A 57,671-nucleotide genomic window follows, 5' to 3' on the forward strand; every position below is an offset into this window, starting at 1 on the left:
AAAAACAGTCAACAGCTACCGCTACCGTCTGTTTAGCAAATTGGACATCAATGGTGACGTTGAGTTAACACACTTAGCGATCCGCCACGGAATGCTGGACACCGAGACCCTTTAGTGTGAATCAACCCTTCGATTCGGCTTCCTTTCTCAAGACAGTAACTCATCAGCCCGGCGTTTATAGAATGTACAACGCCGAGGCTGTTGTTATTTATGTCGGCAAAGCCAAAGACCTCAAAAAGCGTCTCTCCAGTTATTTTCGCAAGAAAGTCGACAGTGAGAAGACACGTGCACTCGTCAGTAATATTGCCAAGATTGACGTCACGGTGACCCATACCGAGACGGAAGCGCTCATCCTTGAGCACAACTACATCAAACAATATCTACCGAAATACAACGTACTTCTGCGTGACGATAAATCGTACCCGTACATTTTTATCAGCGGTCACAAACATCCGCGATTGTCTATGCATCGTGGTGCAAAAAAACGCAAAGGTGAATACTTTGGACCGTATCCAGATTCGGGCGCAGTGCGAGAAACCTTGCACTTATTGCAGAAAACGCTTCCTGTTCGACAGTGTGAAGACACCGTGTATTCCAACCGAACGCGCCCATGTTTGATGTATCAAATTGGCCGCTGTGCAGGTCCGTGCGTGAGCACGATTATTTCTGATGAAGAATACGACGAGCTGGTGGGGTTTGTTCGTTTGTTTTTGCAGGGTAAAGATAAACAGGTACTTGAGCAGCTTATTGAAAAGATGGAAGTGGCAAGCCAACAGCTTCGTTTTGAAGACGCGGCCAAATTCCGTGACCAGATCCAAGCGATTCGACGTGTACAAGAACAACAGTACGTTTCAGAAGACAGCATGGATGATATGGATGTACTTGGCTTTGCCCAAGAAAACGGTATTGCTTGTATCCATATCTTGATGATTCGTCAGGGTAAGGTGCTAGGCAGTCGCAGCCATTTCCCAAAGATTCCACAAAATACAAGTCAACAAGAAGTGTTTGATAGCTTCCTTACTCAGTATTATCTGAGCCATAACGAGGCACGTACCATTCCTTCTCGTATTATTTTGAATCAAGAATTGGGTGGCGATATAGAGCCTATCCAACAAGCTCTAAGTGAAGTGGCAGGTCGTAAGGTTCAGTTCCATACCTCTCCAACGGGTTCACGGGGTCGTTATCTAAAACTTTCCAATACCAATGCGCTTACTGCCATTACGACCAAAATTAATCACAAGATGACCATTAACCAACGCTTCAAAGCGCTGCGGGAAGTTTTGGGGATGGAAACTATTGCTCGAATGGAGTGTTTCGATATTTCGCACACTATGGGTGAAAGCACCATTGCCTCTTGTGTGGTTTTCAACAGTGAAGGTCCAGTTAAGCAAGAGTATCGTCGTTACAACATCACCGGAATTACTGGTGGTGATGACTACGCAGCGATGGGGCAAGCATTGGAGCGTCGTTATTCGAAGCAACTCGATGTAGAGAAGATTCCTGACATTATCTTTATCGATGGTGGTAAAGGTCAGTTGAATCGAGCGCACGAAATCATTGCTCAATATTGGGTGGATTGGCCTAAGCGTCCGACCATGATCGGTATTGCGAAAGGGGTAACCCGTAAGCCAGGTCTTGAAACCTTAATTACCGTAGATGGTGATGAATTTAACTTGCCAAGCGATGCTCCAGCATTGCACCTCATTCAACACATCCGAGATGAGAGCCATAACCATGCCATTGCAGGGCACAGAGCGAAACGTGGAAAAACGCGTCGTACCAGTGCTTTAGAGGGAATTGAAGGGGTTGGACCAAAACGCCGTCAAGCTTTGCTCAAATACATGGGCGGTTTACAAGAATTAAAGCGTGCAAGTGTCGAAGAAATCGCCAAAGTACCGGGAATTAGTCACTCTTTGGCAGAAATTATTTTCCAAGCATTGAAACAATAAGGAAAATCCCGCAACATTAAGCCGCAATGTGTAAGAGAATAATAAAATGCGTTTGAATATCCCGAACATTCTATCTCTACTAAGACTGTTCCTAATCCCAGTTTTCGTGGTTGTTTTCTATCTACCTTACTCTTGGGCACCGTTTGCAGCAGCAATGGTTTTCTGGGTCGCAGGTTTTACTGATTGGCTCGACGGCATGTTGGCTCGTAAGCTAGGTCAAACATCGCGTTTTGGCGCTTTCATTGACCCAGTAGCAGATAAGGTTCTGGTAGCAACAGCGTTGATTTTGATCACGGAGCATTACCACACCATTTGGGTGACTATCCCAGCTGTAACAATGATAGCGCGTGAAATCATTATCTCCGCATTGCGTGAATGGATGGCAGAAATCGGGAAACGAGCCAGCGTCGCAGTTTCTTGGGTTGGTAAAGTAAAAACGGTATCGCAAATGTTCGCTTTATGGGTACTGATTTGGCGTTACGATGATTGGATGGTGTGGCTTGGCTTTGGTGCTTTATATGTAGCAACCTTCCTGACGTACTGGTCAATGGTTCAGTACTTAGCTGCGGCGAAAGATGATCTCCTTAATGAAGAACATCATTAAAACAATCCATCACAAATAGCATTTTAAAAAGCAGGCTCTATCGCCTGCTTTTTTTCTATCTCGATTTTATGAGTGAATTTTATGTGATCTAAGTCTTGTTTTTGTTCTGTCAGCACTTGGCGATGGTTTATGGCTTTGATTATCAACACTTGAAATAGAAAATCCCCCAAAGAGATAGGGCGGTGGAGAAGCCCAATATTCATGATAAACAAGTGTATTTGGTGTGGTTTCAGTATCAAAACTAATCAATTTACCGTCTTTCGCACAAATTCTGGTCAAACGATTTAAAAAAATAAAAATAGTGTTGACTCGATCGCTCGAATCCGTAGAATGCATCCCGTACCCAAGAGAGCAAAGCTTGAAAGGGTGGTGAGAAAAGTTAAGCTTTCTTCACAAATGAGGCGCCTTGGCAGAGTGGCTATGCAGCGGATTGCAAATCCGTGGACCTCGGTTCGACTCCGGGAGGCGCCTCCATTATTCTTTTGAGAGTGAATGACTTTCGAGAATAAATGCGACACTAGCTCAGTTGGTAGAGCGCAACCTTGCCAAGGTTGAGGTCACGAGTTCGAACCTCGTGTGTCGCTCCAAATTAAAATGATATGGCAATTAGCGGTATCAGATGGTGTTTTACTTTTCTGTAAAGGCATCACAAAGAATATTTGTGTGCCCTGGTGGTGGAATTGGTAGACACAAGGGATTTAAAATCCCTCGACGTTCGCGTTGTGCCGGTTCAAGTCCGGCCCGGGGCACCATCTCAAATCTGCGACACTAGCTCAGTTGGTAGAGCGCAACCTTGCCAAGGTTGAGGTCACGAGTTCGAACCTCGTGTGTCGCTCCAGATTTTAAAGCCCAGCATCTATGCTGGGCTTTTTCATTTCTGTTGTTTTCTTTTCTCTGAGCTTCTTCTTTCCTTCCATGCTGGCATAGATACCTCTGCCGCGTACTTTATTTATCCTGAATTTCCTTGCTCTTTACTACGCACGAAATACAGCCTCAACTAATCACCTTCACGCGTTTACTTTTCTGTCGAGGTTAAGAAGACCTTCTGCGATGCACATCAATGTTGAGGTAAATTAGTCCAGTAAACGTTTGCTGTGATTGTGATCTCAGTCAATATGCAACCTGTGAAAAGATATTGCCAGAAGATTTTATTTTGTGATAAATTCGCGCGCAATCTCGGAGCGTATTATTACGACTTTGATTCTCTGGGGGATACGCGTAGTGACCATTCAAGCTGATTGTGACACTACGTAGGGTAGGTATCGGCAAAGCCATTTGTCGATAGACGGGATACTAGTGCTGTAAGAAACAGCATGTTAATGGGAAACCCAACATTGAAACCTTTAAACAAACACACACTAATCAGCTTCATACTGCCGAAATGTCCTGTTTTACAAAACGGGTGCATTACGGAACCTTGATTACTCTCCAATCAAAATAAAAAGTCGCGCTTGTCGTGACGGGTTATCTGTATTTGTCGTTTAGAAAATGACGAATGCGGAGGTGTATCTGTATATCCTGTTATTTAATACTAACGAGAATAAATACAGGAAAGAGAATCATTATAATTCAAGGGATTATGTAGTATGAGCACTGCCTTTGAAGTCGATAACACTATCGCAAATTACTTTTCGTCTCAGGTTCCAGTTGTTGAAGGAACGTATGATTTAACGCCTGATCAAGTTCTTATCGAACAAGCAGAGCATGAATCGGAAGTACGTTCTTACCCACGTCGCTTGCCAATCGCAATTAAACAAGCTTACGGCTGTTTGGTTGAAGATACGCGTGGTCAAATCTTTCTAGACTGTCTTGCTGGGGCGGGTACGTTGGCTCTGGGTTACAATCATCCGGAAATCAACCAAGCGCTAAAAGAGCAGTTAGATTCTGGTTTGCCGTACCAGACTCTGGATATCGCAACGTCTGCGAAAACACATTTTATTAAGTCTGTTAAAGGCTTCCTTCCTCAAGAGCTAAGCGACAACTGCGTGATTCAGTTCTGTGGTCCTTCGGGTGCGGATGCCGTTGAAGCGGCTATTAAATTAGCGAAGCAAACCACGGGTCGTAACACCATGTTTGCTTTCCGTGGAGCCTACCACGGTATGACAAATGGCACCATGGGTATGATGGGGAACTTGGGTACCAAAGCTCGCCGTACTGGATTGATGTCAGATGTGCACTTTATGCCATTCCCATACAGCCTACGCTGCCCATTTGGGCTTGGCGGTGATGAGGGTGCGAAAGCGAGCATCCGCTATATCGAGCGTCTCTTGAACGACGATGAAGCGGGTATCATGAAGCCGGCAGCGATCATTGTGGAGCCAGTCCAAGGTGAGGGTGGTGTTATTCCTGCGCCTGCATTCTGGCTACGTGAACTACGCCGTATTTGTGATGATCACGGTATCTTGTTGATCTTCGATGAAATTCAATGTGGTGTTGGTAAGTCAGGTTACAACTTCGCATTCGAAGAAGCGGGCATTGTTCCTGATATTTTATGTTTGTCTAAAGCAATCGGTGGTGGCTTACCTATGTCACTACTGGTGATCAACAAACAACACGATACATGGAAGCCAGGTGAGCACACCGGTACTTTCCGTGGTAACCAATTGGCAATGGTCTCAGGTGCAAAAGCACTAGAAATCATCCAGCGCGACAACCTTGTTGAACATGCGAACGTCGCTGGTCAGTATTTACGCTTTGGTCTTGAGAGCATTCAAAAACGCGTTAACTGTATCGCGGATGTTCGTGGCAAAGGTTTGATGCTTGGTGTTGAGATTAAGCATCCAAATGGCGAGCTGAACAAATTTGGTGAGCCTCTAGCTGATGGTCAATTGACACTTGCTATTCAACGTGCGGCGCTTGAGTGCGGCTTGATGGTTGAAAAGGGCGGTCGTGAAGGCTCTGTAATTCGCTTCCTTCCACCTCTTATTATCTCTTTTGAGCAAATCGACTTTGCGCTTCGCGTACTCGAAGAAGCGATTATCGCAGCGGGTGGCAGTCATATTGAAACTGCACCACAAGAAGAATGGAAAAAGCACTTTATTCAAACTGGTGATCTTGGTGGTGCCGAATTCGCGTCGGTTATGAATCACACTACCGCTGTAATGAAATCGGTGTTCGAAGAAGTGAACGCACCATACTCTGGTATGAACCCTAAGTTGCTGGAAGCAGCGATTAATGCAGTCGATCTAGACAACAAAAATGCGTCGTTAAAGTCTGTCATCGATGAAGCTGCTGAGCTTGTTGCAAAGAATGCGATTTTCACCCAGCACCCAGATTGTATTGCGCATCTACATACCCCTCCTCTCATGCCAGCGGTTGCGGCAGAAGCCATGATTGCGGCGCTAAACCAATCTATGGATTCATGGGATCAAGCTTCCTCTGCGACTTACGTAGAGCAAAAAGTGATTAATTGGTTGTGTGACAAGTATGAGTTGGGCGAGAAGGGCGACGGCATCTTCACCAGTGGTGGTACGCAAAGCAACCAAATGGGGCTAATGTTGGCGCGAGACTGGATTGCACACAAGCTAAGCGGTCACTCAATCCAAAAGCTGGGTCTTCCTGATTACGCAGATAAACTGCGCATTGTGTGTTCTAAGAAATCACACTTCACGGTTCAAAAGTCAGCATCTTGGATGGGACTGGGTGAGAAAGCAGTGATGACCGTCGATGCGAACGCTGACGGTACAATGGACGTTACTCAGTTAGATCAGGTTCTAACACAGGCGAAATCAGAAGGTCTGATCCCATTCGCCATTGTTGGCACGGCGGGTACGACTGACCACGGCGCAATTGATGACCTTGATTTCATTGCTGATATGGCAGCGAAGCATGAGATGTGGATGCACGTTGATGGCGCTTACGGTGGCGCACTGATTCTAAGCAGTCACAAATCTCGCCTGAAAGGTGTAGAGCGTGCGCACTCTATTAGTGTCGATTTCCACAAATTATTCTACCAAACAATCAGTTGTGGTGCGTTGCTGGTGAACGACAAGTCGAACTTTAAGTTCCTACTTCATCATGCTGACTATCTGAACCGAGAACACGATGAGCTACCAAACTTGGTGGACAAATCTATTGCAACCACGAAGCGCTTTGATGCATTGAAAGTGTTCATGACGATGCAAAACGTGGGTCCTAAAGCGCTGGGCGATATGTACGATCACCTGTTGGTACAAACTCAAGATGTTGCCGAGATGATTCGTGCACACGATCAGTTCGAGCTTTTGGCTGAGCCGGCACTTTCTACGGTTCTATTCCGCGCAACCAATGTACGCACAAACAACGCATCTGCAGATTTAGATGAACTAAACAAAGCGTTGCGTCTTGAAGCGTTGACTCGCGGTATCGCAGTTCTCGGTGAAACCATCGTTGATGGTAAGACCGCTCTTAAATTTACGATTTTGAATCCTTGTCTGACGACAGCGGACTTTGAATCTTTGCTCTTGAAAATCAACACGCTAGCAGTTGAGCTAGTTTAATAAAGGTAACGGAAAACTATGGCAGTTCTACAGATTGGTGCAGGCGGCGTTGGCTGGGTTGTTGCACATAAAGCAGCACAAAACAACGACGTTCTGGGTGATATCACAATCGCATCACGTACTATTGGTAAGTGTGAGAAGATCATCGAATCGATTCAGAAGAAAAACAACCTGAAAGATTCAGCTAAGAAACTAGAAGCGCGTGCAGTGAACGCTGACGACGTAGATTCTCTGGTTGCTCTTATTGAAGAAGTAAAACCGGATCTTGTCATCAACGCGGGTCCTCCGTGGGTTAACATGCCAATCATGGAAGCGTGTTACCGAGCAAAAGTTTCATACCTAGACACATCAGTAGCGGTTGACCTATGTTCTGAAGGTCAGCAAGTACCACAAGCTTACGATTGGCAATGGGGCTACCGTGAGAAGTTCGAGGAAGCGGGCATCACAGGTATCCTGGGCGCTGGTTTCGATCCAGGTGTAGTCTCGGTATTTGCAGCGTACGCTGTAAAGCATCTGTTTGACGAAATCGATACGATTGATGTAATGGATGTTAACGCGGGTGACCACGGTAAGAAGTTCGCGACCAACTTTGACCCAGAAACGAACATGCTAGAGATCCAAGGTGATTCATTCTACTGGGAAAACGAAGAGTGGAAACAAGTACCTTGTCACTCTCGTATGCTAGAGTTCGATTTCCCGAACTGTGGTTCTCACAAAGTGTACTCAATGGCGCACGATGAAGTTCGTTCGATGAAAGAATTCATCCCAGCAAAACGCATTGAATTCTGGATGGGTTTCGGTGATCGTTACCTAAACTACTTCAATGTAATGCGAGATATTGGTCTACTAAGCCCAGATCCACTAACGCTGCACGATGGTACAGTCGTTCAACCTCTGCATGTACTAAAAGCGCTATTGCCAGACCCAACATCTCTAGCACCGGGCTACACAGGTCTAACGTGTATCGGTACTTGGGTTCAAGGTAAGAAAGATGGCAAAGAGCGTAGCGTGTTTATCTACAACAACGCAGATCATGAAGTCGCGTACGAAGACGTTGAACATCAAGCGATCTCTTACACGACGGGTGTTCCTGCGATTACAGCAGCGCTGCAGTTCTTCCGTGGTAAATGGGCTGACAAAGGCGTGTTCAACATGGAACAGCTAGACCCAGATCCGTTCCTAGAAACAATGCCAACAATTGGTCTAGATTGGCATGTTCAGGAATTAGAAGCAGGTCAGGGGCTTCCAGTTATCCACGAACTGAACAAGTAAGGCACTTACACTAACGATTTCTTTTTATCGTGTTTTGAGGTGTGCGCGTTAATTGTTACAAACAACGCGTGCATCCTAAACTCGATTAGAAGTTTCAGTGCAAGCTGCGCTTATTTTAATCATCAATCTAAGCCGGTGCGATCGCATCGGCTTTGTTCGGTTTTATAGTTCCTTCATTTTTATGAGGGGATCTAAGGTATTAACATGCAACAAAACGAACTTAAAACCCCATACTTCATGATCAATGAAGACAAATTGATTGAGAATCTAGAGAAGGCAAAACAGCTAAAAGATATCTCTGGTGTGAAGTTAGTGTTGGCACTGAAGTGTTTCTCGACATGGGGCGTATTCGACATTATCAAGCCTTACTTAGACGGTACAACCAGCTCTGGTCCTTTTGAAGTGAAGCTTGGTTATGAAACCTTTGGTGGAGAGACTCATGCTTACAGTGTTGGCTACAGCGAGGATGACGTACGTGAAGTAGCAGATATCTGCGACAAGATGATTTTTAACTCTCAGTCGCAGTTAGCAGCTTACCGCCATATTGTTGAAGGTAAAGCGTCGATTGGTTTGCGTCTAAACCCGGGTGTAAGCTATGCAGGTCAAGACTTGGCGAACCCTGCACGTCAGTTTTCTCGTCTAGGCGTACAAGCTGACCACATCAAGCCGGAAATTTTCGATGGCATTGATGGTGTGATGTTCCACATGAACTGTGAGAACAAAGATGTGGACGCATTCATCAGTCTGTTGGATTCGATCTCAGAGCAGTTTGGCGAGTATCTCGATAAGCTGGATTGGGTTAGCATGGGCGGCGGCGTGTTCTTTACGTGGCCGGGCTACGATATCGAAAAGCTGGGGCTTGCACTGAAAGCTTTCTCTGAAAAGCACGGCGTACAAATGTACCTAGAGCCGGGTGAGGCAATCATCACTAAAACGACGGATCTTGTCGTGACTGTGGTAGACATTGTTGAGAACGTGAAGAAGACTGCGATTGTGGATTCAGCAACTGAAGCACACCGCTTAGATACTTTGATTTATAACGAGCCAGCATCGATTCTTGAAGCAGCAGAAAATGGTGCACATGAATACGTCATTGGCTCGTGCTCTTGTTTAGCTGGTGATCAGTTTTGTGTGGCGAACTTTGAGCAACCACTGGAGATCGGACAGCGTCTGCACATTCTAGATAGTGCGGGTTACACCATGGTGAAACTGAACTGGTTTAACGGTCTACGTATGCCGTCGGTATACTGCGAACGTTCAAATGGTGAAATTCAAAAGCTGAACGAATTTGATTATTCAGACTTCAAACGTTCTCTGTCTCAATGGACAGTGAAGTAATCACCTTTTCATTTGATTGAACGTAAAAAGAGCAGCGATGAGCTGCTCTTTTTTATTATGCATTGCTTAGGATTACCGAGTGCTTTGGGCTTAAGATCAGCTTTCGACAATCACACGAGTATCTTCGCTGAGCGATTCTAACTCATTCGCTACATCATCAATTTCCAGTTCACTCGGCAACTTGATTGCCATCTTAGCGCTAAACAAGCTTGAACTTACACCTCCGCCACCGGCGATAAATACTCGTTGACAGTCCATGTCTAAAATCGAAATGCCTTGTCCATCGAGCACGTGGGTGATTTCGTTGACGATGCCTGCACGATCATTGGCGTCCAGACGAAGCTGAAAGACCGTATCTTCACGGTGAGAGTGAGGTTCGGAATCAACGAATTTTACGATGAGGGTTTGGCAAGCAGAGAACGCCTCTTTCACTGTGTTGGCATTTTCCTCTGGTAGCTCGATTTTGATCACGCCGGCAACCTGATCCTCAATAAAGTTCACTTTACTGATCAGCCATTTGCCTTCGTTTTCATGGGTAACCGCTGCAAGCTGTTTGATGGTCGCTGGTGATGCCTGACCGACGAAATTAACGATAAACACAGTGTTCATAATGGTCCCCTCCCGGAATAAGGTTTGGACGCGGCACGGTTAGACGTATCGCTATAGTTATTTGAGCTTAAGGTTTAAAACTTAAGTTATTGGAATTAGTCCGTAAATTCAGTGTAGGTGCTGGAGGAGGGTTAGGTTTGATAAAGGTCAATTTTTGACGCTAATTCGTGATGCAAATAATAAAAACTATGCTTGGGGCACAAAAAAGCAGCCCTCAGGCTGCTATTTAACAGTTTGGTTTTAGAAGGTGACCTTCATTTCAAAACCGTAGAAGACGTTATCGTAGCTTGCGCCGGAATCCATCGCAAACTTCGCTGCGTCTTGGTTGCCAAACCAAGGTGATGAACTGAATTGGAATTCTGCGCTACCGCCCCATGCATCTGATACCCAGTAGTGAATGTGTCCGACTGGATTGAGGAAGAATAGAGAAACGTCCCCAACGGTTTCTGAGCCCATTACTTCACCACCATTGGCAACGATGTCTTGTTCCGCTGTTAGCATCATTTCACCCACTACAGCACCAAAGAATGGAGTAATAAACAAGTCCTGCCATGATGGGATTTCAGCAAAAGCTTCTACACCGTATTCCCAGAAGAACGTCGACATGGTCGCAGAATACAAGAAGGATTCAAATTCGTTATAGCCAGCGTGGCGCGCAGCCGTATAGTAAACACCACCGAAGTAAGGGTGCATGACGTAGTTTAGAAAGTGCTCATCTCGGTCCCATACTGGACCGCTTGAAACGTTGTCTTTCCACTTGCTGCCTAGCTTACTCATGTCACGATCTTCTTCGTCCCATTTTGTAATGCTCTCAGGCAATAAAGTCATCAAACCTACCGTAGCCACACTCAAACCAAGAATGGTGTAAGTTTGACCCATGAGATAGTCCCAATCTTTGTCTTTTGGCACGATCATATGCTTCGGTTGAAGGCCTGCGTCGAGATTTAAAGAATCATCGTTATCAAGTCCCATCGCAAAGCGACGATTTTGTGGCTCGAAGCTATACAGAGTGGTCGTTTCGCAGTAACCTGACAGGCAATCAGGCGTGTAAGAGAACTCAATATGGTTACTCATATCGTACTGGCTTGCATTTGCGGTAGCAGATGCCGTCAGAACAAGACCACTTAGAGTTTTCTTGAACATGGATGATTTTGACACGAAGGTCTCCGAGTTGTTGGTTTGATGATCGGGCTCACAATTATCCCTTAAAAGAACAGCCATTTAAATACTTGACCTACATTTAATCTCAACAAATTAACTATGAGATTAGTCCAATAAAATGAAAACGATATAGGCACAATGTCGAAAAAATGTGGATTTTGCCTATTTTCAGGAGTCAGTTGTGAAAATTGCTATGCTAAGTACCGGTGAAGAGGTCCTTCACGGTGATATTGTTGATACAAATGCAGCTTGGCTGTCGAGCTTATTTTATCAACATGGATTTGGCTTAACGAAGCGCTCGACCGTTGGTGATAAACAATCGAGTTTGATTGAAGAGTTTTTGATGCTCAGCTTCAATAATGACGTGGTGATCGTGAATGGTGGTTTAGGACCAACCACAGATGACATGAGCGCAGCGGCAGCAGCGAAAGCAGCAGATTGCAAATTAGTGTTATTTAAAGACTGGTTAGCACACCTAGAGGCGATGTATGCCCGTCGTGGTATCCCAATGCCGGATAGCAATCTCAAGCAAGCTATGCTACCGGAAACGGCACAAATTGTTGATAATCCGATTGGCACGGCTTGTGGCTTTAAAATGCTGATCAATGATGCGGTGTTCTATTTCACCCCAGGTGTACCAAGTGAATTTAAGTTAATGGCAGAGACGCAAATTCTGCCAGATTTGAAAAAACTCTTCCCTGAAGTAGAAAGTGCATCTTGTAGCCGAATTTATACGTTTGGTCTGTCTGAATCTGGTATATCAGACAAGCTTGACCAAATGAAGCTTCCGCCTGGTTATGAGCTGGGTTATCGCTCTTACTTACCCTTTATCGAAGTGAAACTGTTTGGTCCATCTCAGCATATTGAGCAACGCATGAAGTTGATGCAGATGATCCATAAGCACCTTGAAACCAATTCTGTAAGTGTCGATGTACCTATGGTTGAACATGTCGGTCAGCTACTAACAGATAAAGCGCTGACACTATCGGTGTCGGAGAAAAGCAGTGCAGGGTATTTAACGTATTGGCTAAATAGTGATGAAAAAGTCGCTGAGCAATTCGGTCACGGTTGGGTTCTATCAGGAAACAATCAAACCATTGCAGATGAAGGGGACCCACTAGCAGCGACGTTTGCTCTAGCTGGTGCGACACGTGAAAAGTGCGCCACCGACTTGGCTTTAGTTACGGGAAAAATTGAAGAAGGCATTTTCTCTGTTGCTCTTTCCACGTCAACAGGAGAGTGGGGCGCCCTATACAAACTTTCAAGAAAATATCAGCAAGATGATCAGGTTAAAGTCATCAGTGCTGCGGCACTGGATATGCTACGCCGTTATCTAGAACGCAAGCCGATGTCGGCTCAATACGCATTCTTGGAAAAGATGAAAGAAATGCACATTCCGAGCAGTGCTCTTTAAAAGGATGTCGAGCTGTTTAGATAGTAAAAGTAGACAGTAAAAATAAATAGTAAAAAGCCAAGGCGATTGCCTTGGCTTTTTTGTACTGGCTGGTGGCGTTTATGCGCGTTTTTCTTTCATCGCGTAATTCACACCACTGAGCGAAATTTCGGATTTCGCTTTGCAAATACAAGGCAGAATTTCGTCTGGCTGAGTATACGCCATTGCAAAACCAACATACTCCACGTCACCTGATTCCAATTTACAGCGACATGCACCACAGTGTCCGTCGCGGCAATTGTATTCAGGCAGTAAGCCCGCTTGCTCCATCGTCTCCAAAATTGTGTTAGATGGATTAGACTCAATGCTAACGAGTTTGTTGATTTTGATGCTTGGCATTACAGCTCAAATCCTTCGAAGTCGTCTGCACTTACTTCATTGTCAATCTGACCAACAAGGTAAGAAGAGATTTCTGCTTCCTGCGGTGCAACTTGAACGTTATCCGATGACAACCAAGCGTTAATCCATGGGATAGGGTTTGAAGTTGCTTCAGGGTATGCTGCTGGTAGACCTACCGCTTGCATACGAATGTTCGTAATGTATTCAACGTATTGGCTAAGGATATCTTTATTTAGACCAATCATTGAACCATCTTTAAATAGGTATTCAGCCCATTCTTTCTCTTGCTCTGCCGCTTCTTTGAATAGGTCAAAACAGTCTTGTTTTGCTTCTTCAGCGATTTGCATGAAAGAGAAGTCATCTTGACCGTTACGTAGCAGGTTGATCATATGCTGAGTACCGTTCAAGTGAAGCGCTTCATCACGAGCGATGAGCTTGATGATTTTCGCGTTACCTTCCATAAGCTCACGTTCAGCGAAAGCAAATGAACATGCGAAACTTACGTAGAAGCGGATTGCTTCTAGTGCGTTCACTGACATCAAACAGACGTACAATTTCTTCTTCAGATCGTACAGGCTAACTTTAACCGTTTCACCGTTAAGAACGTGTTCGCCTTCACCGTAGCGGTGATAGTCGTTTGTCGCTTGGATCAGGTCATCGTAGTAATGCGCGATGTCTTTCGCACGCTTAAGGATGTGCTCGTTTTCTACGATGTCATCGAATACCACACTTGGATCATTCACGATATTACGGATGATGTGCGTGTAAGAACGAGAGTGGATCGTCTCAGAGAACGACCAAGTCTCGATCCAAGTTTCTAGCTCAGGTAGAGAAACCAGAGGAAGTAGCGCAACGTTCGGGCTACGACCTTGAATTGAGTCAAGCAGCGTTTGGTACTTCAGGTTTGAGATGAAGATGTGCTTCTCATGGTCAGGTAGCTTGTTGTAATCAATACGGTCGCTAGATACGTCAACTTCTTCTGGGCGCCAGAAGAAAGACAATTGCTTTTCGATAAGCTTTTCGAAGATCTCGAATTTTTGCTGGTCGTAACGAGCTACGTTCACTGATTGACCAAGGAACATTGGTTCCTTCAGTTGGTCATTTTTGTTCTGGTTAAAAGTACTGTAAGCCATAATGCCTCAATTCCTTTTAGACCTCCCCAAGCGGGGAGGCGTTCGATTGTTTGTTACTACGAATTGTTTAAGTGGGGGAGATTAAATCTTACAACCGCCGCCTGCACAATCGTCATCTTGTGGTTGAACTGCGTCTTTCTGGTCGTCTTTCGCACCGTCACGAGTGTTATGGTAGTAAAGCGTCTTCACACCAAACTTGTAAGCAGTCAGAAGGTCTTGAAGAAGTTTCTTCATTGGCACCTTACCGCTCTCATAACCAGAAGGATCGTAGTTTGTGTTCGCAGAGATCGCTTGGTCAACGAACTTCTGCATAATGCCCACAAGGTGTAGGTAACCGTCGTTAGAACCGATGTTCCAAAGCAGTTCATAGTTGTCTTTAAGCTCAGCGAAATCTGGCACAACTTGTTTCAAGATACCGTCTTTCGACGCTTTAACAGACACGAAACCACGTGGCGGCTCAATACCGTTTGTTGCGTTAGAGATCTGAGAAGATGTCTCAGAAGGCATTAGCGCAGTCAGTGTTGAGTTACGCAGACCGTGTTCCATGATTTCTTGACGTAGGCTGTCCCAATCGTAGTGCAGCTCTTCGTCACAAATTAGGTCAACGTCTTTCTTGTAAGTGTCGATAGGCAGTAGACCTTTCGCGTAGTTCGTTTCGTTAAACGAAGGACACTTACCTTGCTCTTTCGCAAGCGCAACAGAGGCTTTCAATAGGTAGTATTGAATCGCTTCAAATGTACGGTGAGTTAGACCGTTTGCGCTGCCGTCAGAGTACTTAACGCCATTCTTCGCTAGGTAGTATGCGAAGTTGATAACACCAACACCCAGCGTACGACGGTTCATTGTCGATTTGTATGCAGCTGGTAGTGGGTAATCTTGGTAATCAAGCAGTGCATCTAGCGCACGAACAACAAGCTCAGACAGTTCTTCGAAGTCATCCAGAGACTTGATTGCACCAAGGTTAAACGCAGACAGTGTACATAGCGCGATTTCGCCCGAGTCATCTTCAACGTTAGTTAGTGGCTTGGTTGGCAGCGCGATTTCCAAACATAGGTTTGATTGACGAACTGGTGCTACTTCTGAATCGAACGGGCTGTGCGTATTACAGTGGTCTACGTTCTGAATGTAAATACGACCAGTTGATGCGCGCTCTTGCATTAGAAGAGTGAACATTTCAATCGCTTTAACGGTCTCTTTCTTGATTGAAGGATCGTTTTCGTATTTCACGTATAGACGCTCGAATTCTTCTTGGTTTTCAAAGAATGCGTCGTACAGACCTGGTACGTCAGATGGCGAGAATAGCGTGATGTTGCCACCTTCCACTAGGCGTTGATACATCAGTTTGTTCAACTGAACACCGTAGTCCATGTGACGAACACGGTTCTCTTCAACACCACGGTTGTTCTTAAGAACCATTAGCGAGCGCGCTTCACCGTGCCATAGTGGGTAGAACACAGTTGCTGCACCACCACGAACACCACCTTGAGAACAGCACTTAACTGCTGTTTGGAAGTATTTGTAGAACGGGATACAACCTGTATGGAATGCTTCACCACCACGGATCTCAGAACCTAGTGCACGGATACGACCAGCGTTGATACCGATACCAGCACGTTGAGAAACGTAACGTACGATTGAACTTGCTGTTGCGTTGATAGAATCTAGGCTATCACCACACTCGATCAGCACACATGAGCTGAACTGACGAGTAGGGGTACGTACACCAGACATGATTGGTGTAGGTAGAGAAATCTTAAATGTCGATGTCGCATCGTAGAAACGTTTGATGTAGTCAAGACGCGTTTCTTTCGGGTAGTTAGCGAACAAGCAAGCAGACACTAGAATGTAAAGGAACTGAGCACTTTCGTAGATTTCACCCGATACACGGTTTTGAACGAAGTACTTACCTTCTAGTTGTTTTACAGCAGCGTAAGAGAAATCAAGGTCGCGCTTGTGATCGATGTACGCATCAAGCTCGTCCAATTCAGCTTTTGTGTAGTCTTCTAGGATGTGTTGGTCGTACTTACCCATATCAACAAGACGAGCTACGTGGTTGTAAAGCGTTGGCGGCTCATATTGACCGTATGCTTTCTTACGTAGGTGGAATACCGCTAGGCGAGCAGCTAGGTATTGGTAATCCGGTGTTTCTTCTGAAATCAAATCTGCAGCAGACTTGATGATAGTCTCGTGGATATCTGTCGTCGTAATGCCGTCGTAAAACTGGATGTGAGCACGTAGTTCTACTTGTGATACCGATACGTTGTTCAGACCTTCTGCAGCCCAAGTAATAACGCGATGGATTTTCTCCAGATCGATAGTTTCTTTGCGGCCATCACGTTTAGTGACGGTAAGTTGTTGGTTCATTCTGCTTTATTTCCCTAAGAAAACTGATAAAAGCCGTATTTTTGTTTGTTTATGTGCAAAACTTGTAAAATTTGCGGCGGCTTTGTGATCAAAGTCTATCTATATATTGTAGTCGAAACACAAGATATAGGGGTTCATTTGTTTGCGAGTTACAAGATAGTGCTGTTACCCCAATTTTTCAAGGCACAGGTTTGGGATGACTTGTGGATAACTAACAAAATAAAAAAAAACAGTAAGTGAACACTAACCGATGAGAAAAGGGCTGACTTGAATGGGGAAAAATACGTTTTTTAAATCGGTTCATAAATAACCGCATGTAAAAATATTTTCCTTGATCTTTGACAGTTTTTGTTTGTTAAAAATAGTTTGGTCAAAATGGAATCTAGAGCACTTTTTTTCGACAGAAATTGACAAAAAAAGCGGCGCATCTATGCTACCGCTTTTTCTCAATCTTGATGCTCGTTTTTTGCTTAAGCGTCAATCGAACCATCAATATTTTGTAGTATGAACGATGTAGTTTACATCCACATTACGACCAAGTTTGTAGCTATCGTTGAGTGGGTTGTAATGTAAGCCTGTGATACCCATCTCGGTAAGGTCTGTCTGGTCAATCATCTTCATCATTTCACCAGGTTTGATGAACTTCTCATGATCGTGTGTACCTTCTGGCACAATCTTAAGCAACTTCTCTGCACCCACAATGGCAAATAGGTAAGATTTGATATTACGGTTCAAGGTAGAGAAGAAAACGTGACCGCCAGGTTTGACCAATGCAGCACAAGAACGAATCACTGAAAGTGGATCTGGAACGTGTTCAAGCATTTCCATGCAAGTGACAACGTCATAGATTCCTGCATTTTCTGCTGCGTGGTCTTCAATCGTGCTTTGGATGTAAGTCAACTTAGTGCCAGTCTCAAGTGCATGTAGGCGAGCGACCTCAAGAGGCTCTTTACCCATATCCAAACCAGTAACTACTGCACCTTCTTTAGCCATGCTCTCAGCTAGGATGCCACCACCACAGCCAACATCGAGCACTTTTTTACCAAATAAGCCGTCTGCTTTCTCTAGGACATAGTTCAAGCGAAGCGGGTTAATTTGATGAAGTGGCTTGAACTCGCCTTCTAAATCCCACCAACGAGAAGCCATCTCTTCGAATTTCTTAATTTCACTTGGGTCGACGTTTTGTGCTTTAGTCATGATTGTTATATCGCTTCGCTAATAGTCCTTTGGAAGGCGAGATTATACTCCAATGGTACGATACGTTAAAACTGGTTCTTTTCTCACAATCGCTACAGGAGAGATTTTTGACTGGCGTTGGTGGAAATATAGTCAGTTTTCATAAAGATATGGGATGAATGTGCAAATTCTCTTCATTTAACCCATAACCAAGCTCACAACCTGATAAAACGAGTGGGAAAGTGATGCCCCGTTGATGAATTGTGTGTTATATTTTTGCACCTTACACGTATCGTAATTACGATCAGATAATAGAGGGATAATGGCTCTATGAGCGATTTAGCTAAAGAGATCACGCCCGTAAACATTGAAGATGAGCTTAGAGGTTCATATCTAGACTACGCGATGTCTGTCATCGTGGGTCGTGCTCTTCCAGATGTGCGTGATGGCCTAAAACCAGTACACCGCCGCGTTTTATTCGCGATGAACGTACTAGGCAACGATTGGAACAAACCATATAAAAAATCAGCCCGTGTTGTCGGCGACGTAATCGGTAAATATCACCCACACGGTGATAGTGCTGTGTACGACACAATCGTACGTATGGCTCAGCCGTTCTCACTTCGTTACATGCTGGTCGATGGTCAAGGTAACTTTGGCTCGATCGATGGCGACTCTGCTGCGGCAATGCGTTATACCGAAGTACGTATGGCGAAAATGGCCCACGAACTTTTGGCTGACCTAGACAAAGAAACTGTGGACTACGTACCTAACTACGATGGTACGGAGCAAATTCCTGCAGTTCTTCCTACTAAAATTCCTAACCTACTGGTAAACGGTTCTTCGGGTATCGCGGTAGGTATGGCAACCAACATCCCGCCACATAACCTTGGCGAAGTGATCGATGGCTGTCTTGCATACATCAATAATGAAGAAATCACTATTGATGAGCTAATGGATTACATTCCTGGTCCTGATTTCCCAACTGCGGCGCTTATCAGCGGTCGTAAAGGTATTGTAGACGCGTACAAAACAGGTCGCGGCAAAATCTACATGCGTTCAAAAGCGGAAATCGAAGTGGAGAAGAATGGTAAAGAAACCATCATCGTCACTGAAATCCCTTACCAGGTGAACAAAGCTCGTTTGATCGAGAAGATCGCTGAGCTAGTAAAAGATAAGAAAGTAGAAGGCATTAGTGCGCTACGTGACGAGTCTGATAAAGATGGTATGCGTATCGTAATTGAATGTAAGCGCGATGCAGTGGGTGAAGTTGTTCTAAACAACCTTTACGCACAAACTCAGCTTCAAACCACTTTCGGTATCAACATGGTTGCGCTAAACAACGGCCAACCTCAGCTATTCAACCTAAAAGACATGTTGAAGTGCTTCGTTGATCACCGTCGTGAAGTTGTGACTCGTCGTACTATTTTCGAATTGCGTAAAGCGCGTGAACGTGCGCATATCCTTGAAGCACTTTCTCTTGCTCTTGCGAACATTGACGAAGTTATCGAACTCATCAAAAACGCACCAACTCCAGCTGAAGCAAAAGTTGGCTTGGTATCGCGTGGTTGGGATCTTGGTAACGTAGCATCAATGCTAGAGCGTGCTGGTACTGACGCTGCACGTCCTGAATGGCTAGAAGATCAATACGGTATCCGTGATGGTCTGTACTACCTAACAGAAACTCAAGCTCAAGCGATTCTAGAACTTCGCCTACACCGTCTAACTGGTCTAGAGCATGAGAAGATTCTTGATGAATACAAAGCGCTATTGGACGAAATTGCAGAGCTAATGCACATCCTTGCAAGCACTGAGCGTTTGATGGAAGTGATCCGTGAAGAACTTGAAGCGGTTCGCGATGGTTACGGCGATGAGCGTCGTACAGAAATTACAGCAGCTAGCCATGACATTGACATGGAAGAGCTGATCGCTCGTGAAGACGTAGTAGTAACTCTGTCTCACGAAGGTTATGTTAAGTACCAAATCCTAAGCGACTACGAAGCTCAGCGTCGTGGTGGTAAAGGTAAGAGTGCAACGAAGATGAAAGATGAAGACTTCATCGAGCGTCTACTTGTTGCAAATACTCACGATAACATTCTGTGTTTCTCAACTCGTGGTAAGACTTACCGTCTGAAAGTTTACCAATTACCTCATGCAACTCGTACTGCACGTGGTAAGCCAATCGTAAACATCCTTCCACTTGAGGAAGGTGAACGTATCACGGCAATCCTTCCGGTAGATGAGTTCTCTCCAGAGAAGTTTATCTTCATGGCTACGGGTGACGGTACGGTTAAGAAGACACCTCTGAACCAGTTTGCTAACGTACGTTCAAACGGTCTGATCGCAGTTAACCTACGTGATGATGACTCTTTGATCGGCGTTGATATCACTACAGGTTCAAGCGATATCATGCTGTTCTCTAAAGCAGGTAAAGTGGTTCGCTTTAGCGAAGACAAAGTACGTGCAATGGGTCGTACAGCGGCAGGTGTTCGCGGTATGAAGCTAGCAGATGATGATCAAGTGGTTTCTTTGATCGTTCCATCAAACGAAGGCGATATCCTAACGGTTACTCAAAACGGTTACGGTAAACGTACTGAACTAGCGGAATACCCAACGAAAGGTCGTGCAACTCAGGGCGTTGTGTCTATCAAGGTTTCTGAGCGTAACGGTCCAGTAGTTGGCGCGGTACAAGTAGAAGAAGGCGACGAGATGATGATGATCACCGACGCTGGTACTCTAGTTCGTACACGTGTTGCGGAAGTTAGCCAAGTTGGTCGTAATACTCAAGGTGTAACGCTTATCCGTACAGCTGAAGATGAGTCAGTGGTTGGTTTGCAGCGTATTGATGAAGTTGAAGAAGTAGAACTGCCAGAAGGCGAAGAAGCGGAAGCAACAGAAGCAAATGCAGAAGGTCAAACGCCTGAAGCACCAGCAGCGGATGATGCAGCAGAAGGTTCTGAAGAAGAGTAATCTTTTCCTTTACATCTAAGTTTGAAAGCCGAGCATTACGCTCGGCTTTTTTGTATCTGTATCAACGCAATATTGAGAGGAAGTCAGTAAACTAAACCAATATTTGCTTGTGGGGTACATTATGTCTGCTTGGTTCTTCGTTGCCATCACTCTGATGGGGTTATTCGTCGTGGTGTTATCGCTCAGCGCTTCAAAGGTCAAACCGGCTCAATGGTTTGGGCTTTGTACTTTAGTTTTGGTTGTTACTAGTGCAAGCTTTTTACTCTTGCGACAAACGCCACCGCCAACAATGCAAGCCGAGATGTCACGTATGACCAATGCACGGGATATCATGCAAGAGATCCAAGACCTGTTGCGCGAAGACCCAAATAATGCAGCATTGTGGTTTCAATTAGGGCAGGGCTATCTTGTTGAAGGGGAGCTTGATGGAGCATTGATTTGTTTTGATTATGCTATTCAGCTTAGTGACGTTGTTAGTGCCACCCAACTTGCCGCGAAAGCCACGACACTATATTACCTCCACCAACAATCCATGACGGAAGAAGTCACTCTGCTACTTGAGCAAGCCTTACAGCTCGATCCGCACAATGAAGCCGCTTTGTCTTTGATTGCAAATGACCACTTTTTGTCATTTCGTTTTCAAGAAGCCATTGATACCTGGGTACTATTATTAGATTCCAATGATCCTAATTTGGATCGTGTACAAATCATAAACTCAATCAACAAAGCGAAAGAGTTGTTGTAAGCATATAATTAGGGGGCTGTTGACCCTTCGTGCTGATTTCTGCAGCGAATTGTTGGGCCTTTACACAAAGCAGAGGTTTTGATGTGCAGTTCGTCTTTATGAGAAGCCAAAAACGCAGTAGAAGTGACCAATAAACGCTACCCCAAAGGGGCGTCTAAAATTAACCGCGAAAGATAAACAGCCTCTGGAGCAGTAAAAGGAAAGTGGGTGATGAATGAACAATAAAGCGTTAGGGATATTGGCGGTGCTATGCGGTTCCGTGTTGGCGGGTTGTACCTCTTCCGATCATTCCGGTTCCTCATCTTCGGCTTATTACGCTTCTGGTTACTACGACCCATGGTGGTACGATCATGATGATTATTGGATTTACTACTACCCAGGTTGTTGTGATAACGATGACGAGTATAAAGAGAAGTTGGAAGCGTGGTGGAACGGTTTGGATGAAGAACAACAACAATCTATCAAAGACAAAGTTGAAGATTGGAAAGACGATGATATGTCCGCCAACATCGACACCATGAAACGTCAGCTTGACGATCACTGGCAATCGCTACCAGAAGAACAAAAGCAGGAGATTCAAACTAAATGGGAGAATCGTCCGGAACGCATCGAACCAGCGTTGATGCAAGACAAAGCATTGAAAGAAAAAGTGCAACAAAGAGAAACGCGACCAGAGACAAAAGTTCAGCGCCCGGTGGCAAAACCTAGCATTCAAATGCCTAAAACACGTCCAAATATACAGCCCAGACCGAGACTTCCTCGCCGTTAATTATAAGGCGTACTGGGTTTAGTTCGTCTTTTCTTACGATAAAACAAAAAGGGCGCATTGTGCGCCCTTTGCTTTACATGGTGTTATCTTAGTTGATTAGTACGTTGCTTCGCGCTCCGCTGCTGCTTTATCCCAATCTGGAACCACGGTCTCTAAGAAGTGTTTCTTGTCCGCGTTCATTTTTTCCATATCCATCCCAAGAGCTTGTTGTGCTTTGGCTTTAGTTGAAATATCAGGGATCTGTACTGGGTCAGTAATGCCTTTCGTCGCTAGTAAACGAACCAGCTTAGTACGGGCGTCTGCTGCGCGGTCGACTGCAGTACCTAGTACTTCAAGCGCCACTTCAGGTGCGTGCATATGAACGCCATGAGAGGCAATTGCGTAATCCCAGCGCCATTGTGCATGGCGGATATCTTGAAGGATAGGTTGCATCTCTTCTTCTGTTGCCCCGGCTTTCCATGCAGCTCCTGCCTCAAAGTGCGCTGCCACGATTTGCTTCTCGGCAGTGAGCTTCATGTTCAGTACTTGCGCTTTGCGAGTCGAAACGATGCCTTGCAGCTGTTCTTTGGTTTGGGTATGACATTGCGCACACGTGTCTTCGAAACGATCAAATGGGTTACCCACTTTGTGATCGGTGTAAACTGTGCCGTCTTCTTTGGTTACTTTAGGCATGTGACAGTCCACGCAGACCACTTTGTTTTTGCCATGGATACCATCACGCCACGTTTCGTAACCCGGGTGCTGTGCTTTCAACATTGGTGCCTTGGAGACTGCATGCGTCCAATCTTTGAAATTTAGCGCGTCGTAGTATTTCTCCATGTCATTAACGGTAGTGCCCATGTCCCATGGGAATTTGACGGCTTTCGTCGGACCCGTAAAGTAGTACTCTACGTGACATTGCGCACATACTGATGCTTGTTTATCTAGGCGAGATTGCTGATCAAAGTTTTTGCCTATTGTATCGAATGCACGTTCTACGTATGGACGGGTCAATGCTAAAGCAGGCTCACCTTTCTTAAACTCTTCAGAGCGCGTGTCATGACAGTCAGAACAACCGATCGGGTTGACGATTTCTGAGCCTAAACGTGCCCATTTCCCTTCGAAATAACCGTCTTCACCTCGCTCTTCAATCACACGCGCCACATCTGGGCTTTTACAGCTCCAACACGCCATTGGCATGGGACCGGACTTCTCATCGCTAGGTGCACCAGTACGTAGAGTTTGGCGAACATCATCGAGTGCGTAAAAGTGACCGCGTGCCTTGTTGTAGTCTTTCGCGAATCCATAGCCTGCCCATAAGATTACCATGTTCGGATCTTCGCCTAGGGCATCTTCAATATGTTCGCTCTCAGAGGTGGCTTTCCATGAGTGGTATTGGTCAGGGTGTTGTTGCTCAAAGGCATCATTGCGAGGGTCCATGAGACCTTTCTCTTCTGCTGCCAACGGAGCGCCGGCCAAAAATAATTGGCTGGCGAATAAGGTCGCAACCGCGATTGGTGCGCTCATCCAGTGTTTTATGCTCACGGTGTTATCTCCATATTCGTTTTTATTAGCAGCGTTGTGAGGAGCTATTCCAAATAAGAATCGGAGATCTAAAGTTAATATTATTAGTTAATTAAAGAGATGAAATAGTGAGCGAAACTTGTCTTGTTTTAGATCAATTTACATCAGTGATCTCAATCATATTTAGATTTATATACCCCTAAAGGGGTAGTGATTAATGTCTTGTTTGATAAGGGGTTGGCTTTTTAAACCATTTTAAAAATAGGGTGATTTAGTTCGCTTTTTGAACAGGTGTTTCTACCCCTTATGAATAATAGAGGTATTATAAATATAGGTTTAGCGTTGTGGCTTTCCGAAATAAGAATTGATGTCATTTGAAGATTTGGAAAATATCTTCAGAGGAAATTAATTGTCGCTCAAATAAATAGTTGAGAATAGTTATCAATTATTATCGAGCTAAGGAAAGAAAAATATGGGCAATATAAAATTGACCATAGAGACAATGCTGAAATTTCTCTTCATCCTTGCCATCTATGGTTTTACCATCGCCGCCCATGCGACTTCTTCAGAGCCAATTGATGGAGCTCAATCTGAGCGTCATCAAGTCGAGTTAATCCGTGACAGAGACTATAAATGTCTGCAATGTCACAAGGATGCCAAAGAGACTCTGAGCCTTTCGCATGATCCTCAAGCGTTACTCAGTCAGGGTAAACAGCTTAATTGCACCAACTGCCATAGTAATATCGGTCCTGACCATCGAGAAGGCGCGCCTGATGTAATCAAGTTTTCAGCGGCTCAATCGAAAGCGGTGCACGACAAAGTGTTCTTAGACCCAAGCTTGATCCTCAAAGCGAACAGCCAGTGTGTGGATTGTCATACACCAACAAAGCTAAGAGAAAGCAACTGGACACATGATGTGCATGCTAAAAATCTCACTTGTTCAAATTGTCATGATGTACACGCCGCCAAAACTAAAGCGCTGTCGTACGACAGAAAGCAACTGATCAAACAGTGCGTGGATTGTCACTCTGAATTTGCCGTCAAACCTGAGCTCGCAAAAGAAGAGGAGAGATAGCATGAAATGTTCGAGAAGAAACTTTTTAGCCGGCAGCGGCGCATTGATATTGACCACTGGCGTTGCAGGCACCTCTGTTGTGAGCTCCTCTCTTTATGCCAGCGACAGTGAACAAGGTCAACGTTTAGGTATGGTGCATGATGAGAACGCTTGTATTGGGTGTACCGCCTGTACTGATGCTTGCAGAGAAGTAAATAAGGTGCCTGATGGCGTGACACGCCTTAAAATTCACCGTGGTGAACCGATTGGTGAATTTCCTGACGTGGAGTATCAGTTCACTCGAGAGTCCTGCCAGCATTGTGATAACCCTCCTTGTGTATATGTATGCCCAACAGGGGCTGCCTATAAAGATGAAGCGACTGGTATTGTCGATGTACACAAGGAAAAGTGTGTCGGTTGTGGTTACTGTCTTGCTGCTTGTCCTTATCAAGTGCGTTTCTTTAATCCCGTCGACCATTCTGCGGACAAATGTAACTTCTGTAGAGATACCAATTTAGCGCAAGGTAAACAACCAGCTTGTGTTGAATCTTGCCCAACTAAGGCGCTGATATTTGGCGATCTGAACGATCCAACGAGTGACGTGAGTAAAGCGATAGAAAGCCATGTGGTGTACCGCGATAAATCACATTTGGGTACGCAACCTAAGCTGTACAAAATTCCGCATAGTAAAGGGGAGGTGTCATCATGAACGGCTTTGAAAGTGCTTTCCATTTTGACTCGTTAGTCTGGGATTGGATCATCGCGATTTACTTATTCTTAGCGGGCATGTCGGCTGGAGCTGTGATGATCGCGCTCTATCTTAAGCGCAAAGTCATTGAAGGTGATCCGGCGAATAATGGCATCATGAAAGCAATGGCTTGGCTAGCACCATTTGGCATTATCTCGGGATTAGTGATTTTGATTTTCCACTTAACCAAACCTCTCGAGTTTTGGAAGATCATGATTTACTACAACCCGACGTCAGTTATGTCGATGGGCGTCATCCTGTTCCAAGTCTATATGATTGTTTTGTTCGTGTGGATTGGCACTATTTTCCGTCATCAAATCATCCGTTTTTGTGAAGGAAAATTGCCGAGCAAATTGCTCGATTTGGCGGATACTGTCTTGATCAAAGCAGGTAAAGCGAATAATGCCGTAGAATTGTTCTTAGGTTTCTTGGCGATTGTACTCGCGGCATACACTGGCTTCTTATTGTCTGCACTCAAGACTTACCCAATGCTTAACAATCCAGTGCTACCAATCTTGTTCCTATTTTCAAGTTTGTCTTCCGGTGCTGCGGCCAGTTTGATGTTTGGTATCTTGGTATTTAAAGAACCAACCAGCAGTCCTAGTGTGTCATGGGTACACGGATTTGAACGCCCAGTCGTATTGTTTGAGTTGTTTGTCCTAGTTACCTTCTTTACCGGACTGATCTTCAGCGGTGGTCAGAACGAAGTCGCGGCTTGGAATGCGATATCGACGGGTTTTTGGGCACAATGGTTCTGGGGAGGCGTGATCCTCATCGGCATGTTAATGCCTTTGACGCTCAATTGGTTGACGCCTGCCGAAGTTCGTCACAAAGGTGGCTATGTGTTCGTGGTGACTTCTTTGAGTTTGGTTGGGGTATTGATGCTTCGTACCTTCATTCTCTATGCCGGTCAAATGACCATCGTATAAAGGAGGAAAAATGGAGGCTGAGCTGGGATTTTTCTTATTGATACTGGTCGGTGTCGCATCGACTTGTACGGCATTATTGCATTGGATGAGGCGCGCCATGAATAAGAAGGTGGTATTGCCCCATCAAATAGCGATGTCACACATCATCAGCTTAGCCTCTTTAGTTTGTTTAACCCTATTGATCATCAGTTTTATTCAGGACAACTTCGCCTTAGAGTACGTGGTCACTCATTCCAATAGCCAATTGCCCATGGCATTTAAAATTGCTGCCGCATGGGGAGGACACCAAGGCTCGATGTTGTTTTGGGTGGTCACGTTAAGTCTTTGGGGTTCCTACATAGCACGCAAGTTACCTATTAGTGGGCAATACACCGCTGATTGTTTAGGTATTATGAATATTCTGATTGCGGTGTTTGCGTGGTTTACACTCCTTACTTCTAATCCATTTGAATACGCGCAAGAGTTGGCTACACAAGGGCGGGATTTGAATCCGATGTTGCAAGACGTAGGGCTGATTATTCATCCACCTTTGCTGTATTTGGGCTACGTTGGTTATGCGGCAATTTTGGCATTTGCTCTAGCGGCGCTGTTAGGTCCGCGACCAATTCATGAATGGTATAACGCAGCACGTGGTCCAGTACTTTTTGCTTGGGGCACTCTCACGTTGGGTATCATCGTTGGGTCTTGGTGGGCTTATAACGAACTTGGATGGGGTGGCTGGTGGTTCTGGGACCCAGTAGAAAATGCGTCGTTGCTTCCTTGGCTAACTGGTAGTGCGTTACTTCATAGTGGGGTCATTGCGACGAGAAACAAGGGCGCAATTTGGAGCACTTATGCGTTAGCTTTTGCAACATTCAGCTTGAGTATTCTCGGCACATTTGTGGTGCGTTCTGGTGTGCTCACTTCGGTGCATGCATTTGCTGTAGATCCAACCAAAGGTCTTGTACTGCTTAGCGTGCTGTGTCTGCTAGTGATTGTGACTTTTGCCTTGCTTATCACCAAAGGCGAACATATCGCCCGTTTTCAACTTCACACATTAACCAGCCGAGCCTACACCGTTTATTTTGCAGTTGGATTGCTCGTTATGACGACAGCAATCGTCTTTCTCGGCACCTTTTACCCTATGCTTTATCAACTCTTGGGGTTGGGGAATATTTCAGTAGGAGCACCGTATTTTAACAGCCTTATCTTCCCTTTAAGCCTGCTAGCGCTCGTTGCTCTTGTGCTAATGCCCATCCTGAAATGGAGTAAAGGCATCAATCAGACGATGGCTTCCCAAACCGGAACTGCAGGCGCGATCTCGTTTGTTGTCGGGTTTGCTTTTATCTTTACTGTCGACGTTATTCATCTGACAAGCCTTATCACGCTAGTATTGTCAACGTGGGTCGGAGTGTCACATGCCTTAATGCTATTTAAAACAGAAAATAGACGTTTGCGGTTACCAATGGTGTTTGCGCATATTGGCTTTGCGGTAGCATGTTGCGGAGCTGTGTTTAATAGTGACTATTCATATGAATATAATCTGCGAGTAGAACCGGGTACTACGTCTCAAAGAGCTGATATTAGCATCGACTATCATGGGATAGAGTGGCGAGTAGGTCCAAACTACACTGCCGAGCAAGGAATGATCGAGCTACGTCTTGAGGACGGTAGCCGTCTCAACTTTACGCCAGAGAAACGCCATTACCCTGTGCGAGTGATGAATATGACCGAACCAGCGATTCGCTCGCGGTGGTATGGGGATTACTATGTGACGTTAGGTGATAAAGTCGATATTCATGCTTATGCGATTAAAGTGCAGTATCGGGCTGGGATCTGGTGGATCTGGATCGGCGGCATTCTAGCGGTGCTAGGTATGTGCACGACATTAATGACGAAAAGAAAAGAGGCATTCAATGCGACCGAGAAATACGCTTAAACTAGCAGGGTTAGTCGCGAGTGTGATTGCATTTGCTGTTGTAGCGACTATCGCGTTATCAGATAGACCGAATGTCGAATTGTCTCAGCAGCGCAATTTATCCATCCCTGAATTTACCGCCACGTCTTTACTTTCGGGTAATGACGTCACTCAGCAAGTTTTTAAAAAGGAACAGTATAAATTACTGAATGTTTGGGCATCTTGGTGCGGCATATGCAAGCGTGAACATGAAGAATTATTGCAACTTGCTGAGCTTGGTGTCGTTATTATTGGACTGAATTATCGAGACAACGATCAAGCCGCTCGTGAATATTTGAGCTCTAAACGAAATCCATACACAGAGGTGATCAGTGATCCAAATGGTAGGCTTGCAGTTGAGCTAGGGGTTATTGGAACACCAGAAACGTATTTGATTGATCAAAATGGCAGGGTGTTGATCAAATATCGAGGTGAGTTAACTTCGGATAAATGGAACGATATATTTTCAGGTTATTTGAATGTTTCGATTTAATTATCTATTTCTCATGCTAGTCACGTTTGCGTTATTTTCTTCTTCGCTAAAGAGTGAAGAAATTGTGCAGAATGTTGATCTGTTTGAGTTTCATTCTATTGAACTGCAACAACGTGCAACGAGATTAGCCAAGACATTACGCTGTCCGCAGTGTCAGAACCAAAACTTAGTTGAGTCAAACGCGCAGGCTGCAAAAGACCTGCGTTTGAAAGTGTATACCATGGTGAATGAAGGACATTCAGATCAAGAAGTGAAAGATTATTTGGTGACTCGTTATGGGAATATTGTTCTATATAAACCACCATTTAATTATTCTACTGCCATGCTGTGGATCCTTCCGGCGTTATTTTTGATCTTTTTTGTCCTATATTCGATCCGAATGATAAGGCGTGATTAATGTGACCGTTATTCCACTATTAAAAATAAATTGTGCACATAACAAACAGAATGTTATCATTTTCTCGAATTTATGAATGCTCCAGCGAATAGCAAACGATATAAATTGAGCTGGAGGAGTAATAAAGAATGAATAGGTGTACGCAGTGGATTCAGTTATAACGCAATTAAAAAAGGACTTTTATTCGCAGATTCGTGCATTGCAGTCACCGAAACTGCCTCAAGTCACTTCATCTCTCGCGGTGTTGACCGACGAGGAAATTCAAGAACTCGAAGCGGTCTGGATTGAGCTCGCCGTATGGAAGCGAAGCCAAACGCATTGAATGCCAGATTTTAATAACTCTTTCTAAACCCCAGGCAAATATGTCTGGGGTTTTTTTATTGTAGTTCGTCATAAATGTTATATTATAACAATTGTAAAGTCGGCTAGCGGGTGTTATTCCGATAGGATTTCCAAGCTTGTCACACATAAGAATAGGGCTCGTTGTGATCTCAACATTGAAAAATGCGGTATCAATCCCCATAGTTGAAGAGCAAATGAGAACAATCCCATGAATGCAATAACGAACATGCATCAAGCAATAAATCGAGTGAGTGTAGATATGGCGGAAGTACGTGCCAGAGTAGATTTTAAAGTCGGGGCTAACAGTAACATTGATGCCGAAATCCTGTCTTTTCGCGGTCTGAAGACGGATAAAGAGCATGTAGCAATTATCTTTAAGCAAGCAGACCAAACACAAGACATGCCTTTAGTGCGCATGCACTCTGAGTGTCTGACTGGTGATGTGTTCCACTCTTCACGCTGTGACTGTGGCGAGCAATTGGAAGAAACCATCAACCGAATGGGTGAGTCAGGTGGCATTATCTTATATCTTCGCCAAGAAGGTCGCGGGATCGGTTTGTACAACAAAATTGATGCGTACCGTTTACAAAGCCAGGGTATGAACACATATGAAGCCAACAACCACCTAGGCTTTGATGATGACTTGCGCGATTTCACCGAGGCGGCACAAATGCTTGAGGCGTTAGGGGTTGGAAAAATCCGTCTCGTAACTAATAACCCTAAAAAAATCCGTGAGTTATCGGAATACGGAATTGAAATTACAGAGGTTGTCAACACTTCAGCGCACATTAAAGATGGCAATGAAAATTATCTTAAAGCAAAGGTTTCGCACGGGAAACACCACCTAAAGGTTTAATCTTAAAGATAAATTTGACAATAATGACTGTTAAAGGCCTCATTTTTATGAGGCTTTTTTTGTATCTGGAGTTGCAAATAAATTGTAAATTTGTATTATCTCGGGACAAAAGTGCAAATAAGAATAATTAGCACTACCAATACGATAATTAAAATGCTCAACAAGGATGCTTCAGATGAATGCAAAAACAGTATTAGTCCAATCTATTGCTGCATCACTCCTCATTGCCAGTGGTTCTACGGTTGCTGCGACAGTAACTAAACAACAAGTGGTCGAACATTATGCTGACGTGGCACACGCCGTGTTCGCTGATTCTGTGACTACAGCGAAAACACTCGACGTAAAAATCGATGAGTTTCTTGAATCCCCATCAGCGAAAAAGCTTGAAGAAGTTAAACAAGCTTGGCTTGACGCTCGCGTACCATACCAACAGTCTGAAGTTTTCCGTTTTGGTAACGCAATCGTCGATGATTGGGAAGGTCAGCTTAACGCATGGCCGCTCGATGAAGGTCTGATTGACTATGTCGCTTCTGATTACCAATATGAGCTTGGTAACGAAGGTGCTGCAGCAAATATCATCGCAAACACAAGCCTACAAATTGGTGCGTCTAAGCTAGACGTTTCAAAAATTACACCAGAGTTGCTAGCGGATCTAAACGAAGTGGGTGGCTCTGAAGCAAACGTTGCTTCTGGTTACCACGCGATTGAATTCCTACTTTGGGGCCAAGATCTAAATGGCACAAATGCGGGTGCGGGTCAGCGTGCTTATACTGACTTTGTGGTTGGTTCTGAATGTACGAATGATCATTGTGACCGTCGTGGTGAGTACCTAAAAGCGGCTGCAGATCTGTTGGTTCAGGATCTTGAGTGGATGGAGAAGCAGTGGTCTTCGGAAGTAAAAGGTAATTACCGTGAAGAGCTTCTAAGCGAATCTGCGGATAATGGTCTTCGTAAGATGTTGTTCGGCATGGGCTCTCTGTCTCTAGGTGAACTAGCGGGCGAACGTATGAAAGTAGCGCTAGAGGCAAACTCTACTGAAGATGAGCACGATTGTTTCTCAGACAACACGCATAACTCTCATTACTACAATGAGCAAGGCATCTACAACGTTTACACAGGTACGTACAAAGGTGTTGACGGAAAAGAACTGTCTGGTCCAAGTATTGCGGATTTAGTCGCTCAAAAAGACAAACAAGCGGCAAAAGAGATCCAAAAGCAGTTTGATACAACACGTAGCCAAGTGGGCGAGCTGGTTACTTCTGCAGAGAAGAATAACCAACACTTTGACCAGTTGATCGCAGCTGGTAATACGCAAGGCAATGCGTTAGTCAATGACACGATTATGTCATTGGTAGCTCAAACAGGTGCGATTGAGCGAGCGGCGAACATCGTCGGTATCGACAGCTTAAGCCCTGATACTGCTGATCACGAGTTTTAATAAGAAAACCATAATAAATAAGGGCTCTTTGTGAGCCCTTTTGCCGTTTGAGCTCGTTGTTATCACACCTGTCGTATTAGTAGAGCAATGATATGAAGCCATACCTATATTCTGCGCTAGTCGCGCTCCTTTCTTCTTCTGCCATGGCTTATGATGTTAAGTCTGGTGGCAAAACCAGCGTCAAAAAAGACGGCGCTAACGCGTATTCTCTTCCTGCTGCCAACCTGCCGATGAGCAAACGGCTGGACTTTAGTGTCGGCAACAGTTTCTTCCGTAACCCTTGGGTACAAGCGCCTGCATCAACAGACGCTCGCGATGGACTGGGACCTTTGTTTAACACGAATGGTTGCCAAAACTGCCATATCAAAGATGGGCGTGGTCATCCGCCGGAAAAAGACGATTTGCATGCGGTCTCTATGCTAGTGCGCCTCAGTATTCCAGCAATGACTCCGGAGCAGAAAAAAGCGTACATCAAAGATGGCGGTATCCCTGAGCCAACTTACGGTGGGCAGCTACAAGATTTTGCACTGCAAGATCAAACGCCGGAAGGCAAAATCAATATCAGTTACACCGACGTGCCAGTTACTTTTAAAGATGGCACCAAGGTCGTACTCAGAAAGCCAGTGCTGCAAATTACGGATTTAGGTTATGGGGCGATGCACCCTGAGACAGAGTTCTCTGCGCGTGTTGCTCCGCCAATGATCGGTCTTGGTTTGCTGGAGAGCATTCCCGATAAAACGTTGCTGGCTTGGGCTGACGAGCAAGATACAAACAAAGATGGTATCTCTGGCAAAGTGAATAAAGTGTGGGACATCGAAAAAGACGATTTCTCAATTGGTCGATTTGGCTGGAAAGCAGGGCAACCGACGCTCATGCAACAAAACGCCGCTGCATTTAACGGCGATGTGGGTCTGACTAGTCATTTGTTCCCGAACGAAAACTGCACTTCTAAGCAGACGATTTGTGATGACATGCCTAATGGCGGCAAACCAGAGGTGAGTAAAAATATCCTCGATTTTGTTGAGTTCTACAGTCAACACCTCGCAGTACCGGCACGTCGAAATATCAATGATCCCGAGGTTCAGCTTGGTCAGCAGATTTTTGCGTCTTCTGGCTGCGAAAGTTGCCACAAGACGAGCGTAAAAACCGCTAAGCGACCGGAATTACCGGCTCTTTCTGAGCAACTTATTCACCCTTATACCGATATGCTTCTGCATGACATGGGTGACGGCTTGGCAGATAACCGTCCTGAGTACCTAGCGAATGGCCGTGAATGGCGAACCGCGCCGTTATGGGGGATTGGTTATACCGAAGAGGTGAATGGTCATACTTACTTCTTACATGATGGTCGTGCGCGTAACTTAATGGAAGCCGTATTGTGGCACGGCGGCGAGGCAGAAACGGCTAAGCAAAACGTTTTAGCGCTCAACAAGAAAGAACGCGACGCATTGATCGTATTCCTGAATTCTCTATAAGGAGCCAACCATGAAAAAAACTTTGTTAGTGAGTGCGATTGCCGCAACGTTAAGTTTGGCTGGCTGCCAATCGACAAACGGGTCAAGCTCTGTTGAGCCCGAGAGTACAAGCCATATTTCACAAAACGTATACGAGGTGGAGTTTAACGCGGTACAGGCGTTTGTAACTCAGACAACCAAGTTAGAGCAGAGCCTCACAGAATACTGTGCTTCACAAATGAAAGGTGACGCACAAATTAAGCAGCAATGGCATCAAACCATGTTGGTGTGGATGGCATTACAAGGGCAAGAGCGTGGACCTGCGACCGCATTAGAGCAGAGCTGGAATGTGCAATTTTGGCCAGATAAGAAGAACACGACTGGACGAAAAATGTCGGTCTTAACGAAGTCTGACCAAGTTTGGAGCGCAGAGGATATTTCGACTCAAAGCGTAACAGTACAAGGGTTGGGTGCGCTGGAATGGTTGCTTTACGACAAGGCGTCGAGTTTATCTACTAATAGCAATACGTGTGCTACCAGTGTTGCGATTGCAGAAAACCTTAATAACAAAGCAAACATCATTGCAGGTTCATGGGCACAAAACCCATGGAAGTCATTAGACATGACGGAGTGGGAGTCTGAGTACATTTCGTTGCTGTCTAATCAATTAGAATACAGCATGAAGAAGCTGAGCCGTCCATTGGCCAAAATAGGCAAACCGCGTCCTTATTTCTCAGAATCATGGCGTTCACAAACTTCATTGTCTAACTTGAAGGCTAACCTTGAAGCGTTACAGGCTCTCTATCTTGCTAACGGCTCTGGTTTAGATGCATTGCTTCGTGAGCAGGGGCATAGTGAATTAGCTGATCGTGTTGTTCATCAATTTGATATGGCATTGGATACGTGGCCTGAAGATAAAAGTTTGTTTGCCGCGCTGCAAACCAAAGACGGTTATCGAATGGTTCTCGCACAATACAACAAGCTTGAGCAACTGAAGTATCTGATCCACGAAGAGGTGGCTATCGAACTTGGTGTCGTTATAGGATTCAATGCAACCGATGGTGACTGATCAAACTCGCCGAACCTTGCTGAAAGCCGCTTTGTTTGGAGCGGCTGCCCCTGTTCTGCCGTTCGGTTGCACTTCAACAAACACACGCGAGCCTGCTTTGATTGGCTGCTCTATCATTGGACGCGGCAAATACGCTGCCGTAGTTGCCGATGAACATGGCATGCCGCTGTCTTCGCTGCCAATCCCTGAACGGGGTCATGGCGTGGCGACCAACCCGCAAGGTCATGCGGTTGTCTTTGGTCGTCGTCCCGGCACCTTTTTTATGGTGTTTGACTATCGTTCGGAGCAAATGGTCAAACTGGAGTTAGCAAAAGCGGACCGCCATTTCTATGGGCATGGTGTTTACTCCCATGATGGTCATTACTTATTTGCTACTGAGGGGGAAAGGGGAACAAGCCGAGGGATCATCGGAGTTTATGATGCGCAAAGGCAGTATCAAAAAATTGATGAATTGAGCGGATTTGGTCTCGGACCTCATGAAGTCATCATGATGCCTGACGGCGCTTTAGCCATTGGTGTTGGTGGCGTCCACACGAATGGACGCGAGCCGCTTAATCTAAATACCATGACGCCAAGTCTGAGCTATCTTTCGCAAGAAGGAGAATTGTTAGACCAAGTGTCTTTACCCGATCATAAGCTGAGTATTCGTCACCTTGCACATGATGGTGTTGAGACAGTGCTTTGCGGTCAGCAATATCGTGGTGAGCCGGATGAATACCCAGCTTTGATCGCCATGCATACGCGTGGTGGTGAAATGCAAGATTTGCAAGCTGAACCGGAGCAGTGGGCGCGTTTTAATCATTATGTGGCAAGCATTGCTGCGACAGAAGATTGGATATTAGCAACATCACCTCCGGGAAGTTGTTACGGTATTTGGTCGAAATCCACCGGGCAGTTGGTTGAATTGAATGCACTACCAGATGCTTCTGGTGTCGTCACTTACGGTGATGAGTTTCGCGTCAGCTCTGGCGCAGGGAGAGTGGTCGAACAAAGACCTACAGAGTCAAAGAATACTTTTGCTAGCGGCGTTCAATGGGATAACCACTGGGCGAGAATTGTCTAGAAAGATCATTAAGTAACATCTTATTGAGGATCTTGTTGGCATTTTCGTTTGCAGATTCTTAATTTTAAAGCGGCAACCCGTGAGATATTTGCCATACTTTTTTTATGGCACGTAACGAAGGGATCGTTTCAGTGATTGCTAGACTCATAATGATAACGGCACTTTTGGTGCCGTTTTGCAGCTTTTCAACCGTGGTTTCTCCCGATGCATCTGCACAAACAGTGCAAGAGGGCGCGGTTGATCAGTTGTCTGTGGAGAAGATGATCCACTATCCAGATGTCATCGATCAGCTCTACCAAAGCACCAACTACCGTCTCAACTGGGAAAATGAAACTGATGTTGATCAACTCATCTTTCAAATTGAGCTGGTGGCATTGGCGGATGTGACCTCTGAATTTGATGACCAACTGCGACGTATTGAACAAGTACGCGAACAAGGTGATGAGCTTGACTTTGATCTGGTGATGAGTGATTCACTCCTCATGTATTTGTCCTACCTTGAACAAGTTCCACAAGAAGGCATCAATTGGCTATTTGCAAATAAAGTTCACGTCAAACTGCCTGCGCCAAGTATCGAAACGCTGTCGTTGTTGAGTAATGAAATCACGGTAGGCAAACTTGACCAGTTTCTTGCCGAACTTCGCTCCCCCCTACAAATGGATGCATCATTTAATACCGCCTTTGCTTCATTATCGACTTACGCGCAGTTTGAGTTCCCTTTGTATCAGCAAGAGCAGAGATTGGCGAGAGTCGGAGACGAGCTATTTGATAAATCGAGCCTGATAGCGCGGATGCAAATCGTGGGCGTTGAAGTCGGTCATTTAGACACAGAGACCACACGTTATGATGAAAACCTAGAACTGGTGGTGATGGAGTTTCAACGTATTCATGGCTTGAAGCAAGACGGTATCATCGGCCCCAATACGATTCGCTGGATCAACTTCTCTCCTGAGCAACGATTGCACTCTCTAGCACTTAACGCAGAGCGCTCGCGGATTTGGGCAAAAGAGCGTGACAATGTGGTGTTTGTCAATGTCCCCGGTTACGAAGTGACCTACTGGCATCAAGGACAAGCACTGTTTGAATCCAAAGTAGTGGTGGGGAGAGCATCACGCAAGACCCCAATCATGACGGGCACGCTTGATTCCGTTATCTTAAACCCAACTTGGAATGTTCCTTGGAAGATCATGGTTAAGGACATCATCCCTAAGGTGAAGCGCAATCCCATGTATCTGATCGAGCATAATATCCAGATCATCCGATCATGGACCTCGCAAGAGATCATTGACCCAACCACAATTAACTGGGCAACGGTCAACCCAAGAAGCTTTCCTTACCGGATGAGACAGTCATCGGGTTCGCACAATGCTTTAGGGTTGTACAAGTTTAATATGCCGAACCCACAAGCAATCTATCTACACGATACTCCAAGCAAAAACTTGTTCGATCAAGATCGGAGAGCGTTCAGCTCAGGGTGTGTTCGCGTTGAGCATGCTGATCAACTTGCTGAGTTGCTCTTTAAAACGCAAGGTCTTGAAGAACGGTTAGCGAAAAAACGTCAAAGTGGACGTCGCTCCAACACCTCAGTGCCTTTGAGTGAGCGAATTCAAGTGCACATCATTTATCAAACCGCGTGGTTAGAAGAAGGCACGCTCTACTACCGTGATGATATTTATCAATACGACGACCAAGGGTAAAGGGCACACTTAATTTAAGAAAATTTACAATTAAGAAAATCTGTTTTTTGTTCAATAAGTAAGCAAAAAATCCAGCCTAAAAGCGACAAGCCGGGCCGGTTTATGCATTTGACGCGTTAAATAGGTTTCGGTAATGTCCGCTGCTCGTACAGTAATTGAGCAGTATATTTGTCATGGTAAGTCGTAATTTTTCCCGTCGTGATTTTCTTAAAATGACCGCTGGTGGTGTTGTGGTCGCCTCGGCGATGCCAAGTTTGTCTTGGGCTTCATTGCCTGATGAACCTCGTGTGCTTGCGATGAATAATCTCAATACTGGTGAGCTTTTGGAGTCATGCTACTTCAACGGTAGTACTTATGTGGACGAGGAACTTAAACGGCTTGATAAGTTTTGTCGTGACCATCGTCGCAACGAAATCCATCCAATGGACCGCCGCTTATTTGATCAAATCAGTCAGATCCAAGCACTGATAGGTACCGATGCAGAGGTAATTGTGATTTCAGGGTACCGTTCGCCTCTAACGAATGCATCGCTACGCAACAACTCTTCTGGCGTGGCAAAGAAAAGCATGCACATGGAAGGCAAAGCGATCGATTTTCGCTTAGATGGCGTCAAGCTTTCGACCGTGCGTGATGCCGCATTAAGTTTAAAAGCGGGTGGTGTTGGCTATTACCCACGCAGTAACTTTGTACATATCGATACCGGCGCAGTACGTTCTTGGTAATGCCTGCCTAAGACTTAATTTATTGACGTAGAAAGTCGTTAATTACCCATGGCTCAGCGCTTGAAGTCACTCAGGCTTAGTGTCATAGTTGCCGCAGTTTTCACGAAAATTTATTCGGTATAGGTTATCTATGGCTCTGAAGTACCAAGTTGTTCCCGTAACATCTTTCTCTCAAAACTGTTCTATTGTCTGGTGTGATGAAACCATGAAGGGCATTGTGGTTGACCCGGGTGGTGATGAAAAGCAACTGGCAATGCTGATCAAAGAGTTGGGTGTTGAGGTTGTAAACCTAGTTCTGACACACGGTCACTTAGACCATGTGGGCGGCACTGAACCATTATCTGCTCTTCTTGGTGGCACTGAAATTGTTGGGCCACACAAAGCGGATAACTTCTGGTTGCAAGGCTTGGAAGGTCAGAGTCAAATGTTTGGGTTCCCATTGACTGAAGCGTTTGAACCACATCAATGGCTAAATGAGGGCGATAAGGTCTCTTTTGGCAACCAAACTTTAGATGTTATTCATACGCCTGGACATACGCCTGGTCACGTTGTGCTTTACAGTGAAGAAGCTCGTCTTGCTTTCGTTGGTGATGTTTTGTTTAACGGCAGTGTAGGTCGTACAGATTTCCCTCAAGGGGACTTCAATACATTGATAAGTTCGATCAAAGAAAAGCTGTGGCCACTCGGCAACGATGTAACTTTCGTTCCTGGGCATGGCCCACAATCGACGTTTGGTCATGAACGCAAGACAAACCCATTCGTTGCAGACGAAATGCCTCTATATTAAGGCGCATTGAATTAAGCATCTGGCTCGGCGGCAGCTAAGTAACGTCGAGCCAATCCCACAAACTCTTCAGCTTCTCGGTCTAAGTCACTGGCTGAAATAAACACGTCATAGCCGTAAAACTGCCTCTGATACTTCATTCTATTCGCCAGCATGGCTTGCAGACCTTCGTAATGCATGCCTTCTTGATTAATGTATGGAGCGGGGTCTAACACCATATCTTCAAATTTTGTTTCGCAATTATTTTGTCTTGCGCCTAAGTAAAGCAAAGCTCGTTGCCCTAATAAAATTTCCGTTGCGATTCGAGGACAGATCGAGTTGAGATAAGGGGAATAGTGCTTCAAGCGAATACCAATCCAAGGTAAAGGCTGATGCCAACCTTCTTGCTCGTAGGTGCAAATACCGATTGAATCAATGTCTTTCCAACGTAGTACCCAGCCGCCTTTGAAAAGATGTTGCTGGAAATGAGAAGCGGTGAGCGTGAAAGAGACCTGGCTCTTTTTGATCATTACAATGGCAAAGCCAACGATGAGTGCCATCAAGATCACCGACAACATGGCTTGTTTCCATCCTGGAGCAATTAAAACCAGAAATAAGGTAATCGTGACAACCATAAACATGATCAATTTGTTGATGGGGGAGTCAGATTTGAAATGTGAGTTGCTGAGATGCCGCGTTTCCATGCTTTTAGCCTCATTGAACAATGGTGTTGAGACTCTTGTTTTTGATATTCATTTACTTGCTTATCAGAAACAAAGAACCTCTGTTTTTATACCCAGTATTCAATAAATCCGTTCACAATTTATCTGATTAAATAGTAGACGTTCTATGCAATGAGCGCATTTTTCATCGCGTTTCGCCGCTAAAACCTACAAATCGTTTGTGATTTTTGGTATAAAACGCGCTTCAAATTTTCATCCCTGCTGAGATGCAGTGAACTGGAGAAATATTCAATGAGACTTGCTCATAAGCGTAAAGTGCAGATGAAACTGCAAAAACGCATTAAAGCGACAGTAGCAAACGTAGTTGCAGCACCGAAGGCGGCTAAACCTGTTGTTGAGAAAGCAGCAGCACCTTCCGTTGCTAAAAAAGCTGTTGCTGAAAAAGCAGTAGCTGAGAAGAAAGTAGCTGCAGCAAAAACGGTTGAGGTTGCACTTACTCCTAAGCAGCAACAAGTACTAGATATCGTTGTAGCAAACGCAGAAGGTATCAACCCTAAAGGTATCGGTCTGGCTGCTGGTCAAGAAGACACTAAAGCGGCATCATGGGCTACTGGCGCACTGAAGAAGCTTCTTGAAGAAAACCTAGTTCAAAAAGAGCAGTTAGCAGGTAACAAAGTTATCTATAAAGCAGTTTAATTACCGCTGTAATTCTGTTTTTTGCATTAAATACCTCGGCATTGACCGGGGTATTTTTTTACCTTAAGAGCGGCTTTTTCACTTCTATAATTGAGCATTCTAACGATACAAACCCGTCATTTGTCACAATTTATTAAATACTATGTAAATTCTTTCGCAGTTAACCACGTACGTGGTTTCTATGCTTCTTTCTCCAAATGAAATAGATAACATTCTGATTTTACGACTTTGTTTCATGATGATTGCTTATCGCCTACGCAGAAATACGTAATACTAACGACTAAGCCTAGCTTATAGACACCGATTTGTTGCGTGTTCATGCCCATTTCTTACTTCCAAGTAATGTCCCATCTTCTATATCGAATCCTTATGTAATGGATGACAACAATAACCTTGGTGACAAAGGACGTGAACGATGAGTCTTATCCAAAAATCTTTGAAACGAGTACTCAAAGCGACAGCGATGGTAGCAACCATGGCATTTGTAGCGACTTCTGCTAACGCTGCTGACGATAAAGTGTATCGCTTGAAACTAGCGGAGACTTGGGGACCGAATTTCCCTATCTTCGGTGATGCAACAAAGAACATGGCGAAAATGGCAGAAGAAATGTCAAACGGACGCCTACAAATTCGTATTGATTCCGCAAACAAGCATAAAGCGCCGCTTGGCGTGTTTGATATGGTGAAATCTGGTCAGTACGACATGGGACATTCCGCTTCTTATTACTGGAAAGGCAAAGTACCAAACACCCTTTACTTCACCTCTATGCCTTTCGGTATGTTGCCAACAGAACAGTACGCATGGTTTTACTACGGTGGTGGTATGGAGTTGATGGAGAAGGTTTATTCTCCGCATAACTTGCTGTCTTTCCCTGGTGGTAACACCGATACCCAGATGGGCGGTTGGTTCCAGAAAGAAATCAAATCAGTAGATGATCTAAAAGGTCTAAAAATGCGTATCCCGGGTTTCGCTGGGGAAATTCTCGCAGAGCTGGGTGCAAAACCAACAAACATCGCACCGGGTGAGCTATACACTTCTCTTGAGCGACGCACGATTGATGCATTGGAGTGGGTAGGACCATCTCTGGATTTGCGTATGGGCTTCCACAAAATTGCTCCTTACTACTATACAGGTTGGCATGAGCCAGGTACCGAACTGCAGTTCCTAGTGAACAAACGTACTTGGGAACGCCTACCAGATGATCTAAAAGCGATCTTACAAGTAGCGATGAAAGCGGCGGCTTACGATATGTACACGCAGTCTAAACATGAAAGTGGTAAGAACTGGGCATCTATCCAATCAGAATACCCAGACGTACAAGTTAAAGACTTCCCACCTGAGGTGATTTCAGCGCTGCGAGAAGCGAACGAGCGTTTGCTAAAACAGCATGCTGAGAAAGACGCGCTAGCGAAAGAAATCCAAGAGTCACAAGCAAGCTACATCGAGCAAGTACGCCCTTGGTCCGACATTTCACACCGAGCTTACCTAAACAGCCAAGCTCAGCAATAACTTCGTATGGCAGGCTATTTCGAGTGATTTAGCCTGCCAATGAAGCCCAAGAAAACTTCTCTTAGAGAAGGTCATAACAAGTGCTCCGCGAACCAGCGGAGCCAATCTCCCCCACGTTCCATGGAGTTCGGAATGAGAAGCCTTATTTATATTGAGCGAATCTTTAACCGCTTCGGTGATTTTCTAGGCTGGTTATCCAGCATCTTATTTATTTTGTTGCTAGCGAACGTGATGTACGACGTTGTCATGCGCTACGTGTTCAATGACGTCTCGATCGCCTTTCAAGAAATGGAATGGCACCTTTTCTCTGCCGTGTTTTTACTTGGTGTGCCTTACGCAATTAAATCCGGCGGGCACGTGCGCGTCGATATTTTCTATGAGCGCTTGTCATACAAAGTGCAGTCCATAATCGACATTTTAGGCACTTTACTTTTTTTGTTTCCCTTTTGCCTATTGGTTGCTTGGTTTGGTGTCGACTTTGCCAAAGAGAGTTACGCGCTGGGCGAGACATCTGGAGATCCGGGTGGTTTGCCATACCGATGGATCATTAAAGGTATGATTCCACTTTCGTTTTTGTTTATGGCGGTAAGCGGAGTTGGTTTGCTGCTTCATTCCATCAACAAAATTGTTAACCCTCATCTTATCTATGCCGGTAACAACGGTAAGTCGTAAAAGGAATTCAGTATGATCGGTATAGTGATGTTTTTTGTGGCGTTATTTGCGCTACTGCTTGGTTTTCCTGTCGCCTTCACCTTTGGCGGCATCGCATTAATTTTTGGCGTATGGGCAGAAGGCATTGAGATGTTTGCTTTCATGCCTTATCGCATTCAATCCATCATGGAGAATACGGTACTGATGGCAGTACCTCTGTTTGTCTTCATGGGATTAGTGTTGCAAAAGACCCGATTGGCTGAGCAATTGCTTGAGTCGATGGGGCGTTTGTTTGGTGGTATTCGCGGTGGTATTGCCATTTCAACCGTGTTGGTGGGTGCCTTGCTTGCCGCATCAACGGGGGTAGTCGGTGCATCGGTAGTGGCAATGGGGTTGATCTCCTTGCCAGTGATGCTTAAGTACAATTACGACAAAGGATTGGCTTGTGGCACCATCTGTGCGTCGGGCACGTTAGGTCAAATCATTCCGCCTTCCATAGTTTTGATTCTTCTGGGGGATGTTCTCGGTGTACCAGTCGGGGATTTGTTCCAAGCCGCAGTGTGGCCGGGATTGGTGCTGGTGGGCGCGTATGTGATCTACATTTTGATTTACGCCAAACTGAATCCTGAAGCAGCCCAGCCTATCGAGCGTGATGAGTCTATCAGTCGTAAAGAAGAAGTGATTACTGCGTTGAAAGCCGTACTGCCACCGTTGGCGCTGATTATTGTTGTTCTCGGCTCTATCTTTGCGGGTATTGCTACCCCAACAGAGTCCGCAGCACTGGGTGGGGCTGGTGCAATTGTATTGTCGTTGCTTTACAAACAGTTTAGTTGGTCGATGGTGTATGAAGCTTCGAAAGAGACCGTAAAAGTGACCGCGATGGTCTTTGCGATTTTGCTCGGGGCAACGGCATTCTCAATGGCGTTTACGTACACTGGGGGGGATTATCTTGTTGAAGAGTGGATGTTGGAACTTCCGGGTGAAAAATGGGGCTTCTTGATCATTACCATGTTAGTCATCCTTATCCTTGGATTCTTCATCGACTTCGTAGAAATCTGTTTCATCATCGTGCCAATCATTGCACCTGTTGCCGAGTTGATGGGTATCAACATGACTTGGTTTGCGATTTTGATTGCGATGAACCTGCAGACCTCATTCCTAACACCGCCTTTTGGTTTTAGTTTGTTCTACCTAAAAGGTGTGGCTCCGGCAGGCGTGACCACTCGGGATATCTACCGCGGTGTGATGCCATTCATTGCGATTCAGATTGTGGTACTTTCTTCATTGTTATTTTTCCCAGGATTCTATGGCATGTCCTAATGCAAGTAAGAAGCAAGGAATTGTGATGTGAAAATTTTCACCTTTTGAGACAAGTTGTTAAGCTGATTAACTATCAGGGGCTGTTGATGTTTCGAACCGATTTTAATCGCGAAAGGTCAACAGCCCCAAGCCAAATCAGCGTTTCATTGGAGGGAAAGGATGCCTCTCAAAGCCAAGTTAATCTTGTTGGCACTGATCCCTGTGGTTTTGGTGTCAGCCAGTATCAGTTGGATTTCCATTTACCAAGCGAAAACCTTGGGGCAGCGTGAGGTGGAAATCTTTCATCAGAACTTAATTCAATCCAAAGAAGCGGCACTAAAAGATACCGTAGATCTCGCCTTTGATGCCATTTCTCATATCTATAACGATCCTATGCTTGAAGAGGCTGACGCGAAAGCGCGCGTAAAAGCGATCCTAAACCGCTTACGTTACGGTTCAGACGGGTATTTCTTTGCCTACGATAAGCACGGTACGAACCTTGTTCATCCCATTCTCCCGGACTTAGTCGGACAAAATTTACTGCATATTCAAGATGAAAATGGCGATCACCTGATTGAGGCTCTGCTTTATCAAGCGCAGCTTGGAGGCGGGTTCCATCAATATCTATGGCAAAAGCCCTCTACGGGGGAGGTGGTACCAAAGCTGAGCTATGCGGCATGGCTTGATAAATGGGATTGGATGATTGGCACTGGGTTGTATATTGAAGATGTGAGCCGTGAAGTCGCCAATATGCGTGCGGCAATCAATCAAAATATCGAGACTACCTTTTTCACCGTGGTGATTATTCTGGTGGTTACGGTGGCGGTGATCATCGTATTGACACTTGCCATCAATTTACACGAGCATCGTTTAGCGGATAAGAACCTAAAAGAGCTTGCCCACAAAACGGTGATGTTCCAAGAAGATGAGAAAAAACATCTGGCGAGAGAGCTCCATGATGGCATCAATCAATTGCTGGTTTCGAGCAAATGTCACCTCGATTTGATGGCGCATCGTATTGAAGATGAAAAGCTCAAAGCTCACCTAGATAAATCTCAACGCTCGTTGATCACTGCGATTAATGAAGTACGCCATATTTCTCACCAACTGAGACCAAGTGCCTTGGATGATATTGGCTTAGAAGCCGCGCTTTCTACACTATTGCAAGATTTTCATTCGCACTCTGGTATGGACATCGATAGCCACTTTGATACCGAGCAAGTGAAGTTGAAATCTGAAGTGGCTACAACCTTGTATCGTGTGGCTCAGGAATCTTTAAACAACATTGAGAAGCACGCCAAAGCAAAAAAGGTCACAGTAATTTTGCAAAAAATGGGCAATATGCTGCAATTACTGATACGAGACGACGGTACGGGTTTTATGGTCAACCCTTCAGTGCACCGACAGGGAATTGGATTGCGGAACATGCGTGAGCGTGTTGAGTTTATCGGAGGCGAGTTTGAACTCATGAGCGAGCCCGGTTTGGGGACGGAAATCACCGTATTGTTAGATTTGGATGGATTAGTTTATGGATAAACCAATTAGCGTGGTGATAGTTGATGATCATCAGGTGGTGCTTGATGGTTTTATGGCGCGTTTGGAACTGGAACCTGATATTGATGTGATTGGTACGGCGAGTAATGGGCTTGAGGCAATTGAAGTATCAAAGCTTCTCAATCCAGATGTCATCTTGATGGATATCAGTATGCCAATCATGAATGGCATTGAAGCTACTGGCGTAATTAAGGAAGAGCGTCCAGAGAGCAAAATTTTAATGCTCACTATGCACGACAACCGTGAATACATCATGAAGGTGATGCAAGCTGGTGCGGTAGGTTACATGCTGAAAGAAATTTCAGCAGAGAAAATGGTGCAAGCAATAAAAACGGTGAACCAAGGATCGACTTACTTTTGCGAATCCGTTACCCAGACCTTATTTACGCAGGATGTCGTCCCGGCAGCGCAAAAGCCGAACCCACTTAGCCGCAGGGAAGAAGCGGTACTTAAGTTAGTGGCGCAAGGAAACAGCAGCAAAAAGATTGCGACGCTGTTGGACATTAGCTATCGAACGGTAGAAACGCACCGTCATAACATCAAACACAAACTGGATTTGCACTCGACGGCTGAGTTGGCGAAATACGCTTTTGAAACAGGATTGATAGAGTAGGCAGGGGCGCCCTCATGCTTTCATACATCAGAGCGCTCGAAGGGATACTTATTCAGGCTTGGTAATACTGCCAAGTTCAAGCATAGGGGCAACATCAATATCTTCTGCATTCATCATGGTCGAGATGCGCTGCACAGAAGACAAAAGCAAGCTCTGTTCCCACTCTTCCAGCTTTTGGAAGCGGCTAATAAAATGCTCTTGCAATGGCGTCGGGGCCTGTTTTAAGGCTTCTTGTCCCTTCTCGGTCAATACCGCGTGAACTTTACGCTTGTCTTCGACACTGCGGCGGCGCTCAACAAGTTGGTTGCGCTCTAAGCGGTCAAGGATAGTGGTCGCCGTTGCCTGACTCATGTTGGTATGGCTAGACAATTGTTTGATAGTGACGTTATTTAATTCACTAATGGCACGCATCAGGATCAGCTGAGGAGCCGTCAAACCAGACTCTTTGCTTAACTTCTTAGAATGTAAATCAATAGCGCGGATGATCTGACGAATCGAGACCAAAACTTCTTCGTACTTTTCCAATTTCGTAATCCAGTCATTAAGGGATCATGTAACGAGGCGACACTAACTCAAATGCGCTGTTATTTAAAGGGCTTCGTTAGGGATCGCGACACCAATTTTCAATAATTTGCCTTGGCTCTCCTTATTGTTTTTAAGGTCATTGAGCGAGGAAAAAAGCAACGACTAGAATTATTATAGTAAGAAATGTTTGTGGTCTAAGTATTACTGTGGTTGTTTCCGCTTTTTTAGCTACACTTTTCTGATTGAAATGTAAGTTATTGGATTTTTTATCAGCAAAAGATAGACAAAAACGCCTCAAATGGTAGGATCTTCCACTTTCATGGAAAATAAAATGTATCGTGTTCAAATGATTTTTAATGCCTTGTTAAGAAGATTGAACATAAAAAGAGAGGAATAATGACAAAAGGTATAGATAAGTACAGTATCGACAGTACCGACTATACGGTTGGTCAAGACAACGTCCAGAAATGGGGTTTTGACGTACATAATCCTGTTTTTGGTATCAGTGCTGGTTTCATTGCACTGTTTCTTATTGCTGCACTTGTGCTGGACGCACACACCGCTAAGACCGCACTCGACGGCATTAAGTGGAAAATCATCGGTTCTTTTGACTGGCTGTTTATTATCTCTGGTAACATCTTCGTTATCTTCTGTTTAGCTCTCATCGTTTCACCAATGGGTAAGATTCGCCTTGGTGGTAAAGATGCTGTCGCTGATTACTCATTCATGTCCTGGCTGGCAATGTTGTTTGCTGCTGGTATGGGTATCGGTTTGATGTTCTGGAGTGTGGCAGAGCCAGTAGCGTACTTCACTGGTTGGTATGAAACCCCGTTGGGTGTAGAAGCAAACACACCAGAAGCCGCGAAGCTAGCACTAGGTGCGACTATGTTCCACTGGGGTCTACACCCATGGGCGATTTACGGTGTCGTGGCACTATCTCTTGCTTTCTTTACTTACAACAAAGGTCTGCCGCTTTCAATGCGCTCGATTTTCTACCCGTTATTGGGCGATCGCGCATGGGGCTGGGCAGGTCACATCGTGGATATTCTAGCGGTATTGGCAACCTTGTTTGGTCTGGCGACTTCTCTAGGTCTAGGTGCACAACAAGCGGCAAGTGGTATTCACCATGTCTTTGGCGTTGAACCAGGACTAGGACTGCAAATTGTCGTTATCACTGTTGTTACGCTATTGGCGGTTGTTTCTGTTGTTCGTGGTATTGATGGCGGGGTAAAAGTCATCAGTAACATCAACATGGTGATTGCTTTCTTATTGCTTATCCTTGTTGGTTTGATCGGCTGGGCGGTAACACTAGGCTCTGTGCCAACCACATTGATGGCTTATGTTGAGAATATTATTCCACTGAGTAATCCGTTTGATCGTACTGATGAAGCTTGGTTCCAAGGTTGGACAGTATTCTACTGGGCTTGGTGGATCTCATGGTCACCATTTGTAGGTATGTTTATCGCTCGAGTTTCACGCGGTCGTACCGTTCGTGAATTCATCACTGCGGTTCTAATTGTACCGACAGCAGTTACCTTGATCTGGATGTCGACATTCGGTGGTCTTGCTATCGACCAAGTGATCAATAATGTGGGCGAGCTAGGTGCAAATGGTTTGACTGATGTTTCCCTTGCGATGTTCCAAATGTTCGATGTATTGCCATTCGGTAACATGCTATCCATCATTGCAGTCGTACTAGTATTGGTATTCTTTATTACTTCTTCAGACTCAGGCTCATTGGTTATCGACAGCATCACCGCTGGTGGTAAAGTCGACGCACCAGTGTTACAGCGTGTATTCTGGGCATTCATGGAAGGTGCGATTGCGGTTGCATTACTGTGGATCGGTGGCTCTGAAGCTGTTCAAGCGCTGCAAGCGGGTGCAATTTCTACTGCACTGCCATTTACCGTCGTTTTATTGGCGATGTGTGTCAGCCTGCTTATGGGTATGAGAACCGAACGTCAATAATTGATAAGATTTATAAATATTACTTAAATATTAGTAAGTTAAAAAAGCCAGCGTTTTGCTGGCTTTTTTTGTGTGATTTTTCTGACGGTAGACAAAATAATGACGAAATAAGTCATTAATTTACAATGAGTTAATGTTTTATTTTTATTAGTAAAATCTCGTGATTAGTGATTAAAAAATGTGTAATATTCACCCACCTTAACTGTTCTCCCAACCTCTATAATAATTATGAAATTATCATTAAAACAAAAGCTAATTGGCGCAAGCCTCTCTGCTGTTGTTGTGATGGCAACAGCACTGACTTGGTTGTCGGCTGGTCAACTTCTTGATCAGACGCGTTCAGGTGTCTATTCACGAGCACAAAGCCTAAGTAACGCCGCTTCAGAAGGTATTTCTGACTGGGTGGCAATTCGTAAAGATATTGCGACGGCTTTCAACGACTACTCAACTGAGCAAGACGTTGTGCCTTTCCTACAACAAGCACGTAAAGCTGGTGGCTTTGACGATATCTTCTTAGGTACACCAGAAGGTGGTATGTATCGTTCTCATCCCGAGCGTAACCGTGCTGATTACGATCCTCGCACGCGTCCTTGGTACAAAGACGCAAACGCAGCAGGCAAGCAAATCATCACAGAAGCTTACCAAGACGCTATCACTAACGCGCTATTGGTGACAATTGCTGAGCCAGTAATGAAAAACGGTAAGTTCATTGGTGTTGTCGGTGCAGATGTATTGATTGACCAGTTGATCAATGACGTCATCAGCCTAGACGCAGGTGACAATGCTCATGCAATGCTGATCGATATGAACGATGGCACTTTCCTTGCTCATCCAAATAAGAGCCTAACGCTTAAGCCAATCACCGACCTTTCTAAAGAATTTTCTAAAGATTCTATTGAGCGCGCAGCCAACTCTGGTGCGATTGAAAGTGCAACAATCAAAGGCAAAGAGAAGCTTTACTACTTCAGCAAAGTGCCTGGCACACATTGGATGTTTGCGATTGAAATGGATCGTGCAACAGAAGAGGCAAGCCACGCTCAATTGCTACGAGAAATGCTGATCACCGCTGTGTTGATCACTATCGTCGTGATTGTTGCTGTTTCATGGCTAGTAGGTTTCTTGTTCCGCGATTTGGGTCGTGTTTCACAAGCATTGGAAGAAATTGCTTCTGGTGAAGGTGACTTGACGCAACGTCTAGAACCGCGCAGTGATGACGAAGTCGGCAAGCTGGCTGATAACTTCAACCGTTTTGTCGGCAATATGCACACGATGGTGACGAAACTAAGTCACGTATCGTCCGCACTGTCTGAGCAAGCTCGTACAACGGCACAGCAAGCCGAAGAACGTAGCCAGCGTATTTCTTACCAGCAAGACGAAATCAACATGGTGGCGACTGCGGTTAACGAAATGGCGGCAGCAACACAAGAGATTGCTGGTAACGCGGACAACACAGCATCAAGCTCGGAAGAAGCGGTACAAGCATGTGTGCATGGCTCTGGTCAAGTAACGCAAACGCAAGGTTCGATCCAAAACCTAGCGCAAGAAGTTCAAGTCGCGACCAACGTGATTCAAGAGCTAGAAGCGCACGGTAACGCGATTAATACGATTCTTTCGACTATTCAAGGTATTGCCGAACAAACCAACTTACTGGCACTGAATGCGGCGATTGAAGCAGCGCGTGCTGGTGAACAAGGTCGCGGTTTTGCGGTGGTTGCGGATGAAGTTCGTGTGTTGAGCCAACGTACTCACGCTTCAACGCAAGAGATTCAAGAAACCATCGAAATGCTGCAAGGTACTACGGCGAAAGCGGTGGGTATTATGGATGACAGTCGTCGTCTAGCAGATACTAGCGTGGATGATGCGAACTCTGCGGCAGTTAGCCTGACGCAAATTCACTCTGCGGTAGAGCGAATCAGTGATATGGCAACTCAAATTGCTTCAGCAGCAGAAGAGCAGGCGTCAGTAACCACTGAGATTACTCGTAATACAGAGGGCATTCGTGACGTATCGAATGAGCTTTCTGTGGAAGCGCACCAGGCGGCTGAGCAAGCAGCGCACCTGTCTGAGCTTTCTCACGAGCTAGAACAAGAGATCAGACGCTTTAAGCTGTAAGCTTTTGTTGTTTTGAATAAAAAGGAGCCATATGGCTCCTTTTTTGTTGCTCAAAGATAACGTAAGCCGAATTACAACCACAGGCTACTGATAGGTTGCTCTGGGTTATAATGATGGGCAATTTGGGCTTGCAGCAGCTCTGCTGTAGCAATGGCATCGGTTAGAGCATGGTGCGGTGTATAGTCTGGTAAGCCATAACGACGGCGAGACTGGGCTAAGCGTAATGATTTTGGCTTATTGCCCTTGAGCTTGTTCCAAAGACCGCCCGCTGCTTTTTGTTGAATGTTTTCTTCAATTTGCAACGTATCAAGAACTGGAAACTCAATACCTTCACCAATACGAGAGCGCAGTGCTTGGTCGAGAAACTCACGCTCGATACGGCGGTAATGTACCACTACAATCTTACCCGCTAAGCTTTCTAGCAAGGGAGCGAGGATTTCACCCAGATCGGGAGCGTCAATCAGTTCACTGTGAGTGATACCATGAATGATGACTGATTCTTCATCGAGTTTTTCCTGTGGTCGCACCTTCCAGTGCTTTGCTTGGCGTAGGAAAATTCGATTGAGATCGAACGGCACCAAACCAATGGTGATGATGCCGTTTTTTTGTGGGTTCAAACCGGTAGTCTCAAAATCAAGCGCAACGAACTCCACTTGGGATAGTGGCGTTTCAGGTGCTGGCAGCGCTTTACCGTAAAAGGCGACTAAGCGTTCATCAGTGGCACGCTCAAGTTTCTGCTGAAACTTCACTGGCCACTGAATACTCGGCTTTTGAAATAACTTCTTTATCACTTCACGCCTCACTTAAACTTGTTACTAGCCTGATAGCGGAACTTAAGGAAGTTCTGACCATTACTTAGGATCTGGAACGCATCTTTCAAATTACGACGTTCAAAATCCGACAAGTTTTCAGGCTCAATGTTGTTGTCTGGTTCAATACCTAACTCAACATCAATTGCTTGGTGGCGGATACGCACCATTGAGATGAACTCCATGGCGTCTTTAAGATCTTGTGCGCGCCCTTTTGGTAAGATGCCAGCATCAATGATGTCATCGAGACGCTCAAATGAATTCTGTGCACGTGAGCCTACCGCCAGAGAATGAACGCGGATCAGATCGACCAATGGCGCAGTACCACGGCGTTTCAAGTTGATTGAGTTTTTATGCTGACCGTCTTTTTCCATCACAAAGTCTTTGAAGAAGCCAAGTGGTGGAGTTCGATTTAATGCGTTACGTGCCAAGCAGGCTAGGAAGCGATTGTTCTTGCGGGCACGACGTACGATGAAGCTGGTGAGCTGCTCTGCCCATTTTAAGCGACCGTAAACCCCATCTAAATCAAAGAAGATGGATGCGTTGAGTAGCGCTTTTGGATTGGGGTCATCAATCCAATCGGCAAAGCATTCTTCCCATTGTGAGCGGGTCATTCGCCACATCGGGTTGGTCGCCATAATGTCGCCAGTACAGTACTTGTAACCGCATACGTTCAAACCATCACTGACATATTGTGCGAGAGCCTCAAAGTATTTACCGTGTTTCTCTTCTTTGTAGGTGTCGTCTAGGATGATTGCATTGTCTTGGTCAGTGACCAGCAACTGTTCGTCGCGCCCCATTGAACCAAGAGCAAGGAAGCAATAAGGGATAGGAGGTGGACCGAGTTCTTCTTCTGCCATTTCTAAAAGGCGTTGCTTAAAGCTGCGACCGATCACCGACATCGCGCTGCCCACCATGTGTGAGTTGGCGTCTTCGTTGACCAAGCGAACAAAACTGCTCTTTACTTCTTCTGCCACAATCGCTAAATCTTCGATGCTTTGCTGCTGGAAGATACTACTGACCAGCAACAGTGAGTTTTGCGATTCATAACGTACAATATCGGTAGCTTCGATAATACCAATCGGCATTTGATCTTTAACCACTGGCAAATGATGCACGTTGTAGCGCAACATGGTCAGCATGGCTTCATATACGTATGCGTTATGATCGAGTGAGATAACCTCAGTGGTCATCACCGTGGAGACATCGTCTTGCGGTGATAAGCCTTCGGCTAAAACTCGGGTACACAAATCACGGTCGGTAATGATACCTAGCACCGGAGATTGTGGGTCTTCTTCGTCCAGCACAAAGTCTGGGTCCACAATCAACAATGAAGAAACATTGTCTTGCGCCATCAATTGTGCGGCTTCTTGGATCGTCTGTCCACGTTCAATCGTCGGTGCGTCACGGGTTAATAAGGTTTTGACCTTAGAAGTGGTTAGGTCATTGGCATCGTTGTTTTCTGACACTGCTTGGCGCAAACGAGCACTGTTCTCTACTTCAACAAAATCAGCGAATGAGTCGAAGTTATCATACAGTTCTTGGAAAATGTCTTGAGGAATGCAGTAGAGTAGGGAATCTTCAATCGCTTTTACTGGGAAGCGAACTTTGTTGTTGGTCAGAAGCCCCATTTGACCAAAAAGGTCACCCTCGTCGAGTCGGTTGTAAAGTTCACCTTTGCGTCGATAGACCTCAACCACGCCACTACGAACCATGTATAGATCGTGGATCTGGTCGCCGAAATGAATGACGGGAGTATCTTGACGATAGTATGAGATTTCGATGTTCTCGGTCACTTTGGTGAGCGTTTCTTCCGGAAGCTCGTTGAATGGGGGATACTTGGCGAGAAAGTTATATATCTCGAGAAGTTCTGCTTCCATTAAGGTGCCTTTTGGTTTGCAAGTGATAGGGTAATCTTAACTTAGTTTTAAAACAGAATCTTATCGGATCACTGTTTTTCGTGCGCAATGATAAGATTCGGACAAGTCGCACGGCAAATCGCCATCAATTCGGCTACGCTGTCATCAAGATGCCGAATTAAATCAATACAATGGGCGTATTAAAGAAGAGTTTTGGATGACACTCATGGAAGGAAGTAGAATGGTAAGACTATTATTCGCTGCACCTCTTGTAGCATTACCACTAATGAGCGTTGCCTCAGAGTCAGAACAGGTCGAGAAGTTTGGTTACGAGCACATTAATTTAGACATTGGTGCCGGGACAACGAATGAAGAGTGGCTCGATAATTCTAACGCTACCACTCTAGGGCTTGGCGGTAATTACCTATTTACCGATAACTGGCTGTTTAACGTTGACTACTCGGCGCAATTTTTCCACCCAGACAATTTCACTTTGCGTATTGACCGTTTGTTGTTCGGTGGTGGTTATCGTTATGGCGTCAACGAGAAGTTTGATATCTACGGGATTTATGGGCTTGGCGCAATTAAAGCCAAAGCGACTGATGATAAAACCGACCGTACACTGTCCTCGGATAGCGAGTTTATTCAAGGCGTCACGTTTGGCGCAAATTACCTATTTAGTGAAAAGCTAATGGGGACGGCAGAAGTGCACTTGAATCGAAGTGATATCGTCGACGAGAACAACTATAAGATTGCCTTTAACTACCAATGGCATCGCGTGATTGGTACTGGTCTTTATTACCAGTTCCGTGACACCGATTATCAAGGTCAACCGTCAGATCACATCAATGAAGTTGGAATTAGCTTTAAGTTTGTGTATTAGTTCATAGGAGTGTAGCGCCACCTTGTATAGTGGCGTTTCAACAAGCGGTAGAATCAAAAAAGGTCAGCGAGTGCTGACCTTTTTAATTTGTGACTTTCGACGCGATTACAGAACCGCAGCGATGCCTTTACATAGAGGACCCATGTTTGCTTTTGTCATACCTGCAACGCTGATACGACCTGAGCCTACGATATAGATACCGAACTCTTCTTTTAGACGGTTTACTTGCTCTTTGGATAGACCAGAGAACGAGAACATACCGTTTTGGCGCTCGATGAAGTTGAAGTCAGCATCCACACCTTCTGCCTTAAGAGTAGCAACGAATAGTTCACGCATCTCTTGGATTCGGTCACGCATTTCCGCTACTTCCGCTTCCCATTCTGCGCGCAGGTCTGCGTCACCAAGAATGTGAGTCACAACAGCGCTACCGTGCGCTGGTGGGTTAGAGTAGATAGAACGGATGATGGCTTTTACTTGTGAGAACGCCGTTGTTGCAACGTCTTCTGATTCAGCAACCAGAGTGAATGCACCAACACGCTCATTGTATAGACCGAAGTTCTTAGAGAAAGAACTCGCGACTAGGATTTCTTTGTTGTACTTAGCGAAAGTACGAAGACCTGCTGCATCTTCTTCTACACCTTTAGCAAAGCCTTGGTATGCGAAGTCGAATAGAGGAAGCAGTTTTTTCTCTGCAACCAGCTTAGCCAGCGTTTCCCACTCTTCAGCTGTTGGATCGATACCTGTAGGGTTGTGACAGCAGCCATGCAGAAGAACAACGTCACCTTCAGATGCACCTTGCAGGTCGTTAACCATAGCAGCGAAGTCTTTATCTTTGGTTTCTGCGTTGTAGTAGCTGTATTGTGCTGTTTCGATACCAGCTGCAGTGAATACGCCGTTGTGGTTTGCCCAAGTAGGGTTGCTGATCCAGATCTTCACATCACCAAGCTGACGCTTAATGAACTCACCTGCTACACGTAGAGCACCTGTGCCACCTGGTGCTTGTGCTGTTTTAGCACGCTTGCCAGCAACGATTTCCGCGTCTGCACCGAAAAGCAGTTTTTGTACTGCTAGACCGTATTCTGCTGTACCTTCGATTGTTAGGTAAGATTTGGTTTTTTCAGTTTCAATCAGTGCGGCTTCGGCTTTTTTAACAGTCGCAAGAACAGGGGTTTCACCTTGTTCGTTCTTGTAAATACCAACGCCTAGGTTAATTTTTTCGGCGCGAGCATCTTTTTTAAACTCTTCAGTAAGTCCAAGAATAGGGTCAGCCGGAGCGGCAACTACTTTTTCAAACATAATCTTCATCCATGTTAATCGAAGGGGTCTGCTGACATTTATACCTTTCAGCAATATTCGTTACAACAGTTAGTGATAAGAAAACTTAAAAAAGTTTTGATTTGAAACAGAAATCTAACATAACGGAGGCTTTTGATATAAAAACCCCTCTTAACAAGCGTTTTAAGAGGGGGATAATTGGCTAAGCGGCGATGTTTTGCTCATCTTGATATTGATGTGCGATATGTTGAAATTCGGTTTCAACTGCAAGAAATGCATCGACGATTTGAGGATCGAAATGTTTGCCTTTACCCTCTAGGATGATGGCTTTCGCCTTGTCATGGCTGAAAGCAGGCTTATATACACGCTTAGAAATAAGAGCGTCATACACATCTGCTAATGCCATTAAACGACCGGATAAAGGGATGTTCTCGCCGCTTAATTGATTTGGATAGCCACTACCATCCCACTTTTCATGGTGTGTTAGGGCAATCTCTTTAGCAACGCGCAAAAACGAACTACTTCCTAGCTGTTTTTCAGCAATTGACAGCGCTTCGGCACCAATTTGTGCATGTCCTTTCATGATCTCAAACTCTTCATCGGTCAGTTTTCCCGGTTTTAGTAACACGCTATCTGGTACACCGACTTTTCCGACGTCATGCAGCGGCGCCGATTTGTAAAGTAGTTCGATATAATTTGGAGTCAGTAATGAACAATGTTGTTCAAATTGGCTTAAATGTTCAGCCAATACTTTTACATATTGTTGCGTGCGCATAATGTGCGCACCGGTTTCATTATCACGTGATTCAGCCAATGCCGACAAACTGACAATGGCAACATCTCGCGTGGCTTTGACCTCATCTTGCGAAACTTGCAAACTGTCGAGCATTTGGTTAGTTAAACAGGCCATCGAGCCAAGCTCATCATGTTGGAAAACTGGTAAACGTTGCGCAATTTTCCCTTGTGTCACTTCCAGCAAAGCTTGCTCTTGGCTAAACAAGATTTTTTGCATCAAGCGAGTCCAAAGCACCATAATCGCGATTACATAGCCTCCGACGACAAGTGCGATGTAAACCAACTCTTTAATGAAGCTGATTTTGCCTAGCCCATTGGTGATTTGCTCTGGGTTTTGCTCCAACCAATAAATGTCTTTGACTGCGACCATGGTCAAAATGGTGGTCAAGGTGATGAGCAAGGCGATCATCATGCCTATCATTTGTTTCACCATGGATTGGCGCTGACCTGATAACGCAAAGCCAAATTGGTTTTGTTGACGTAGGCTGTCAAATTGAACCAGCTTGCTTTGCAGTTGCAAGATAGAACCAGTTAAAAAGCCAAAGAGCGCCATACCAAACAACACTTTCACATTGCTGTCGAAGGTAAAGTCGTATTGAAGGTTATAGTACGCAGCAAAAGGAATACTTACAGCGGTAAACAACACAGTATCAAGCTTGGCTTGTCGGTTTTGTGCAATCAAAGGATGTGAGACAAGAATAAAGTGGCGAACAAGATAGAGGAACGTAAAAACCACCGCGCAATGTAAGATCACTTCGTATACGCTCAGCGTGCTGAGCATCGGGCAGACGCGTCCACCGTATGTGCCAAAAAAGAACGCCGCAGCTAGGTAAAGTTGGAATGTAAGTGGTGCATTGTAGTTAGTATTCACCATGGTTATCCTTTTTTGGACAAATCTCAGCATCGTTTTCTCTATTAGTTGAGCAAGAAGAGAGAGGTACTGTGGAATTGATGTCTGTTGATTGATCTGTCACTAGTAAAATCGAGACCTGAAATTTTATCGATAGATTCTTATAAATGATAGAAATTTGTTATGTATATGCTCAAGTAACCTTGAGATGCTTGCTTCAGCGAGGATGGCTTGGCTTGAAGGTGAGGCAACAATTTGAAGATCTAGGGGGGCTAATTCGAAAATTGTTAAAGAAGCATGTGAACTAAAGCCACTCGCCCTTCGGGAGCCTGTCACTGAAGTACGTTCTTTGCTAACTAAATAGCATCGTCAAACAACTTGGATATAGCTTGCAATTCCGCTTCGCTGTTTTCCTTGCTGTCTTTTGGTAAAGAGGGAATAGTGACAATACTCTGAATCTAGCATCTTGAAGTGACATTGATATAGCGAAGGATTTACAAAAAAGCCCCGCTATGGCGAGGCTTGGTCTCAATCATCGACATGAAAAAAGGGTAGGAATTACTTTTTCAAATCCATTTGCGATTCATGTGCATTCGTTTCGATGTCTGGGTTAGAAGACAGTTTGCCTGTTGCCCAATCGTTCATGTGCTTAAGGATAGCTTTCAATGCATGTTTTTCTGTTGGTGCTTCAGCGGATTCTACTTCGATTTTTTGTTTAGGATGAGAACCCGTTGCGTCTTCAGCAACGTGCAACCAATCTGGGTG

48 protein-coding genes and 4 tRNA genes (2 of these 52 cut by a window edge) are annotated in these 57,671 nt (G+C 45.0%); 38 read left to right on the plus strand and 14 right to left on the minus strand.

Translation table 11 applies throughout. The features are described from left to right. The 10 genes from uvrY to nspC form a co-directional block, all read left to right on the plus strand. A protein-coding gene (gene uvrY / locus ABMY42_RS08380; RefSeq protein ID WP_005434947.1) for a UvrY/SirA/GacA family response regulator transcription factor crosses the window boundary here: on the plus strand, positions 1-115 show its 3' portion. Its footprint begins 530 nt before the window's first position; 115 of the gene's 645 nt are visible here — the last part of the coding sequence; the start codon falls outside the window, past its left edge; it ends in the stop codon at positions 113-115. Between the two features lies 1 nt (position 116). Next, complete coding sequence (gene uvrC, locus ABMY42_RS08385; RefSeq protein ID WP_253650617.1) at positions 117-1,949, plus strand: excinuclease ABC subunit UvrC; 1,833 nt, start codon at positions 117-119, stop codon at positions 1,947-1,949. Between the two features lie 46 nt (positions 1,950-1,995). Then, a complete protein-coding gene (pgsA, locus tag ABMY42_RS08390; RefSeq protein ID WP_005445072.1) occupies positions 1,996-2,553 on the plus strand; it encodes a CDP-diacylglycerol--glycerol-3-phosphate 3-phosphatidyltransferase in 558 nt (185 codons plus the stop codon). A gap of 400 nt (positions 2,554-2,953) precedes the next feature. Beyond that, positions 2,954-3,027 (plus strand) — tRNA-Cys (locus ABMY42_RS08395). A 37-nt stretch (positions 3,028-3,064) separates the two neighbouring features. Beyond that, positions 3,065-3,140: transfer RNA gene (locus ABMY42_RS08400), tRNA-Gly, on the plus strand. A 78-nt stretch (positions 3,141-3,218) separates the two neighbouring features. Next, positions 3,219-3,305 (plus strand) — tRNA-Leu (locus tag ABMY42_RS08405). A gap of 10 nt (positions 3,306-3,315) precedes the next feature. Next, positions 3,316-3,391 (plus strand) — tRNA-Gly (locus ABMY42_RS08410). A 748-nt stretch (positions 3,392-4,139) separates the two neighbouring features. Beyond that, positions 4,140-7,031, plus strand: a complete 2,892-nt coding sequence (locus ABMY42_RS08415; RefSeq protein WP_349266197.1) for a pyridoxal phosphate-dependent class III aminotransferase — start codon at positions 4,140-4,142, stop codon at positions 7,029-7,031. A gap of 18 nt (positions 7,032-7,049) precedes the next feature. Then, positions 7,050-8,303: a carboxynorspermidine synthase gene (locus tag ABMY42_RS08420; protein ID WP_005445078.1), complete on the plus strand. Its 1,254-nt coding sequence runs from the start codon at positions 7,050-7,052 to the stop codon at positions 8,301-8,303. A gap of 204 nt (positions 8,304-8,507) precedes the next feature. Further along, the gene (gene nspC / locus ABMY42_RS08425) at positions 8,508-9,641 is read left to right on the plus strand and encodes a carboxynorspermidine decarboxylase (protein WP_005445080.1); all 1,134 of its coding nucleotides are present in this window, start codon (positions 8,508-8,510) and stop codon (positions 9,639-9,641) included. 96 nt (positions 9,642-9,737) lie between these two features. Here the strand turns inward: nspC and ABMY42_RS08430 are convergent, their stop codons facing one another. Both ABMY42_RS08430 and ABMY42_RS08435 read right to left on the minus strand, forming a co-directional pair. Then, positions 9,738-10,250, minus strand: coding sequence for an ACT domain-containing protein (locus ABMY42_RS08430; protein ID WP_005445081.1), 513 nt, complete (start codon positions 10,248-10,250; stop codon positions 9,738-9,740). 240 nt (positions 10,251-10,490) lie between these two features. After that, on the minus strand, positions 10,491-11,393 hold the full coding sequence (locus ABMY42_RS08435) for a DUF3943 domain-containing protein (RefSeq protein WP_005445090.1): 903 nt from the start codon (positions 11,391-11,393) through the stop codon (positions 10,491-10,493). 199 nt (positions 11,394-11,592) lie between these two features. Between ABMY42_RS08435 and ABMY42_RS08440 the strand changes: the two genes are divergently transcribed. Then, complete coding sequence (locus ABMY42_RS08440; RefSeq protein ID WP_050933200.1) at positions 11,593-12,825, plus strand: CinA family nicotinamide mononucleotide deamidase-related protein; 1,233 nt, start codon at positions 11,593-11,595, stop codon at positions 12,823-12,825. Positions 12,826-12,924: 99 nt separating this feature from the next. Here the strand turns inward: ABMY42_RS08440 and yfaE are convergent, their stop codons facing one another. From yfaE to ubiG, 4 genes are all read right to left on the minus strand, one after another. After that, on the minus strand, positions 12,925-13,203 hold the full coding sequence (gene yfaE, locus ABMY42_RS08445) for a class I ribonucleotide reductase maintenance protein YfaE (protein ID WP_005445095.1): 279 nt from the start codon (positions 13,201-13,203) through the stop codon (positions 12,925-12,927). Next, positions 13,203-14,336, minus strand: a complete 1,134-nt coding sequence (gene nrdB, locus ABMY42_RS08450; RefSeq protein WP_005445097.1) for a class Ia ribonucleoside-diphosphate reductase subunit beta — start codon at positions 14,334-14,336, stop codon at positions 13,203-13,205. The genes yfaE and nrdB overlap by 1 nt, the downstream gene beginning before the upstream one ends. Before the next feature lie 81 nt (positions 14,337-14,417). Further along, a complete protein-coding gene (gene nrdA, locus ABMY42_RS08455) occupies positions 14,418-16,700 on the minus strand; it encodes a class 1a ribonucleoside-diphosphate reductase subunit alpha (protein ID WP_005445098.1) in 2,283 nt (760 codons plus the stop codon). 489 nt (positions 16,701-17,189) lie between these two features. Continuing rightward, complete coding sequence (gene ubiG, locus ABMY42_RS08460; protein ID WP_005445102.1) at positions 17,190-17,897, minus strand: bifunctional 2-polyprenyl-6-hydroxyphenol methylase/3-demethylubiquinol 3-O-methyltransferase UbiG; 708 nt, start codon at positions 17,895-17,897, stop codon at positions 17,190-17,192. Between the two features lie 309 nt (positions 17,898-18,206). On the opposite strand from ubiG, the gene gyrA reads away from it, so the two are divergent. From gyrA to ABMY42_RS08475, 3 genes are all read left to right on the plus strand, one after another. Next, complete coding sequence (gyrA, locus tag ABMY42_RS08465) at positions 18,207-20,846, plus strand: DNA gyrase subunit A (RefSeq protein ID WP_005445103.1); 2,640 nt, start codon at positions 18,207-18,209, stop codon at positions 20,844-20,846. Between the two features lie 121 nt (positions 20,847-20,967). Continuing rightward, positions 20,968-21,591: a hypothetical protein gene (locus ABMY42_RS08470; protein WP_349266198.1), complete on the plus strand. Its 624-nt coding sequence runs from the start codon at positions 20,968-20,970 to the stop codon at positions 21,589-21,591. A 214-nt stretch (positions 21,592-21,805) separates the two neighbouring features. Further along, positions 21,806-22,360, plus strand: coding sequence for a hypothetical protein (locus tag ABMY42_RS08475; RefSeq protein ID WP_038898619.1), 555 nt, complete (start codon positions 21,806-21,808; stop codon positions 22,358-22,360). 96 nt (positions 22,361-22,456) lie between these two features. On the opposite strand, the gene nrfA is transcribed toward ABMY42_RS08475, so the two are convergent. Further along, positions 22,457-23,884 carry an ammonia-forming nitrite reductase cytochrome c552 subunit gene (nrfA, locus tag ABMY42_RS08480; RefSeq protein ID WP_005445107.1) on the minus strand — a complete coding sequence of 476 codons (1,428 nt, stop codon included), beginning with the start codon at positions 23,882-23,884 and terminating at the stop codon, positions 22,457-22,459. Between the two features lie 451 nt (positions 23,885-24,335). Between nrfA and nrfB the strand changes: the two genes are divergently transcribed. The 15 genes from nrfB to ABMY42_RS08555 all read left to right on the plus strand — a co-directional run bounded on the left by nrfB (position 24,336) and on the right by ABMY42_RS08555 (position 38,848). Next, complete coding sequence (gene nrfB, locus ABMY42_RS08485; RefSeq protein WP_069687338.1) at positions 24,336-24,938, plus strand: cytochrome c nitrite reductase pentaheme subunit; 603 nt, start codon at positions 24,336-24,338, stop codon at positions 24,936-24,938. 1 nt (position 24,939) lies between these two features. Then, the gene (nrfC, locus tag ABMY42_RS08490; RefSeq protein WP_009698393.1) at positions 24,940-25,626 is read left to right on the plus strand and encodes a cytochrome c nitrite reductase Fe-S protein; all 687 of its coding nucleotides are present in this window, start codon (positions 24,940-24,942) and stop codon (positions 25,624-25,626) included. Further along, entirely contained in the window at positions 25,623-26,594 is a 972-nt protein-coding gene (gene nrfD / locus ABMY42_RS08495; RefSeq protein ID WP_005445111.1) for a cytochrome c nitrite reductase subunit NrfD, read from the plus strand. Before nrfC ends, nrfD begins: the two co-directional genes overlap by 4 nt. Positions 26,595-26,604: 10 nt before the next feature. Beyond that, complete coding sequence (gene nrfE / locus ABMY42_RS08500) at positions 26,605-28,512, plus strand: heme lyase NrfEFG subunit NrfE (RefSeq protein WP_272759676.1); 1,908 nt, start codon at positions 26,605-26,607, stop codon at positions 28,510-28,512. After that, positions 28,490-29,023, plus strand: a complete 534-nt coding sequence (locus ABMY42_RS08505; protein WP_005445115.1) for a DsbE family thiol:disulfide interchange protein — start codon at positions 28,490-28,492, stop codon at positions 29,021-29,023. Before nrfE ends, ABMY42_RS08505 begins: the two co-directional genes overlap by 23 nt. Then, positions 29,010-29,420 carry a heme lyase NrfEFG subunit NrfF gene (gene nrfF / locus ABMY42_RS08510; protein ID WP_005445117.1) on the plus strand — a complete coding sequence of 137 codons (411 nt, stop codon included), beginning with the start codon at positions 29,010-29,012 and terminating at the stop codon, positions 29,418-29,420. The genes ABMY42_RS08505 and nrfF overlap by 14 nt, the downstream gene beginning before the upstream one ends. Positions 29,421-29,565: 145 nt before the next feature. Then, complete coding sequence (locus ABMY42_RS08515; RefSeq protein ID WP_005445119.1) at positions 29,566-29,742, plus strand: hypothetical protein; 177 nt, start codon at positions 29,566-29,568, stop codon at positions 29,740-29,742. 228 nt (positions 29,743-29,970) lie between these two features. Continuing rightward, a complete protein-coding gene (ribA, locus tag ABMY42_RS08520) occupies positions 29,971-30,618 on the plus strand; it encodes a GTP cyclohydrolase II (protein ID WP_017189463.1) in 648 nt (215 codons plus the stop codon). Positions 30,619-30,793: 175 nt separating this feature from the next. After that, positions 30,794-32,056 (plus strand): imelysin family protein, encoded by a 1,263-nt coding sequence (locus tag ABMY42_RS08525; protein WP_005445123.1) that lies wholly within the window; start codon positions 30,794-30,796, stop codon positions 32,054-32,056. 92 nt (positions 32,057-32,148) lie between these two features. Then, positions 32,149-33,531 (plus strand): di-heme oxidoredictase family protein, encoded by a 1,383-nt coding sequence (locus ABMY42_RS08530; RefSeq protein WP_349266199.1) that lies wholly within the window; start codon positions 32,149-32,151, stop codon positions 33,529-33,531. A 10-nt stretch (positions 33,532-33,541) separates the two neighbouring features. Beyond that, positions 33,542-34,579, plus strand: a complete 1,038-nt coding sequence (locus tag ABMY42_RS08535) for an imelysin family protein (protein WP_172580802.1) — start codon at positions 33,542-33,544, stop codon at positions 34,577-34,579. Continuing rightward, positions 34,560-35,642, plus strand: a complete 1,083-nt coding sequence (locus tag ABMY42_RS08540; RefSeq protein WP_349266200.1) for a DUF1513 domain-containing protein — start codon at positions 34,560-34,562, stop codon at positions 35,640-35,642. The genes ABMY42_RS08535 and ABMY42_RS08540 overlap by 20 nt, the downstream gene beginning before the upstream one ends. Positions 35,643-35,746: 104 nt before the next feature. Then, positions 35,747-37,339, plus strand: a complete 1,593-nt coding sequence (locus ABMY42_RS08545; protein ID WP_349266201.1) for a L,D-transpeptidase family protein — start codon at positions 35,747-35,749, stop codon at positions 37,337-37,339. Between the two features lie 173 nt (positions 37,340-37,512). Beyond that, positions 37,513-38,061, plus strand: coding sequence for a DUF882 domain-containing protein (locus ABMY42_RS08550; RefSeq protein ID WP_005445130.1), 549 nt, complete (start codon positions 37,513-37,515; stop codon positions 38,059-38,061). A 130-nt stretch (positions 38,062-38,191) separates the two neighbouring features. Beyond that, positions 38,192-38,848, plus strand: coding sequence for an MBL fold metallo-hydrolase (locus ABMY42_RS08555; RefSeq protein WP_005445137.1), 657 nt, complete (start codon positions 38,192-38,194; stop codon positions 38,846-38,848). A gap of 11 nt (positions 38,849-38,859) precedes the next feature. On the opposite strand, the gene ABMY42_RS08560 is transcribed toward ABMY42_RS08555, so the two are convergent. Beyond that, positions 38,860-39,528, minus strand: coding sequence for a DUF2982 domain-containing protein (locus tag ABMY42_RS08560; protein WP_005445138.1), 669 nt, complete (start codon positions 39,526-39,528; stop codon positions 38,860-38,862). A gap of 270 nt (positions 39,529-39,798) precedes the next feature. Between ABMY42_RS08560 and ABMY42_RS08565 the strand changes: the two genes are divergently transcribed. The 6 genes from ABMY42_RS08565 to ABMY42_RS08590 all read left to right on the plus strand — a co-directional run bounded on the left by ABMY42_RS08565 (position 39,799) and on the right by ABMY42_RS08590 (position 45,830). Next, complete coding sequence (locus ABMY42_RS08565) at positions 39,799-40,203, plus strand: hypothetical protein (protein WP_005445139.1); 405 nt, start codon at positions 39,799-39,801, stop codon at positions 40,201-40,203. Between the two features lie 415 nt (positions 40,204-40,618). Continuing rightward, positions 40,619-41,713 carry a TRAP transporter substrate-binding protein gene (locus tag ABMY42_RS08570; RefSeq protein ID WP_005445140.1) on the plus strand — a complete coding sequence of 365 codons (1,095 nt, stop codon included), beginning with the start codon at positions 40,619-40,621 and terminating at the stop codon, positions 41,711-41,713. Between the two features lie 132 nt (positions 41,714-41,845). Then, the gene (locus ABMY42_RS08575; protein ID WP_349266202.1) at positions 41,846-42,385 is read left to right on the plus strand and encodes a TRAP transporter small permease subunit; all 540 of its coding nucleotides are present in this window, start codon (positions 41,846-41,848) and stop codon (positions 42,383-42,385) included. A 12-nt stretch (positions 42,386-42,397) separates the two neighbouring features. After that, complete coding sequence (locus tag ABMY42_RS08580) at positions 42,398-43,684, plus strand: TRAP transporter large permease subunit (RefSeq protein ID WP_349266203.1); 1,287 nt, start codon at positions 42,398-42,400, stop codon at positions 43,682-43,684. Between the two features lie 159 nt (positions 43,685-43,843). Continuing rightward, positions 43,844-45,199: a cache domain-containing protein gene (locus ABMY42_RS08585; protein WP_005445145.1), complete on the plus strand. Its 1,356-nt coding sequence runs from the start codon at positions 43,844-43,846 to the stop codon at positions 45,197-45,199. Then, entirely contained in the window at positions 45,192-45,830 is a 639-nt protein-coding gene (locus tag ABMY42_RS08590; protein WP_005445147.1) for a response regulator transcription factor, read from the plus strand. The genes ABMY42_RS08585 and ABMY42_RS08590 overlap by 8 nt, the downstream gene beginning before the upstream one ends. A 48-nt stretch (positions 45,831-45,878) precedes the next feature. On the opposite strand, the gene cosR is transcribed toward ABMY42_RS08590, so the two are convergent. Beyond that, positions 45,879-46,355, minus strand: a complete 477-nt coding sequence (cosR, locus tag ABMY42_RS08595; RefSeq protein ID WP_005445149.1) for a MarR family transcriptional regulator CosR — start codon at positions 46,353-46,355, stop codon at positions 45,879-45,881. 396 nt (positions 46,356-46,751) lie between these two features. Here cosR and ABMY42_RS08600 point away from each other — a divergent pair, with 396 nt between their 5' ends. Both ABMY42_RS08600 and ABMY42_RS08605 read left to right on the plus strand, forming a co-directional pair. Then, a complete protein-coding gene (locus ABMY42_RS08600) occupies positions 46,752-48,323 on the plus strand; it encodes a BCCT family transporter (RefSeq protein ID WP_005445152.1) in 1,572 nt (523 codons plus the stop codon). A 228-nt stretch (positions 48,324-48,551) separates the two neighbouring features. Continuing rightward, a complete protein-coding gene (locus ABMY42_RS08605; RefSeq protein ID WP_005445153.1) occupies positions 48,552-50,435 on the plus strand; it encodes a methyl-accepting chemotaxis protein in 1,884 nt (627 codons plus the stop codon). A 71-nt stretch (positions 50,436-50,506) separates the two neighbouring features. Here the strand turns inward: ABMY42_RS08605 and ABMY42_RS08610 are convergent, their stop codons facing one another. Together ABMY42_RS08610 and ABMY42_RS08615 are read right to left on the minus strand one after the other, a co-directional pair. Next, positions 50,507-51,223 carry a 3'-5' exonuclease gene (locus ABMY42_RS08610; protein WP_033001524.1) on the minus strand — a complete coding sequence of 239 codons (717 nt, stop codon included), beginning with the start codon at positions 51,221-51,223 and terminating at the stop codon, positions 50,507-50,509. An 11-nt stretch (positions 51,224-51,234) separates the two neighbouring features. Continuing rightward, entirely contained in the window at positions 51,235-53,124 is a 1,890-nt protein-coding gene (locus tag ABMY42_RS08615; protein WP_005445155.1) for a DUF294 nucleotidyltransferase-like domain-containing protein, read from the minus strand. Between the two features lie 220 nt (positions 53,125-53,344). On the opposite strand from ABMY42_RS08615, the gene ABMY42_RS08620 reads away from it, so the two are divergent. Further along, complete coding sequence (locus tag ABMY42_RS08620; protein ID WP_005445156.1) at positions 53,345-53,986, plus strand: outer membrane beta-barrel protein; 642 nt, start codon at positions 53,345-53,347, stop codon at positions 53,984-53,986. 105 nt (positions 53,987-54,091) lie between these two features. On the opposite strand, the gene ABMY42_RS08625 is transcribed toward ABMY42_RS08620, so the two are convergent. The 3 genes from ABMY42_RS08625 to ABMY42_RS08635 all read right to left on the minus strand — a co-directional run. Next, positions 54,092-55,282 carry an amino acid aminotransferase gene (locus tag ABMY42_RS08625; protein WP_053050234.1) on the minus strand — a complete coding sequence of 397 codons (1,191 nt, stop codon included), beginning with the start codon at positions 55,280-55,282 and terminating at the stop codon, positions 54,092-54,094. A gap of 181 nt (positions 55,283-55,463) precedes the next feature. Next, positions 55,464-56,930 (minus strand): HD domain-containing phosphohydrolase, encoded by a 1,467-nt coding sequence (locus ABMY42_RS08630; RefSeq protein ID WP_009698381.1) that lies wholly within the window; start codon positions 56,928-56,930, stop codon positions 55,464-55,466. A 534-nt stretch (positions 56,931-57,464) separates the two neighbouring features. After that, positions 57,465-57,671, minus strand: the 3' portion of a protein-coding gene (locus tag ABMY42_RS08635; protein WP_005445160.1) for a hypothetical protein. Its footprint extends 93 nt past the window's final position; 207 of the gene's 300 nt are visible here — the last part of the coding sequence; the start codon falls outside the window, past its right edge — the gene reads right to left on this strand; the stop codon is at positions 57,465-57,467.

The organism is Vibrio sp. SSH13-20 (assembly GCF_040104475.1).
GTDB classification, from domain to species: domain Bacteria; phylum Pseudomonadota; class Gammaproteobacteria; order Enterobacterales; family Vibrionaceae; genus Vibrio; species Vibrio harveyi.

What these genes read in the sequence shown, in the direction of transcription:
- ABMY42_RS08505 (WP_005445115.1), top strand. Translation starts at nt 28,490, where the DNA reads ATGCGACCGAGAAATACGCTTAAACTAGCAGGGTTAGTCGCGAGTGTG.
- ribA (WP_017189463.1), top strand. Translation starts at nt 29,971, where the DNA reads ATGAATGCAATAACGAACATGCATCAAGCAATAAATCGAGTGAGTGTA.
- ABMY42_RS08475 (WP_038898619.1), top strand. Translation starts at nt 21,806, where the DNA reads ATGAACAATAAAGCGTTAGGGATATTGGCGGTGCTATGCGGTTCCGTG.
- ABMY42_RS08560 (WP_005445138.1), bottom strand. Translation starts at nt 39,528, where the DNA reads ATGGAAACGCGGCATCTCAGCAACTCACATTTCAAATCTGACTCCCCC.
- ABMY42_RS08545 (WP_349266201.1), top strand. Translation starts at nt 35,747, where the DNA reads ATGGCACGTAACGAAGGGATCGTTTCAGTGATTGCTAGACTCATAATG.
- nrfF (WP_005445117.1), top strand. Translation starts at nt 29,010, where the DNA reads ATGTTTCGATTTAATTATCTATTTCTCATGCTAGTCACGTTTGCGTTA.
- ABMY42_RS08470 (WP_349266198.1), top strand. Translation starts at nt 20,968, where the DNA reads ATGTCTGCTTGGTTCTTCGTTGCCATCACTCTGATGGGGTTATTCGTC.
- ABMY42_RS08625 (WP_053050234.1), bottom strand. Translation starts at nt 55,282, where the DNA reads ATGTTTGAAAAAGTAGTTGCCGCTCCGGCTGACCCTATTCTTGGACTT.
- ABMY42_RS08605 (WP_005445153.1), top strand. Translation starts at nt 48,552, where the DNA reads ATGAAATTATCATTAAAACAAAAGCTAATTGGCGCAAGCCTCTCTGCT.
- nrdA (WP_005445098.1), bottom strand. Translation starts at nt 16,700, where the DNA reads ATGAACCAACAACTTACCGTCACTAAACGTGATGGCCGCAAAGAAACT.
- ABMY42_RS08565 (WP_005445139.1), top strand. Translation starts at nt 39,799, where the DNA reads ATGAGACTTGCTCATAAGCGTAAAGTGCAGATGAAACTGCAAAAACGC.
- nrdB (WP_005445097.1), bottom strand. Translation starts at nt 14,336, where the DNA reads ATGGCTTACAGTACTTTTAACCAGAACAAAAATGACCAACTGAAGGAA.
- ABMY42_RS08535 (WP_172580802.1), top strand. Translation starts at nt 33,542, where the DNA reads ATGAAAAAAACTTTGTTAGTGAGTGCGATTGCCGCAACGTTAAGTTTG.
- ABMY42_RS08415 (WP_349266197.1), top strand. Translation starts at nt 4,140, where the DNA reads ATGAGCACTGCCTTTGAAGTCGATAACACTATCGCAAATTACTTTTCG.
- nspC (WP_005445080.1), top strand. Translation starts at nt 8,508, where the DNA reads ATGCAACAAAACGAACTTAAAACCCCATACTTCATGATCAATGAAGAC.
- gyrA (WP_005445103.1), top strand. Translation starts at nt 18,207, where the DNA reads ATGAGCGATTTAGCTAAAGAGATCACGCCCGTAAACATTGAAGATGAG.
- ABMY42_RS08435 (WP_005445090.1), bottom strand. Translation starts at nt 11,393, where the DNA reads ATGTTCAAGAAAACTCTAAGTGGTCTTGTTCTGACGGCATCTGCTACC.
- ABMY42_RS08570 (WP_005445140.1), top strand. Translation starts at nt 40,619, where the DNA reads ATGAGTCTTATCCAAAAATCTTTGAAACGAGTACTCAAAGCGACAGCG.
- ABMY42_RS08600 (WP_005445152.1), top strand. Translation starts at nt 46,752, where the DNA reads ATGACAAAAGGTATAGATAAGTACAGTATCGACAGTACCGACTATACG.
- ABMY42_RS08585 (WP_005445145.1), top strand. Translation starts at nt 43,844, where the DNA reads ATGCCTCTCAAAGCCAAGTTAATCTTGTTGGCACTGATCCCTGTGGTT.
- ABMY42_RS08620 (WP_005445156.1), top strand. Translation starts at nt 53,345, where the DNA reads ATGGTAAGACTATTATTCGCTGCACCTCTTGTAGCATTACCACTAATG.
- pgsA (WP_005445072.1), top strand. Translation starts at nt 1,996, where the DNA reads ATGCGTTTGAATATCCCGAACATTCTATCTCTACTAAGACTGTTCCTA.
- ubiG (WP_005445102.1), bottom strand. Translation starts at nt 17,897, where the DNA reads ATGACTAAAGCACAAAACGTCGACCCAAGTGAAATTAAGAAATTCGAA.
- nrfE (WP_272759676.1), top strand. Translation starts at nt 26,605, where the DNA reads ATGGAGGCTGAGCTGGGATTTTTCTTATTGATACTGGTCGGTGTCGCA.
- ABMY42_RS08420 (WP_005445078.1), top strand. Translation starts at nt 7,050, where the DNA reads ATGGCAGTTCTACAGATTGGTGCAGGCGGCGTTGGCTGGGTTGTTGCA.
- nrfD (WP_005445111.1), top strand. Translation starts at nt 25,623, where the DNA reads ATGAACGGCTTTGAAAGTGCTTTCCATTTTGACTCGTTAGTCTGGGAT.
- ABMY42_RS08530 (WP_349266199.1), top strand. Translation starts at nt 32,149, where the DNA reads ATGAAGCCATACCTATATTCTGCGCTAGTCGCGCTCCTTTCTTCTTCT.
- ABMY42_RS08525 (WP_005445123.1), top strand. Translation starts at nt 30,794, where the DNA reads ATGAATGCAAAAACAGTATTAGTCCAATCTATTGCTGCATCACTCCTC.
- ABMY42_RS08580 (WP_349266203.1), top strand. Translation starts at nt 42,398, where the DNA reads ATGATCGGTATAGTGATGTTTTTTGTGGCGTTATTTGCGCTACTGCTT.
- ABMY42_RS08550 (WP_005445130.1), top strand. Translation starts at nt 37,513, where the DNA reads ATGGTAAGTCGTAATTTTTCCCGTCGTGATTTTCTTAAAATGACCGCT.
- ABMY42_RS08430 (WP_005445081.1), bottom strand. Translation starts at nt 10,250, where the DNA reads ATGAACACTGTGTTTATCGTTAATTTCGTCGGTCAGGCATCACCAGCG.
- yfaE (WP_005445095.1), bottom strand. Translation starts at nt 13,203, where the DNA reads ATGCCAAGCATCAAAATCAACAAACTCGTTAGCATTGAGTCTAATCCA.
- ABMY42_RS08630 (WP_009698381.1), bottom strand. Translation starts at nt 56,930, where the DNA reads ATGGTGAATACTAACTACAATGCACCACTTACATTCCAACTTTACCTA.
- nrfB (WP_069687338.1), top strand. Translation starts at nt 24,336, where the DNA reads ATGGGCAATATAAAATTGACCATAGAGACAATGCTGAAATTTCTCTTC.
- ABMY42_RS08540 (WP_349266200.1), top strand. Translation starts at nt 34,560, where the DNA reads ATGCAACCGATGGTGACTGATCAAACTCGCCGAACCTTGCTGAAAGCC.
- ABMY42_RS08575 (WP_349266202.1), top strand. Translation starts at nt 41,846, where the DNA reads ATGAGAAGCCTTATTTATATTGAGCGAATCTTTAACCGCTTCGGTGAT.
- ABMY42_RS08615 (WP_005445155.1), bottom strand. Translation starts at nt 53,124, where the DNA reads ATGGAAGCAGAACTTCTCGAGATATATAACTTTCTCGCCAAGTATCCC.
- ABMY42_RS08590 (WP_005445147.1), top strand. Translation starts at nt 45,192, where the DNA reads ATGGATAAACCAATTAGCGTGGTGATAGTTGATGATCATCAGGTGGTG.
- ABMY42_RS08555 (WP_005445137.1), top strand. Translation starts at nt 38,192, where the DNA reads ATGGCTCTGAAGTACCAAGTTGTTCCCGTAACATCTTTCTCTCAAAAC.
- nrfC (WP_009698393.1), top strand. Translation starts at nt 24,940, where the DNA reads ATGAAATGTTCGAGAAGAAACTTTTTAGCCGGCAGCGGCGCATTGATA.